Source organism: Acidovorax sp. GW835-FHT14G06 (assembly GCF_058793595.1).
In genome coordinates this window covers 221,409-268,164 of the sequence record NZ_JBXAGA010000009.1, presented here as the reverse complement: position 1 = coordinate 268,164, position 46,756 = coordinate 221,409, and the positions used below count along the sequence as shown (strand labels likewise).

At 62.2% G+C, this 46,756-nt stretch carries 46 protein-coding genes (1 of these 46 running past the window's edge); 15 read left to right on the top strand and 31 right to left on the bottom strand.

The features are described from left to right. The first annotated feature begins 191 nt into the window (after positions 1 to 191). Positions 192 to 1,289, top strand: a complete 1,098-nt coding sequence (ribD, locus tag AC1Q64_RS17815) for a bifunctional diaminohydroxyphosphoribosylaminopyrimidine deaminase/5-amino-6-(5-phosphoribosylamino)uracil reductase RibD (RefSeq protein ID WP_492252233.1) — start codon at positions 192 to 194, stop codon at positions 1,287 to 1,289. Between the two features lie 127 nt (positions 1,290 to 1,416). Beyond that, entirely contained in the window at positions 1,417 to 3,318 is a 1,902-nt protein-coding gene (locus AC1Q64_RS17810) for an ATP-binding cassette domain-containing protein (RefSeq protein ID WP_291435212.1), read from the top strand. A gap of 80 nt (positions 3,319 to 3,398) precedes the next feature. On the opposite strand, the gene AC1Q64_RS17805 is transcribed toward AC1Q64_RS17810, so the two are convergent. From AC1Q64_RS17805 to AC1Q64_RS17775, 7 genes are all read right to left on the bottom strand, one after another. After that, positions 3,399 to 4,499, bottom strand: a complete 1,101-nt coding sequence (locus tag AC1Q64_RS17805; RefSeq protein ID WP_291435209.1) for a protein-glutamate methylesterase/protein-glutamine glutaminase — start codon at positions 4,497 to 4,499, stop codon at positions 3,399 to 3,401. 15 nt (positions 4,500 to 4,514) lie between these two features. Beyond that, entirely contained in the window at positions 4,515 to 5,264 is a 750-nt protein-coding gene (gene cheD, locus AC1Q64_RS17800) for a chemoreceptor glutamine deamidase CheD (protein ID WP_291435207.1), read from the bottom strand. A 30-nt stretch (positions 5,265 to 5,294) separates the two neighbouring features. Continuing rightward, positions 5,295 to 6,200 (bottom strand): CheR family methyltransferase, encoded by a 906-nt coding sequence (locus tag AC1Q64_RS17795; RefSeq protein ID WP_492252240.1) that lies wholly within the window; start codon positions 6,198 to 6,200, stop codon positions 5,295 to 5,297. Between the two features lie 104 nt (positions 6,201 to 6,304). Continuing rightward, the gene (locus AC1Q64_RS17790) at positions 6,305 to 6,793 is read right to left on the bottom strand and encodes a chemotaxis protein CheW (RefSeq protein WP_492252232.1); all 489 of its coding nucleotides are present in this window, start codon (positions 6,791 to 6,793) and stop codon (positions 6,305 to 6,307) included. 54 nt (positions 6,794 to 6,847) lie between these two features. After that, on the bottom strand, positions 6,848 to 8,989 hold the full coding sequence (locus AC1Q64_RS17785; RefSeq protein ID WP_291435201.1) for a chemotaxis protein CheW: 2,142 nt from the start codon (positions 8,987 to 8,989) through the stop codon (positions 6,848 to 6,850). A 40-nt stretch (positions 8,990 to 9,029) separates the two neighbouring features. After that, the gene (locus AC1Q64_RS17780) at positions 9,030 to 9,392 is read right to left on the bottom strand and encodes a response regulator (protein WP_015015796.1); all 363 of its coding nucleotides are present in this window, start codon (positions 9,390 to 9,392) and stop codon (positions 9,030 to 9,032) included. 49 nt (positions 9,393 to 9,441) lie between these two features. Then, complete coding sequence (locus AC1Q64_RS17775) at positions 9,442 to 9,888, bottom strand: hypothetical protein (protein WP_056065760.1); 447 nt, start codon at positions 9,886 to 9,888, stop codon at positions 9,442 to 9,444. A gap of 188 nt (positions 9,889 to 10,076) precedes the next feature. On the opposite strand from AC1Q64_RS17775, the gene AC1Q64_RS17770 reads away from it, so the two are divergent. Continuing rightward, positions 10,077 to 11,186, top strand: a complete 1,110-nt coding sequence (locus AC1Q64_RS17770; RefSeq protein ID WP_291435220.1) for a hybrid sensor histidine kinase/response regulator — start codon at positions 10,077 to 10,079, stop codon at positions 11,184 to 11,186. Continuing rightward, on the top strand, positions 11,183 to 11,812 hold the full coding sequence (locus tag AC1Q64_RS17765; protein ID WP_492252231.1) for a response regulator: 630 nt from the start codon (positions 11,183 to 11,185) through the stop codon (positions 11,810 to 11,812). Before AC1Q64_RS17770 ends, AC1Q64_RS17765 begins: the two co-directional genes overlap by 4 nt. 9 nt (positions 11,813 to 11,821) lie before the next feature. Here the strand turns inward: AC1Q64_RS17765 and fliR are convergent, their stop codons facing one another. The 13 genes from fliR to fliF form a co-directional block, all read right to left on the bottom strand. Next, positions 11,822 to 12,592, bottom strand: coding sequence for a flagellar biosynthetic protein FliR (gene fliR, locus AC1Q64_RS17760; protein WP_291435196.1), 771 nt, complete (start codon positions 12,590 to 12,592; stop codon positions 11,822 to 11,824). Positions 12,593 to 12,718: 126 nt separating this feature from the next. Then, positions 12,719 to 12,988, bottom strand: a complete 270-nt coding sequence (gene fliQ / locus AC1Q64_RS17755) for a flagellar biosynthesis protein FliQ (RefSeq protein ID WP_015015801.1) — start codon at positions 12,986 to 12,988, stop codon at positions 12,719 to 12,721. 11 nt (positions 12,989 to 12,999) lie between these two features. Further along, positions 13,000 to 13,749, bottom strand: coding sequence for a flagellar type III secretion system pore protein FliP (fliP, locus tag AC1Q64_RS17750; protein WP_291435218.1), 750 nt, complete (start codon positions 13,747 to 13,749; stop codon positions 13,000 to 13,002). Between the two features lie 34 nt (positions 13,750 to 13,783). Beyond that, positions 13,784 to 14,149 (bottom strand): FliO/MopB family protein, encoded by a 366-nt coding sequence (locus tag AC1Q64_RS17745; RefSeq protein WP_291435191.1) that lies wholly within the window; start codon positions 14,147 to 14,149, stop codon positions 13,784 to 13,786. Between the two features lie 7 nt (positions 14,150 to 14,156). Continuing rightward, positions 14,157 to 14,597: a flagellar motor switch protein FliN gene (gene fliN, locus AC1Q64_RS17740; protein WP_492252230.1), complete on the bottom strand. Its 441-nt coding sequence runs from the start codon at positions 14,595 to 14,597 to the stop codon at positions 14,157 to 14,159. After that, a complete protein-coding gene (fliM, locus tag AC1Q64_RS17735) occupies positions 14,587 to 15,591 on the bottom strand; it encodes a flagellar motor switch protein FliM (RefSeq protein WP_291435187.1) in 1,005 nt (334 codons plus the stop codon). The genes fliN and fliM overlap by 11 nt, the downstream gene beginning before the upstream one ends. A gap of 22 nt (positions 15,592 to 15,613) precedes the next feature. Further along, complete coding sequence (locus AC1Q64_RS17730) at positions 15,614 to 16,210, bottom strand: flagellar basal body-associated FliL family protein (protein WP_291435185.1); 597 nt, start codon at positions 16,208 to 16,210, stop codon at positions 15,614 to 15,616. Positions 16,211 to 16,405: 195 nt separating this feature from the next. Then, positions 16,406 to 16,834 (bottom strand): flagellar hook-length control protein FliK, encoded by a 429-nt coding sequence (locus AC1Q64_RS17725; RefSeq protein WP_492252229.1) that lies wholly within the window; start codon positions 16,832 to 16,834, stop codon positions 16,406 to 16,408. A 905-nt stretch (positions 16,835 to 17,739) separates the two neighbouring features. Continuing rightward, a complete protein-coding gene (locus tag AC1Q64_RS17720) occupies positions 17,740 to 18,189 on the bottom strand; it encodes a flagellar export protein FliJ (RefSeq protein ID WP_291435181.1) in 450 nt (149 codons plus the stop codon). 21 nt (positions 18,190 to 18,210) lie between these two features. Further along, positions 18,211 to 19,605: a flagellar protein export ATPase FliI gene (gene fliI / locus AC1Q64_RS17715; RefSeq protein ID WP_291435216.1), complete on the bottom strand. Its 1,395-nt coding sequence runs from the start codon at positions 19,603 to 19,605 to the stop codon at positions 18,211 to 18,213. Next, positions 19,595 to 20,332 (bottom strand): FliH/SctL family protein, encoded by a 738-nt coding sequence (locus AC1Q64_RS17710; RefSeq protein ID WP_492252228.1) that lies wholly within the window; start codon positions 20,330 to 20,332, stop codon positions 19,595 to 19,597. The genes fliI and AC1Q64_RS17710 overlap by 11 nt, the downstream gene beginning before the upstream one ends. Next, positions 20,316 to 21,311 carry a flagellar motor switch protein FliG gene (gene fliG / locus AC1Q64_RS17705; RefSeq protein ID WP_056065732.1) on the bottom strand — a complete coding sequence of 332 codons (996 nt, stop codon included), beginning with the start codon at positions 21,309 to 21,311 and terminating at the stop codon, positions 20,316 to 20,318. Before fliG ends, AC1Q64_RS17710 begins: the two co-directional genes overlap by 17 nt. 24 nt (positions 21,312 to 21,335) lie before the next feature. Beyond that, positions 21,336 to 23,027, bottom strand: coding sequence for a flagellar basal-body MS-ring/collar protein FliF (fliF, locus tag AC1Q64_RS17700; protein ID WP_291435176.1), 1,692 nt, complete (start codon positions 23,025 to 23,027; stop codon positions 21,336 to 21,338). A gap of 176 nt (positions 23,028 to 23,203) precedes the next feature. On the opposite strand from fliF, the gene fliE reads away from it, so the two are divergent. Beyond that, the gene (gene fliE, locus AC1Q64_RS17695; RefSeq protein ID WP_056065729.1) at positions 23,204 to 23,515 is read left to right on the top strand and encodes a flagellar hook-basal body complex protein FliE; all 312 of its coding nucleotides are present in this window, start codon (positions 23,204 to 23,206) and stop codon (positions 23,513 to 23,515) included. 331 nt (positions 23,516 to 23,846) lie between these two features. Here fliE and AC1Q64_RS17690 read toward each other — a convergent pair whose 3' ends face one another. The 4 genes from AC1Q64_RS17690 to AC1Q64_RS17675 all read right to left on the bottom strand — a co-directional run bounded on the left by AC1Q64_RS17690 (position 23,847) and on the right by AC1Q64_RS17675 (position 27,786). Continuing rightward, positions 23,847 to 24,146, bottom strand: a complete 300-nt coding sequence (locus AC1Q64_RS17690) for a flagellar protein FliT (protein ID WP_007860919.1) — start codon at positions 24,144 to 24,146, stop codon at positions 23,847 to 23,849. Between the two features lie 2 nt (positions 24,147 to 24,148). Then, the gene (gene fliS, locus AC1Q64_RS17685) at positions 24,149 to 24,598 is read right to left on the bottom strand and encodes a flagellar export chaperone FliS (RefSeq protein ID WP_492252227.1); all 450 of its coding nucleotides are present in this window, start codon (positions 24,596 to 24,598) and stop codon (positions 24,149 to 24,151) included. Positions 24,599 to 24,663: 65 nt separating this feature from the next. Beyond that, positions 24,664 to 26,097 carry a flagellar filament capping protein FliD gene (fliD, locus tag AC1Q64_RS17680; RefSeq protein ID WP_492252226.1) on the bottom strand — a complete coding sequence of 478 codons (1,434 nt, stop codon included), beginning with the start codon at positions 26,095 to 26,097 and terminating at the stop codon, positions 24,664 to 24,666. 201 nt (positions 26,098 to 26,298) lie between these two features. Then, entirely contained in the window at positions 26,299 to 27,786 is a 1,488-nt protein-coding gene (locus tag AC1Q64_RS17675) for a flagellin N-terminal helical domain-containing protein (protein ID WP_291435166.1), read from the bottom strand. A 321-nt stretch (positions 27,787 to 28,107) separates the two neighbouring features. Here AC1Q64_RS17675 and AC1Q64_RS17670 point away from each other — a divergent pair, with 321 nt between their 5' ends. Together AC1Q64_RS17670 and AC1Q64_RS17665 are read left to right on the top strand one after the other, a co-directional pair. Beyond that, positions 28,108 to 29,592: a flagellin N-terminal helical domain-containing protein gene (locus tag AC1Q64_RS17670; protein WP_291435165.1), complete on the top strand. Its 1,485-nt coding sequence runs from the start codon at positions 28,108 to 28,110 to the stop codon at positions 29,590 to 29,592. A 126-nt stretch (positions 29,593 to 29,718) separates the two neighbouring features. Next, positions 29,719 to 31,920: an O-linked N-acetylglucosamine transferase, SPINDLY family protein gene (locus AC1Q64_RS17665; protein ID WP_492252225.1), complete on the top strand. Its 2,202-nt coding sequence runs from the start codon at positions 29,719 to 29,721 to the stop codon at positions 31,918 to 31,920. A 131-nt stretch (positions 31,921 to 32,051) separates the two neighbouring features. Here the strand turns inward: AC1Q64_RS17665 and AC1Q64_RS17660 are convergent, their stop codons facing one another. The 7 genes from AC1Q64_RS17660 to rfbF are packed head-to-tail and all read right to left on the bottom strand — an operon-like array spanning position 32,052 to position 37,798. Further along, the gene (locus AC1Q64_RS17660) at positions 32,052 to 32,831 is read right to left on the bottom strand and encodes a cephalosporin hydroxylase family protein (protein WP_492252224.1); all 780 of its coding nucleotides are present in this window, start codon (positions 32,829 to 32,831) and stop codon (positions 32,052 to 32,054) included. Continuing rightward, entirely contained in the window at positions 32,828 to 33,673 is an 846-nt protein-coding gene (locus AC1Q64_RS17655) for an NAD-dependent epimerase/dehydratase family protein (protein WP_492252223.1), read from the bottom strand. The genes AC1Q64_RS17660 and AC1Q64_RS17655 overlap by 4 nt, the downstream gene beginning before the upstream one ends. Further along, positions 33,670 to 34,158 (bottom strand): acyltransferase, encoded by a 489-nt coding sequence (locus tag AC1Q64_RS17650; protein ID WP_291435159.1) that lies wholly within the window; start codon positions 34,156 to 34,158, stop codon positions 33,670 to 33,672. Before AC1Q64_RS17650 ends, AC1Q64_RS17655 begins: the two co-directional genes overlap by 4 nt. After that, complete coding sequence (locus tag AC1Q64_RS17645; protein ID WP_492252222.1) at positions 34,159 to 35,400, bottom strand: methyltransferase domain-containing protein; 1,242 nt, start codon at positions 35,398 to 35,400, stop codon at positions 34,159 to 34,161. Next, the gene (locus tag AC1Q64_RS17640) at positions 35,397 to 35,957 is read right to left on the bottom strand and encodes a dTDP-4-dehydrorhamnose 3,5-epimerase family protein (protein WP_492252221.1); all 561 of its coding nucleotides are present in this window, start codon (positions 35,955 to 35,957) and stop codon (positions 35,397 to 35,399) included. Before AC1Q64_RS17640 ends, AC1Q64_RS17645 begins: the two co-directional genes overlap by 4 nt. Continuing rightward, positions 35,954 to 37,021 (bottom strand): CDP-glucose 4,6-dehydratase, encoded by a 1,068-nt coding sequence (gene rfbG / locus AC1Q64_RS17635; protein ID WP_492252220.1) that lies wholly within the window; start codon positions 37,019 to 37,021, stop codon positions 35,954 to 35,956. Before rfbG ends, AC1Q64_RS17640 begins: the two co-directional genes overlap by 4 nt. A 6-nt stretch (positions 37,022 to 37,027) precedes the next feature. Beyond that, on the bottom strand, positions 37,028 to 37,798 hold the full coding sequence (rfbF, locus tag AC1Q64_RS17630; RefSeq protein WP_492252219.1) for a glucose-1-phosphate cytidylyltransferase: 771 nt from the start codon (positions 37,796 to 37,798) through the stop codon (positions 37,028 to 37,030). Between the two features lie 464 nt (positions 37,799 to 38,262). On the opposite strand from rfbF, the gene motA reads away from it, so the two are divergent. The 8 genes from motA to AC1Q64_RS17590 all read left to right on the top strand — a co-directional run. After that, entirely contained in the window at positions 38,263 to 39,123 is an 861-nt protein-coding gene (gene motA / locus AC1Q64_RS17625) for a flagellar motor stator protein MotA (protein ID WP_056172898.1), read from the top strand. 42 nt (positions 39,124 to 39,165) lie between these two features. Next, complete coding sequence (motB, locus tag AC1Q64_RS17620) at positions 39,166 to 40,098, top strand: flagellar motor protein MotB (RefSeq protein ID WP_291435150.1); 933 nt, start codon at positions 39,166 to 39,168, stop codon at positions 40,096 to 40,098. A gap of 72 nt (positions 40,099 to 40,170) precedes the next feature. Beyond that, a complete protein-coding gene (cheY, locus tag AC1Q64_RS17615; RefSeq protein ID WP_010466076.1) occupies positions 40,171 to 40,557 on the top strand; it encodes a chemotaxis response regulator CheY in 387 nt (128 codons plus the stop codon). Between the two features lie 4 nt (positions 40,558 to 40,561). Next, positions 40,562 to 41,179, top strand: a complete 618-nt coding sequence (locus tag AC1Q64_RS17610; RefSeq protein WP_260668655.1) for a protein phosphatase CheZ — start codon at positions 40,562 to 40,564, stop codon at positions 41,177 to 41,179. Between the two features lie 222 nt (positions 41,180 to 41,401). Continuing rightward, a complete protein-coding gene (locus tag AC1Q64_RS17605; RefSeq protein WP_492252218.1) occupies positions 41,402 to 42,556 on the top strand; it encodes an EscU/YscU/HrcU family type III secretion system export apparatus switch protein in 1,155 nt (384 codons plus the stop codon). Further along, positions 42,553 to 44,634, top strand: a complete 2,082-nt coding sequence (gene flhA, locus AC1Q64_RS17600) for a flagellar biosynthesis protein FlhA (protein ID WP_056065684.1) — start codon at positions 42,553 to 42,555, stop codon at positions 44,632 to 44,634. The genes AC1Q64_RS17605 and flhA overlap by 4 nt, the downstream gene beginning before the upstream one ends. Next, positions 44,631 to 46,127, top strand: coding sequence for a flagellar biosynthesis GTPase FlhF (flhF, locus tag AC1Q64_RS17595; protein WP_436076973.1), 1,497 nt, complete (start codon positions 44,631 to 44,633; stop codon positions 46,125 to 46,127). The genes flhA and flhF overlap by 4 nt, the downstream gene beginning before the upstream one ends. Further along, on the top strand, positions 46,120 to 46,756 hold the 5' portion of the coding sequence (locus tag AC1Q64_RS17590; protein ID WP_056065678.1) for a hypothetical protein. The gene runs 161 nt beyond the window's last position; the window shows 637 of its 798 coding nt (coding positions 1-637); it begins with the start codon at positions 46,120 to 46,122; the stop codon falls past the right edge of the window. The genes flhF and AC1Q64_RS17590 overlap by 8 nt, the downstream gene beginning before the upstream one ends.

Below are 46,756 nucleotides of genomic sequence, written 5' to 3'. Positions count from 1 at the left end.
AAAACCCCAGACTTTATCCTCACCACCGCTCAGCCACCCAATCCAGCAACAGCCGCCTCCAAAGCATCAAGGAACAGGGGGCCACGCGTCTCTCTGGCGCCGGCGGCGTTTCGCAGTCAGCCCCATATTCACCGTCGCGTAAGCTGCCGCAACGACAACTCGCCCCCTTCGCTCTTTCATCAACACAAACCATGACGGATTTCACCAAGACGGCACTGGATCTCGCCCATGAGGCTCTGTATCGCACCTCCCCCAACCCCCGGGTGGGTTGCGTGCTCGTCAACAACGACGGCACCATCATTGGCCAGGGGTCTACCCAGCGCGCAGGGGGACCACATGCGGAGGTGATGGCTCTGCGCGACGCAGAGCAGAGGGGCAATTCTCCTCAAGGTGCTACCGCCTACGTCACTCTAGAACCTTGCTCACACCACGGGCGTACAGGTCCTTGCTGCGATGCCCTCATTAAGGCTGGTATCGCCAAGGTCGTCGCATCGCTTGCCGACCCCAACCCCGCAGTGGCGGGCAATGGGTTTGCGCGCCTGCGTGCGGCGGGGGTAGCCGTAGAGGTGGGGCAAGGAGCGGAAGCATCCAGGGAGCTGAACCTGGGGTTTTTCAGCCGCATGATTCGAAAAACGCCCTGGGTGCGTATGAAAGCAGCCGCCTCACTCGACGGTGTGACCGCATTGCCCAACGGAGCAAGCCAATGGATCACAGGGCCCGCTGCGCGAGCCGACGGACATGCCTGGCGCGCAAGAGCCTGCGCGTTATTGACTGGGATCGGGACCGTGCTTGCGGATAACCCGCGACTGGATGTGCGAGGCGTACCCACCGACCGACAGCCTACCCTTGTTTTGGTAGACAGTGCACTGGCGGTACCTTTGGACGCTTTGATTTTCGCCGCAAACCGCACGGTCTATATCTATTCAGCTGTGGCACATGAGGAGAAACGCCGCGCGCTGGAAGCCCTGGGCGCCACCGTGATCACCATGCCCAACAGCGCTGGCAAGGTGGATTTGCCTGCGATGGTGCGAGACCTTGGACACAGGGGGATCAATGAACTGCACGTGGAAGCGGGATACAAGCTCAATGGTTCGCTGCTACGCGAAGGACTGGTCGATGAGCTACTGGTCTATCTCGCCCCCAAGCTGATTGGCGAGGGCATGGGATTGGCCCAGATCGCTCCCTTGGCGACACTTTGTGAAGCACATACTCTCAGCTTCCATTCGGTAGACCGGATCGGGGAAGACCTGCGCATCCTTGCGCGCTTGCAGGGGCGAGACAGGTTCTGATGAAATCGCAGTGGCCCCAGTCGCGGGATTTTCCGGCCATCAAAGCGCATGCCGCAACCTCAACTGCGACGCCATCGCATAGCTGGCGCAAAAGCCCGCTAGAGCGCGACACGGATAATCCCGCCCTATGGCACTTATCACCTTACTGGACGCCCAACTCGCATTTGGGCATGTTGCATTGCTGGATCACGCCGGCTTTTCCCTGGAGACCGCAGAGCGGGTTGGCCTGATCGGTCGCAATGGAGCGGGGAAATCGTCCCTTCTCAAAATCTTGGGAGGACTTGCCAAGCCAGACGACGGCTCCTTGCAAGTTCAGCAAGGGGTGCGCATTGCCTTCGTCGCCCAGGAGCCGACGTTAGACCCCAACGCCACCATTTTCAAGGCGGCGTCCGAAGGCCTGCAACGCGTGATCGCCGTCCGCGATCAGTACCTCTCGGGAGCGGAGGGGCTGGATCTGGATGCCCTGCAATCGGAAATCGAGGCCTACGATGCTTGGAACTGGGAGCAGCGCGTAGAAGAAACCCTGCAGAGATTGCACCTGGACCCCGAAGCCGTGGTCGGAACACTATCGGGGGGTACCAAAAAACGCGTGGCGCTGGCACAAGCGCTGGTAGCGCGCCCTGATGTGCTGCTGCTGGACGAACCCACCAACCACCTGGATCTGGACTCCATCGAGTGGCTCGAAGACCTGCTGCTGGACTTTCCGGGCAGCGTCATAACCATTACCCATGATCGGTCTTTCCTGGACCGCGTGGCCACCCGCATCGTGGAGCTAGACCGAGGACAGTTGCGCTCCTACCCGGGCAACTTTGCCCAGTATCAGATACAGAAAGAGGAGCAGTTGGCACAAGAGGCAGTAATTGCCGCCAAGGCCGACAAGCTGCTAGCCCAAGAAGAAGTGTGGATACGGCGTGGTGTAGAAGCGCGCCGCACCCGGAGCCAGAGCCGCATCAGCCGTCTGGAACAGTTACGTGCCCGCCGGGAGGCTCGCCGCGAAGTCGTTGGCAGTGTGCGCATGGATGTCGCCACCGGAGGCTCCAACGGTTACCAGGGCAAGATCGTGGCGGAACTGCAAGGGGTGAGTAAATCCTTCGGCGACAAAACCATCGTGCACAACTTCTCCGGGACAATACTGCGCGGGGACAAGGTGGGTCTGATCGGACCGAACGGCGCAGGCAAAACCACGCTGCTCAAGATGATCCTGGGAGAACTAGAGGCCGACAAAGGCACCATCCGGCAGGGAGCGAACCTGCAGGTGGCCTACTTTGACCAGATGCGCCATGCCGTCAACCTCGACGCCACGCTGGAAGACTTCATCAGCCCCGGCAGCGAATGGATCGAGATCGGCAATCAGCGCAAACACGTCAAGAGCTATCTGAGCGACTTTCTGTTCTCCCCCGCGCGCGCGCACTCGCCTGTGCGATCACTGTCCGGTGGCGAACGCAACCGTCTGCTGCTCGCCCGGCTGTTCGCCCGACCGGCCAATGTGCTGGTGCTGGATGAACCCACCAACGACCTGGACATCGACACCTTGGACCTGCTGGAAGAATTGCTGGAAAACTACGAAGGCACGGTGTTCCTGGTCAGCCATGACCGCACCTTCCTCGACAACGTGGTGACCAGCACCCTCGCTTTTGAAGGCAACGGCCTATGGCGCGAGTACGAAGGCGGCGTGCAAGACTGGCTGCTCCAATCCAAACGCAGTCGGTCGCTGCAAGCTGCCGCAGCAACGTCCTCCAAACCACCTGCACCAGAAACTTCAGATCAAAACACGCCGGAGCGCACATCCAATAAGCCTGCGCAGCTATCAAAAAAGAAACTTAGCTACAAGGAGCAGCGTGAACTGGATCAGCTGCCGAGCCTCATCAGTGCACTGGAGTCTGAGCAGAAAACCCTTCAGGATGCACTGGCCGACGGGTCACTCTTTGGCACTGACCCAACCCGCGCAGCCGCCATGACAAGCCGAGCCGCCGCCATCGATGAAGAGCTAATGACGGCATTGGAACGTTGGACGGCGCTTTCCGAATAGGTGCCAAGCGCACTCACGAGCGTGGACTTCTAGGGAAGGCTATTGCACAGTCAGCCCCGCCCCGGATGCGGAGATAGCCCTCAAATGCGATGGTGAAGGCGGTCCGTCGCTCCGCGCAAACGAGCAATCAACGCTGGGGCAATCTGCCCCAGCGGCAGCACCTCATCGGCAGCGCCATGGGCGATGGCCTCCCGCGGCATGCCAAACACAATACAAGTCGCTTCATCCTGAACGTAGTTGTAGCTGCCCGCGTCTTTCATCTCACGCATGGCCACTGCACCGTCGTTGCCCATACCTGTGAGCATGATGCCGAACGCATTGCGTCCCACAACCGCCGCTGCAGACTTGAAGAGCACCTCGACCGAGGGCTTGTGACGATTGACTGGCGGACCATCGTCCACCACCGCCACGTAGTTGGCTCCACTGCGGGCTACATGGAACTGAGTGCCGCCCGGCGCGATGTAGGCGTGGCCGGGCAAAATGCGCTCGCCATTCACCGCCTCCTTGACCGTGATCTGGCAAAGCCCATTCAAGCGGGCAGCAAAACTGGTAGTGAACCCTGGGGGCATGTGCTGGGTGATCACGATCGCCGGCGAGTCCGCAGGCATCTGGACCAGCACCTCCTTGATGGCTTCTGTGCCCCCCGTCGACGCACCAATGCAGATGAGTTTCTCCGTGGACAGACGGCCAAGCAGACCGGCTGCAGGCACAGCATGGGGCGCGGCCGAGCCACCCGCTCCGCTGGCTACTGCGTCGCGCGCTGGCGCGCGGCGCACCTGCGCGACGGCTGCAACACGGATCTTGTCCACAATCTGCGTAGCCAGGTCATTGAGCCCGCTGGCCAGCCCTACGCGCGGTTTGGCCACAAAGTCCACCGCCCCCAACTCCAGGGCCTTCATCGTGACTTCAGCTCCACGTTCGGTCAGCGTGGAGATCATCACCACCGGCGTGGGCCGAAGACGCATGAGGCGCCCCAGAAAATCAATGCCATCCATGCGCGGCATCTCGACATCCAGGGTGATGACATCCGGATCCAGTTCGCGAATCATCTCGCGCGCCACCAGAGGGTCGTTGGCCGTGCCAATGCACTCCATGTCGCGCTGGCGGTTGATGATCTCGGATAGCAGACTACGGACAAGCGCCGAATCGTCCACCACGATCACCCGGATTTTCCTGCTCATTAACTCAAACCTTTATCAAAACAGATCCACAGAACCACCCGATGTGGTCTTGGCCACCGTGGCTGCGTTGCCACGGACCTCCTGGGCCACCAGGGCTTCAGGATGAGCATGTGCCAGCCGCTTTACCATCGCCTTGCCCGTCACAGGAAAGAAAACCACCTTGCGCGGGTAGATGTCCAGCACGTCCTCGGAGACGATCGGAATACGCTCGGTGTGCAAGTAGTTCAACACAAAATTCGTGTTGCGCTCACCCACGTTCATGGTGGTGAAGTTGTGCATGACCTGAGCACCACCAAAAATCTTGGCCTGCATGGTTTCACGGCGTGCGCCTAGCTTGAGCATTTCGTTGATCAACAGCTCCATCGCGTAGGAGCCATACCGCCCCGATGCGTCCGCCAGATCGCCGTCCGGCAGCATGAAATGATTCATGCCACCGACACGCGCGCGGCTGTCCCATAGGCAGGCGGCGATGCACGAGCCGAGCACGGTCATGATGACCATGTTCTCATCCGCCACAAAATACTCGCCAGGCAGCACCTTCACCGCGTTGTGCTGGAAGTGGTGATCGAGGTAAAAAAACGACGCCTCTCCTGGCTTGCGGCTGCGGGCCTTGAGCTCCTGCAGCGACGACTCCCGTGCGGGACCGTTGCCTGGCGTGTAGATGTCGGCGCTCAGCGGCGCAATACGCGGAGCGCGGCGCCTTTCGGAACTGCCGGGCACAGCAGCAGCATTGGAAGGGGATGAACCTGTTTGAATGTTGGTCATGGGTGCAATGTGCAGGACAACATGGACAGGTCAGCGGCGCTCGTACACCGTCTTGCCACGCAGGGTGAACAGGTCTTTGGACTCGCTGAAGTTCTCGGCGTGCCCCACAAACAACATGCCACCCGGCTTGAGCACGCGGTGGATTCTTTCGAGCACGCGCCGCTGCGTAGGTGCATCAAAGTAAATCATTACATTTCGGCAGAAAACCACGTCGAAAGGCTCCTTGAACGGCCAATCGTCGCGGATGAGATTCACACTCATAAAGTCGATGGCGCGCCGTAATTCAGGCTTGGCACGGACCATGCCCGCGTTCCCACCTTTGCCTTTGAGAAAGAACTTCTGCAAGCGCTCAGGACTCAAGCCCTTGACACTGTCGAGCCGGTACACGCCCTGCGCGGCTGTGGCGAGCACGCGCGAATCGATGTCGCTGGCGGTCAACTTGAAAGAAGCATTGGCGCCCAGCGCCTCCAGCGCGGTGATCACGATGGAATAGGGCTCTTCGCCTGTGGACGCCGCGTTGCACCAAACCCTCCAGTTGGCCGATGGCTTGGACCGCAGGTGCGACGCAAAAATTTCAAAATGATGCTGCTCACGGAAAAAAGCCGTGAGGTTGGTGGTCAGTGCGTTCACAAACTCCTGCCACTCCGGCCCATCGTGGGTCTCTAGCCAGCTCAGATAATCGTGAAAGCTGGTGTGGCCAGTGTCGCGCAGTCGTCGCGATAGGCGGCTGTAGACCATGGCGTGCTTGCCATCATGCAAGCTGATGCCAGCGCGCTGATAGATCAGGGACTGAACCCGGGCAAAGTCTGCATTGGTCCAGACAAATTCACGCCCTTGGGCCAAAGGGCCGGAAGGAGCTGCCGCTGCGACGTAAGCAGAATCTACCCTGGCTGGGCCTGACCGGACTGACGCCGAAGCACTGGTGGTTTGGGCCATATTGATCGTCCGAGGGGGAAGTCCTGTTCGCTCCAAAAGGTCTGCAAGCAATACTCACAGCCTGACATGTGCCTGCGCCACCACTGGCTGCTGACTGCTGCGCCTTATTCGTTGGCGGTCACCAGGCCCATGTCTACGCTGGACATGAGCTTTTCAATATCAAGCAAGATCAACATGCGTTCGCCCACAGACCCTAGGCCCAAAATGCAGCTGTTATCGATGGCACTCTCGATATCGGGCGCCGACCGGATGCTTTCTGGTGTCAGCTCCATCACATCGCTCACGGAGTCCACCACGATGCCCACCACACGGTTGCGCAGGTTGAGGATGATGACAACCGTGAAACTGTTGTAGTCCGCCTGCGCGCAGTTGAACTTGATGCGCATGTCCACGATGGGAACAATCGTGCCGCGCAAATTGACCACGCCCTTGATGAAGTCCGGTGCGTTTGCAATGCGTGTAGGCGGCTCGTAACCCCGGATTTCCTGCACTTTCAGGATGTCAATGCCGTACTCTTCCTGGTCGAGGCGGAACGTTAGATATTCACGCGCCCCTGTGGGTGCAACGTCTGCAGTTTTACCGATCACACTCATAGTGCATTCTCCTTTCATGACGGCGCAGCGCTTCCGGAGCGCCCGCACCTGTATCTAGTGGCGCGCCCGGCGCACCAAGCCACCCGTGTCCAAAATCAAGGCCACGGTGCCGTCACCCAAAATGGTGGCGCCCGACACGTTGGGCACCTTGCGGTAGTTCGATTCCAGGTTCTTTACGACCACCTGATGCTGGCCGAGCAATTCATCCACCAGCAGTGCCACGCGGCTGCCGTCAGCCTCTACCACCACCATGATGTTGCTGGATTTGTTCAGGTCGAAGCGCGGAACCTGGAAGATCTTCTCCAGCGCGATGACTGGCATGTATTCGTCACGCACCTTGACCAGCTGAGAGCCTTGCGCCACGGTGCTGACATCATCCGCATTGACCTGGAACGATTCCACCACCGAAGACAGGGGAAGGATATAAACTTCCTCGCCCACGCCCACCGACATGCCGTCCATGATGGCGAGCGTCAGTGGCAGCCGCACGGACACCTTCATGCCGTAGCCTTCTGCAGAATCGATCTCTACCGAGCCATTGAGCGCTGCGATATTGCGCTTGACCACATCCATGCCGACACCGCGGCCAGACACATCGGTCACCTCGTCCGCAGTGGAGAAGCCAGGGGCAAAAATCAGCTGCCAGACGTCAGCATCACTCATCTGCTCCGACACCTCAATGCCCCGCTCTTGGGCCTTGCTGAGGATTTTCTCGCGCGACAGACCACGGCCATCATCGCGCACCTCGATCACGATCGAGCCGCCTTGGTGCGACGCCGACAGCGTGATGGTGCCGTGTTCGGATTTGCCCTTGGCAAGCCGGTCAGCAGGCATTTCAATGCCGTGGTCGCAGCTATTGCGCACCAGGTGGGTCAGCGGGTCGGTGATCTTTTCGACCAGTCCCTTATCCAGTTCGGTGGCCTCACCCAAAGTCACCAGCTCCACCTTCTTGCCCAGCTTGTTCGCCAGGTCTCGCAGCATGCGCGGGAAGCGGCTGAAAACGATGGACATCGGAATCATGCGGATCGACATCACGGACTCTTGCAGGTCGCGTGTGTTGCGATCCAGGTCCGCCAGCCCGGCCAGCAACTGCTGGTATGCACCGGCATCAAGCCCACGGCTGTTCTGCGCCAACATGGCCTGGGTGATCACCAATTCACCCACCAGATTGATCAGTTGATCGACCTTTTTCACGTCAACACGGATGGTCGTCGACTCCATCTGAGCCTGAATCGCCACCTTGGGCTCGGCAGCAGCCTTGGGCGCAGCTTTAGGAGCTTGCGGTACAGGCGCGTGCGCAGTTGCCGCTGCCTCGCCATGTGGCGCGCCAGGTGCACCGTTGAAGAATCCGTAAGGCGCTTCGCCCCCCGCAGCATCCACGGCAACCACAGCCTCATCATCGGTACCTGCGGCAGCTGCGTCGCTCGAAGCAGCTGCATCACGAATCAGCACCTGCTCCTTGGAAACATGGAAGGCAAACAGGTCCAGCAAATCGTCGTTGGTGGAGGTCGTTTCCACTGCAAAGACGCGCGTATTGGCTTGGCTGCCCTGCACATCGCGGATCGCCCCCAAGCCGGGAATATCACGGAACAACTCCTTGATCGCATCGGCTTGCTCGGGGCGGTCCAGAGGACCAATCTGGATTTCCAACTGCCGCGCCTGGCCTGACACAGCTGGAGAAGGCTTGGGCGCCGGAGCTGGAGCCGCCGCCACCGGCGCGGGGGCTGGAGGAGGCGGTGCAGCGACCACAGGTGCAGCATCGCTGGGCACCAAGCCTGCCGCCAAGTCACTGATGCGCCGAACCAAGGAGGTGGTGGAGACCGCCTCGCCCTGGCCACCAGCCTGATGGCGCGCCAGCAGGCTACGAGAAGCATCAGCAGACTCCAGCAGAACGTCCACCATCTGAGGGATTGGTTGCAGCTCGTGGCGGCGCAGGCGGTCGAGCAGAGACTCCATCTGATGGGTCAGCTCGGCCACATCAGAAAATCCGAAGGTGGCAGAGCCTCCCTTGATCGAGTGAGCGCAACGGAAGATGCCGTTAAGCTCTTCGTCGTTGGCACTGCTCAGGTCCAGATTCAGGAGCATCTGCTCCATCTGGTCGAGGTTCTCACCCGCTTCCTCGAAAAAGATCTGATAGAACTGGCTGAGATCGAAGTCAGCGCCTGCACCCGATCCTTCTTGGTAGGTTTCCGCCATGGTGGGCTCCTGTGTACTAAATGGTCTCAGTCAACCCGGCTCAGCGGATCACTTTCTGGATGACTTCGATCAGGCGATTCGGATCAAAAGGCTTTACCAACCACCCTGTGGCACCTGCAGTGCGTCCGGCCTGCTTCATCTGATCGCTCGACTCAGTCGTGAGGATGAGGATAGGGATCGTTTTGAACTTAGGGTGCTCGCGCAGTTTGCGAGTCAGGCCAATGCCGTCCAGGCGCGGCATGTTCTGGTCTGCCAGCACCAGGTCAATGTTGTGTGTCTCGGCTTTTTCGAGGGCATCTTGCCCGTCCACTGCCTCCACGACGTGGTAGCCGGCACCGGTGAGAGTGAACGACACCATTTTGCGCATGGAAGGTGAATCATCAACGGCAAGGATCGATTGCATGTATGGCTCCAACTGACTTGAATATATAAGGTAACCAGTGATGTGAACGTCAAAACAGGTCCACAGAACCTGCATCCATCTCGCTTTGGGTGACAGGGTTCGGCCTGTCGGGCGCCATCTCCGCAAAGGGCGCCGCATCTTCACCTTCTTCATGCCCCATGGCTTCCGAAGCCAGTCGGAAGGCACAGCCCTGCAGCACCTTGGTGGTATGCCATATCAATTGGGAGGCCATGTCCTGGAACTGCAGCTCAGTCACAGCGCTGCGCAGCGCCGTACGCGCAGCCACCAGCTCTGGCGAGTCCGCCACCACGGCATCTGTCAACATGGCGTTCGCCTCGCCAAACCGCTCCAGCAGATTGTCGGTGGCGTGGTTCAGCAAGCCTTCCAAGCGGTGCAAGTCGTGCATCACGACCAGCAAGGAGTCCTGCAGCTCTGCCGCCACCATGACGGGAACCTGGACAGCAGGTCCTCCAGGCGTTGTTAGCGTAGATTGCATCGTTTCTCCATCGCAGCACGTAGCAGCAAAACACGCAAATACACAGGACTACGATACATGCATCAGTAACCTGCCAAGGCCCCCGAGCAAACCGGAGCATCCGCGCCCATTGGACGCTGACGCACAAACCATCCCAACCGGACAAACACCCTTGTTTGTTCCAATTTGTATCCTATGATAGCGCTCCTATGGGCCCTGCAACATCAGACCAGACCCTTGAAATCCTGCATCTTGAAGATTCACCGGCCGATCACGAACTGGCAGCACGCGCCTTGCGTCGATCCGGGCTCCATTGCCACCTCCAGCGGGTGGATACCCTTTCAGAATTTCAAAGACTGACGGACAGCGGCAGCTTTGACATCATCCTTGCAGATTACCGCCTGCCCGGCTTTACCGCATTGGATGCGTGGGCCCATGTGGCGCAAAAACCGCATCACCCACCCTTTGTGCTGCTTTCGGGCGCCATCGGCGAACCTGCAGCAGTAGACGCCATGCGGCTCGGGGTGGCGGACTATCTGCTTAAAGACGACATCCAGCGCCTGCCCCATGTGATAGCACGGACTCTGGAGGTCCACGAGGCACGCAACGCGCGCGAGCAGGCCATTGCCGAGTTAGCTACATCACAGCGTCGCTTGGCCGAATTGGCCGAGCACCTGCAGACCTCCATTGAGCAAGAGCGTGCCGCCATCGCCCGCGAGATCCACGACGACATTGGTGGCGCCCTGACCGCAGTGCGCTTTGATGTAGCCTGGATCGGGCGACACAGTACCGATCCGGCCATGCAGGAACACGCCACATCGGCGGTGGACATGCTGCAACATGCGATTGGCGCCAGCCAGCGCATCATGATGAACCTACGCCCACCCATCCTGGAACAAGGGCTGGTGGCGGCTGTCCAGTGGCTGGCTACGGGCTTTGAGCGCAGGACCGGTATCCCCACGAGGCTGCAGAGCAGTAGCGAAACCATGGATACACCCACCGACATTCAACTGGTGGCGTACCGAACCGCCCAGGAAGCATTGACCAATATCTCCAAGCATGCACAGCCCAGCAAGGTAGACATTGAACTGTCTGACAAAGAAGGGGTATTGACCCTGGAGGTCGCTGACAATGGCCGTGGCATGAATGCGACAGTTCGCGACAAACCCAAGGCCTTTGGCCTCAAAGGCCTTCAAGAGCGAGCACGAACAGTAGGGGGATGGCTGGACATCAGCAGTCGCCCAGGTCAGGGCACATCGGTCATCCTGTCCGTCCCGCTACCATCTCCTTCCACATCCGCTCCAGGAGATGCCCAGTGATCCATGTCGTCTTGTGCGACGACCATGCCGTATTGCGGCGCGGCATTCGCGACACACTCGCCGAAGCCCCGGACATTCAGGTGACCGGCGAAGCGGGCGGGTATTCTGAGCTGCGCGATGTTCTGCGCACGGCCGCCTGTGATGTGCTGCTGCTGGACATGAACATGCCTGGACGCAGCGGCCTGGAAGTACTCGCCAGCCTGCGCGAGACCCACTCGACCATCAAGGTGCTGGTGGTTTCGATGTACCCCGAGGATCAATATGCACTGCGCTGCCTCAAGGCGGGAGCCCAAGGCTACGCTAACAAGGCTGGCGACCCGGTTGAGCTGATTGCGGCAGTACGCACGGTGATGCAGGGGCGCAAGTACCTTACCGCCGAAGTGGCCCAGATGCTGGCGGACAGCTTGGCCCAGCCCACGCCGGAGGTGCCCCATGCAGCGCTTTCCGAACGCGAACTGCAAACCCTGGTCAAGATTGCCTCGGGCCGACGCCTATCGGACATTGCCGATGAATTGATGCTGAGCCCCAAAACTGTGAGTGTGTACCGCTCACGGGTTCTTGAAAAACTGAAGCTTTCGAACAACGCCGAACTGACCGTTTACGCGATCCGCAACCAGCTGGTGTAGCCAGTGGTCCTACCTGCCGACAGAGAACAGATCCACGGCTTGCTGCATCAACGCCAGCACTGGCTGTTCCAGCATCGGCAATGTGGCTGCTATACCTAACATCCCCACCGTGAGCGTGACCGGGAAACCCACCGCATAGATATTCATTTGCGGTGCCACGCGCGAGATGATGCCCATGGTCAAGTTGACAAAGAGCAGCAGCGCAATCATGGGCATGGCAATCCAGAGCGCGCTGGAAAAGAGGGAAGCACCCAGCTCATACAACCGCATCTGCCCCAGCGCCTGCAGAAAATTGCCATCGACAGGAAAGCGGTCAAAACTCTTGATCACGGCCATCAATATCAACAAATGGCCATTGATGACAATGAAGAGCAGCATGGACATGTGGCCAAAGAAACGGGCCACAGCGCTGATCTGCCCGTTGGAGGTGGGATCAAAAAATGAAGCAAAGTTGAGCCCCATCTGCAGCCCAATGATTTCACCAGCCAGCTCGACAGCAGTGAACACAAGGCGAACCGAAAAGCCAATCGCCAGCCCTACAGCCACTTGCTGCGCCACCGTGCCCAGGGCCTCACGGCCGTTCACGCTGATGACAGGCTGCTCGCCCAGCACACCTTGCGCACACAAAGCCACCAAGAACGCGAGGCCGATCTTGACGCGCATGGGCACAACGCGCATGGAGAACACCGGAGCCACGGAGAACAAGGCTAGGACGCGCAAAAAAGGCCACAGGATGGGAGACAGCCACGCCATGATCTGTGCCTCGGAGAAAGTAATCACGCTCCCCCTCCGGTGACATAGCTGGGGCGCCTCGACGGAAACAGAGCAAGTGCCCCATGTGATGGTCGCTGGCGCAAGCGGCCCAACATTGTCGTCAGGCAACCAGATGCCCATATTGGCATGGCACTACCCAATCATCGAGGGTATCGATTCGATCGTCCTGCGAATGAAGTCCACCAGGGTACTGAGCATCCAAGGCCCCGCAATCGCAAACACCACCATGGCGGCAATCAGCTTGGGCACAAAAGCCAGCGTTGCTTCATGGATCTGCGTGACAGCCTGAAAAATACTGACCAACAACCCCACCGCCATGACCACCCCCAGCACAGGCATGGAAATCATCAGCAGCAAGGTGAGGGCATCACGTCCAATGGTCAGCACCATTTGTGAAGTCATGGGGGAATCCTTCAGGTGACAAAGCTGGCGGCCAGTGATCCGATCAGCAGATTCCAGCCATCTGCCAGCACAAACAGCATGAGCTTGAACGGCAATGCCACCAACACCGGCGACAACATCATCATGCCCAGCGACATCAGGATGCTGGACACCACCATATCGATAACGAGAAACGGGATGAAGATCATGAACCCGATCTGGAACGCCGACTTGAGCTCGCTGGTCACAAAGGCAGGCACCAGCACACGGATGGGTGCCGTCTCGGCCGTCACTTTGGGGTCAAGACGTGCCAATCTTGAAAAAAGCGCAAAGTCAGATTGCCGCGTCTGCTTGAGCATGAAGCTGCGCATGGGCGCCTCCGCCCTGTCCAGCGCCTGTTCGAAGCTGATCGTGTTGTTGGTGTAGGGAACGTAAGCGTCCTGGTACACACGATCCAGCGTCGGGCCCATGACAAAAAAGGTCAAGAACAACGACAGACCGATGATGACCTGGTTGGGCGGTGCCGACTGTGTCCCCAAGGCCTGACGCAGCAAGGACAAAACGATCACGATGCGGGTAAAGCCCGTCATCATCAGCAGAACTGCGGGCAAAAACGACAGCGCCGTGAAGAACAGCAAGGTCTGAATCGGCACCGAGTAGCTTGCGCCAGATGGCCCACTGCCCACTACCAGAGGCAGCGCGCCTGCGCTTTGGGCCCAAGCAGAGCTCTGCGCCAATACGGCCGCCACGGCAACGGCCCACGGCCACGCACGCCCCGCCATCCGCACGCCACGCCTTGCAAGTAAGGGGGCACGTTCAGACATGCGCGGACTTTCCAGAATCAGCGGCCGCAGTTCGCATCTCCTGAGCAAACGATGGCCCTGGTGCAAGTGGAGCATTCACCGAATCACCAGCCCCTTTGACCACCACTGGCAGCACGTGCAGGCAGCTGACCTGTTGCGCGGTGACACCCAGCACCAACCAAGTACGTGCATTTTCAGGTCCGACTTCCACCGTTACTACCCGCTGCTGAGGTCCGACGGCCACTGCCGACACCACACGTGACGCTGCCCCGACCGCCAGCGCCCCCGCGGACTGACGCTGCTGCAAGCGCCGCACAGCCCACGGAAGCAACGCCATGGCGCCAACAAAAAGCACCACGACGAGCAGTGTCTGCGTCATGCTCCCACTATCCACGACTCACCCGGCGCAAACGTTCCGACGGCGTGACCACATCGGTCAGGCGGATACCGAACTTGTCATTGACCACCACCACTTCGCCTTGGGCGATGAGGTATCCATTGACCAGCACGTCCATGGGCTCGCCAGCCAGTGCATCAAGCTCTACCACCGAGCCTTGCGCTAGCTGAAGAATGTACTTAATGGGCACCTTGGTGCGCCCCAACTCCACCGACAGCTGCACTGGAATATCCAGCACCATGTTGATGTCGTTGACGGTATCGCCACCCGCAGCGCCGGAAAATGGGCGCACAGGCTCGCCGGAAAGCGGCCCCCCCTGCTCTGCGTCCGCCGGCTTGTCGTCCGTCCGCTTCTGCTCTTCGAGCGCCTCGGCCCAACCCGCAAACGGGTCGTCCGCGCCTGCGTCCTTGTTGTCTTCTTCAGTTGCCATTCTTCTCTCCCAGCCAGCTCATGTCCGAAGTGCGCAGGCACTCTTCAATGCGGATGGCGTACTTGGAATTGTGGGTTCCATACTGGCATTCAAAAATTGGAACCCCTCCGATCGATGCACGAATGCGGGGCTCACGGTCCAGTTCGATGAAGTCACCCGGTTTCATGGCCAGCAGTTGCTCCACGGTGGCATCGGCCTTCGCCAGCTCCGCCACCAGCGTGACTTCTGCGGACTGGATTTCGCGCTTGAGCACGTTCACCCAGCGGCGGTCCACCTCAATGGAGTCGCCCTGCGTGGACGAATACAAAACATCGCGGATCGGCTCCAGCGTTGCATAGGGCATGCAGACGTGGATGGCGCCTGAAAGGTCGCCAATTTCCAGCTGGAAGGCGGTGGACACCACGATCTCGCTGGGTGTAGCTATATTGGCAAACTGGGGTTGCATTTCCGAGCGCTGGTATTCCAGTTCCAGCGGATAGATCCCTTGCCACGCCTTCTTGTACTCCGCGCAAATCACATCCACAAGCCGGTTGATGACGCGCTGCTCGGTGGGCGAAAAATCACGACCCTCAATGCGGGTCTGGAACTTGCCGACTCCGCCATACAAGGTGTCAATGATGCCGAAGACCAGCGACGGCTCGCAAACAATTAGTCCGCTGCCCCGCAACGGACGAATCGCCACGATGTTGAAATTCGTAGGCACCGCCAGCTCTCGCAGAAAAGCGCTGTAGCGTTGCACCGACACAGTACCCACCGAAATTTCGGGGCTGCGGCGGATGAAATTGAATAGCCCGATACGGAAGTTGCGCGCAAACCGCTCGTTGACGATTTCCATCGTCGGCATGCGGCCACGGACAATGCGCTCCTGGCTGGAAATGTCGTAATTGCGTACCGACCCCGCCTCGGCCACTTCCTCGACGGACTTCTGGCTCTCGCCAGTGACCCCTTCCAGAAGGGCATCAACCTCTTCCTGCGAAAGAAATGAATCGCTCATGGCTGGTCCTTACCCGGCTGGCTCATTGGATGATGAAGCTCGAAAAGAGCACCTTGCGCACCGGATTGCGCTCTGTGCGCTTGCGCGCGGCGGGGCGTTCCTCTGCATCTCCGTCCTGCTCAGCGGCAGCCGCAGCCTTTGCGCGCTCACGCTCTGAGGGCACCGAGTAGCCCAGAGGTCGCGAGACCTCGCGCAAGACATCAGTGGCCAGCTTTTCCTTGCCCTCGCGCTGCAGCAGCTCAGTGGACGTGCGTTGCGACACCAGCATCAGAATGCCACTGCGAATCGACGGCAGGTACTGCTTGACCTGTTCTGCCGTCTTAGCGTCTTCCAGCTCCAACGTAATGCCAATCTGCGCAAAGCGGTCACCACCCGGATCGGCCAGATTGACCACCATGTTTTCCATGGGCAGGAATGTGGGGGCGACTTTCGGAGCCTCCTTGTGTGCAGCAGGTGCACCGCCACCCTCTTCGTCCTCAGCGGCATGCGACCGACTGGAGATGAACCACGCTGCCGCACCACCTCCGATCACCAACACCGCCACCACCACGCCGATGATGATCAACAGCATCTTCTTGCTTTTGGCGGGCGCGGCTGCTGCGGGAGTATTGGCTGACACGATGGAATTCCTTGCGGTAGGGGACAGGCGGCACTGGCGCTATCAAAGTGCGAGCACAACCGGATAGCCCATTATGGGTCGGGGGTGCAACCAATAATAGCCAGAATAAAAGCCCAAAACCATGGCATTCACCGCGCTCGCCTGCACTGCTGGATGTGAACAGAACTGAGGACCGTCCACATCACCCTCGCACAATCAGACGAAGACATCCACAGCGCGGTCCGTGGCCCCACCACCGCGCGCCAGCAACGCACTGCCTGCGGGGGCAGCAGATACCACCCGCGCCTGGCGCGCACCACTCTGGGGACGCTGCTGCCTTTCCTCGCCACCACCCGCGCTGTCGCGCGCCGATGTACCCACCGACATGCCTGACAACACCAAGCCCTCGCTGCGCAACAAATCGCTCAACTGCGCCATGCTCTGGTCCAGCAGCTCCCGCGTCTGCTGCTGGTCACTGCGAAACGACACATGCGCTTCATTGCCCGACAGAGACACCGACACTTCCACCGGCTGACCATCGCGCTGCAGCGTCAATTCCGCGTTCTGAGTCTTCTGGTTCACCCAGTAGGCCACCTGCTCAGCCACCTGCTCCTCTGCGCCCAAAGCGTTAGGATCCGCCAACACCGCTGCATCGGCGAAATTGCCTGCCTCTACTGGCGATGCGCCCGATGCGCTCTCAGACCATGAGCCCCCATTTCCTGAGTTCTCACCGTTAGAACGCCCACCAGCGGAGAACTCCGGCGCGTGCGCCGAAGCAGCAGCGACCAACAAACCATCAGCAACAGGCGTGACACCTTCGACACCAGCAGATATTGAGGATGGCCCACCCGCGCGTTCGGAAGGTTGTGCCCCCGTCAATGAGGCCTGGGCAGCGCGCTCGGACACCGCCTGTGAGAGCGTAGCGGCCGTCGATAAGTGTCCCGATAAGTGTGGTTTCACCCCACCCAGCGCGCCTTGACCCACGCCGGCATCTCCCGAGCCTGAAAGCCCAGGACGGGGCGCCGCAACGCTCTGCAACCGAGAGAAGGTGCGACCAGCCGTTGACGTCGCGCTCAAAGGCTGCGCGTCCTTCAGGTCTGCAGCAGAGTCCAACATCGCCGTCTCTGCTACCAAGCCTTGGGGACGGCCAAATGGCGTCCACTCGACCCCCAAACCTGCTGGCGACGGCACTCCCCCCGCACCGAAGGCGGCGGTCAGGCGGGCACCTCCGTCCGTGCCGGCGGCGGCTGGAGGAGCGCCATCGGCGGGCACCATGCCCAACAACCCTTGCCATGCTGCCACCGCCGAGACATCTACAGCCGTGGACCCGACGTCAGGAAAGCCGTCCGCGGCGAGAACATCTGTTCCTACGGAGCTCAATACGCCCTCCTCCTCAGCCCCGCCCCCCAACGCCGCCAGCAGCGCCAAAAACCCTCCTCCAGCCGCAGGATCGCTAGCGTCTACGGCAGCAGGCTGGGACGCTGCCTTGCTGCGCGTCGTGTGGGCTGGCTGGGTGCCCTGGGAGGAAGCTACTTTGGTGGGTTCCATGTTCAATTCTCCTGGCCCGCGTTGCGATACTGCAGCGCGGCGCGTTCATCGGTCTGTTTCTGGTCCCTGCGCTGTTGCTGCCGGGCCAGGTCGTTGCGCCGCTTGTCTACCACCTTGCGCAAACTCGCCAAACGCAGCTCTGCATCCAGCAAAGCGCGCTGGGCAGCCTGCACCCGCGCAGACTGGTCTCCCACCACACCGGTCTGGATGCTGGCTGCATGACCCAGCCTGTCCATGAACTGGTAGTGGTGGTACATCACTTCGGGCTGCATGGCTGTGTTGGCCTTCACTCCCCAACGGGACTCGGTTTCACGGGCGTAGTCTTCCAGCTGACCGAGCTGCGCGCGCGCCGCCTGCTCGGCAGCCAGGGTGTCCTGCAGCACCTTGCGGGCGTCATCCCGCTTGCGGGAGGCCACTTCGACTGCGACAGAGAGGGCGTTGAGGTTGGACATGACGACTTACCCTGTCGTCCGTCAATGGTCCAGCACCGCCGCCATGGCGGCTACGCAGTGGTCCATGGAGGCTGCCTCGAACATGTCCTGCTGCAGAAAACCCGCCATCTGCGGCTGCAAGCGGATCGCCTCGTCCAACGCGGGGTCAGAGCCGCTCATGTACGCCCCCACCTGCACCAGGTCCCGGCTCTTCTGGTAACGTGAATACACTGCGCGAAACCGCCGCGCCAGGTCAAAATGCCCACGCGACACCACGTTGTGCATCACCCGCGATGCCGATTGCTCAATATCGATGGCCGGGAAGTGCCCGGTCTCTGCCAAGGCGCGTGACAACACAATGTGCCCGTCCAAAATGGCGCGCGCGGCATCCGCGATCGGATCCTGCTGATCATCGCCCTCCGACAGCACGGTATAGAACGCAGTGATGGAGCCCACACCATGCAGGCCATTGCCGCTGCGCTCGACCAGCTGTGGAAGTTTGGCAAAACATGACGGCGGATACCCCTTGGTCGCAGGCGGCTCGCCGATGGCCAAGGCGATTTCCCGTTGCGCCATTGCGTATCGGGTGAGTGAATCCATGAGCAGCAGCACATGCTGACCCTTGTCGCGGAAATGTTCGGCTACCGCCGTGGCATAGGCCGCGCCCTGCATGCGCAACAAGGGCGGCGCGTCAGCGGGAGCCGCCACCACCACCGACCGCGCACGGCCTTCCTCTCCCAGGATGTCTTCCACAAACTCCTTGACCTCGCGCCCCCGCTCGCCAATGAGCCCCACCACGATCACATCGGCCCGGGTATAGCGGGCCATCATGCCCAGCAGCACACTCTTGCCCACCCCAGAGCCCGCAAACAGCCCCAGCCGCTGACCACGCCCTACGGTCAGCAAGGCATTGATGGCGCGCACACCGGTATCCAAGGGCTCGCGCACCGGGTCCCGGTCCATGGCATTGATCTGCCGCCGCCCCATGGGTTCAGACACCACGTCCTGCACCGGCCCGCCATGGTCGAGAGGCAGGCCCTGGGCATCCACCACACGCCCCAGCAATCCGTCGCCCATCGGCAAACGCAGCACTCCGGCGCGTTGCACGGGCCGAGGAGGTTCGCCCAAGCGGGGCATGGGGACATAGGGCGCAGCTGGCACCACGCTGGCGCCACTGGACAGCCCATGGATGTCGCCAGCCGGCATTAAAAATGCACGGTCGGCAGAAAACCCCACAACCTCAGCCAACACCGGTGCGTGCCCCGGCATTTGCACCATGCATTGCGAGCCCACAGGTACGCGGATGCCCACCGCCTCCAGCACCAGGCCCGTCAGCCGGGTGAGCGTACCGCGCGTCTCCAGCGGCGCACCTTCGGCCACGCGCTCGCGCGCGTCGTCCATGAACCGGGTCCAGGCAGAAGCTGTGTCAACGGTCATCGCCATCCCCGCGCTCCCCGTCGTCCCAGGGCGACTGCAGCCCCAGCGACGCAATGACACGCTGCCATCGCTTGTCGATGCTGCCATCGACGACCGTGCCCGCAGACTCCACCAAGCAGCCCCCCGCAGGCACAGCGGCATCAGCCATCCACTGCACACCGGGCGCGTTGATCTCCTCGCGCAGAGGCACGGCCATGGCCTCCATGTCCACCGGATTGAGCCGCACGGTAGCTGGACGCCCCTCGCTCACCAGCATGCCAACGGCTTCCCGCACCACAGGCAGCAGGGCATTGGGGTTGACCGACAGCTCTTGGCGCACCACTTGGCGCGCGATGTCGCACGCCAGCTCGAGCACCTGCTGGGCCATCTGCTGCTGCATGTCGATCAGGCTCGCGTCCAACGTCTGCAGCACGCTCTGCAGGCGCTGCGCCGCCTCTTGCCCCTGCTGGGCAATGTATTCATCCATGCGGCGCTGCCACTCCAGAGCGGTCTGCGCCTGCCCTTGGGCAAAGCCTTCTGCATACGCATCGTCGCAGGCCTGCTGGAAAAGCGCCTGCTGTGCCGCCTCATCCAACTCGGCAGGTAGCTCCGCCACGGGCTCAGGCTCGGAATCAGGCTCCACCAGGTCGGATCCGTCTACTGCCGCAAACTTCCATTGTTTGAAGTCACCGACCTCCTCGCTGGGAATGAACCGCGAATAAGACCGCTGGTTAGACGAAGGCATCATCACCACCGCCTCCGATCACGATCTGGCCTTCGTCAGACAGGCGACGCACTGTCTTGAGGATTTCCTTCTGCTGCGCCTCGACCTCAGACAGCCGCATCGGGCCGCGCGATTCGAGGTCTTCGCGCAGCGCGTCGGCAGCACGCGAAGACATGTTGGAGAGGAATTTTTCCCGCAGTTCGGGAACCGCTCCTTTAAGGGCCACGATGAGGGTTTCGGATGCCACTTCCTTAAGTACCGTTTGAATGGCCTTGTCGTCGAGCTTGAGAACGTCCTCGAACACGAACATCTTGTCCATGATCTTCTGCGCCAGGTCGGGGTCGTAGCCCCGGATGGATTCGAGCACCACAGCGTCCATGTTGCCGCCCAGCAAGTTGATGATCTCTGCGGCAGCCTTGACGCCGCCCAGCGAACTCTTGCGGATCTTGTCCCCGCCCGCCAGCACCTTGAAAAGCACTTCGTTTAGGTCCTTGAGGGCCGTGGGCTGGATGCCTTCGAGCGTAGCCACGCGCAACAGGATTTCGCTGCGCTGACGGTCGGTCAGGTGCATGAGAATGCCCGACGCCTGGTCACTGTCCAGATGCACCAGGATGGCAGCAACGATCTGCGGGTGCTCGTTACGCAAAAGTTCGGCCACTGATAGCGGATCCATCCACTTGAGGCTCTCGATGCCCGAGACATCCCCCCCTTGCAAGATCCGGTCGATCAGCAGGCCGGCCTTGTCATCGCCCAGGGCACGCTTGAGCACGGCGCGCACGTAGTTGCCGGTATCGGACACCAGCAGGCTTTGGGCTGCAGCCGCGTTGGAGAACTTGTTGATGACCTCGTCCACCTTTTCGCGCGATACCGAGCGCATGCGCGCGATGGTCTCGCCCAGCTTCTGCACCTCTTTGGGCGAAAAATGCTTGAACACTTCCGCCGCCTCTTCTTCGCCGAGAGACATCAGCATGATGGCGGCATCGTGAAGTCCTTGGTCGTCCATGGTCGTCATCCGTGCAATCGGTGGCTAGACGGGCTCGCCGTTCAACCAAGTCTTGAGAATATTGGCTACAGCCACCGGGTTCTCCTTCGCAAGCACCCGCGCCTCCTCCAGCCGCAGCTGCTCCGGTGTGGCTGGCAGCATTTCGTCCTTCTTGCCAGGACCCGCAAGGGCCGGGCGCTCGGGGGTCTCGGCCTCCAGGGCATCCAGCTGGCCACCGGCTACAGACAGCGCCTCAGTCTTCACAATCTTGGGGCCCTTCAGCGCGGGACGCACCAAGCCCATCAGAACCAGGGCGGCAAACAGAACGGCTCCCACGGGCCAGGCAAAGGTCTTGGCCAGGTCCATCACTTCAGGCTGCTTCCAAAGTGGAATATCGGTGGTGGGCACCGCAGTGACCTGGAACGGTGTGTTCATCAAGTTGACTGAATCACCGCGCTCACGATTGAAGCCAATGGTCTCGCGCACCAGTGCGGTCATCTGCTCAATCTGCTCGGGGGTGAGTGCCTTGGTCACGGTCTTGCCCTTGTCTTCTGCAGACTGGTAATTGACCACCACAGCAGCACTTAGCCGCTTGACGGCTCCCGAGCTGCCGCGGACCACCTTCACCGTCTTGTCCACTTCGTAATTGGTGGTGGACTCACGCTTATTGGTCTGCTCCTCGGTACCCTGCTGGCCGCCCGCGTTGGGCGCTGGGTTGGCGCCGTTGATGGGCGCTGCCGACGGGGCTGGAGGCTGGTTGGCGACAGCACCAGGCACACCCGTCGCAGTCTTCGTTGCGCTGCCACGGCTTTCCAGCACCTGCTGGCTGCGCACGGCGCTGGAGTCTGGCGTCTGGTTGGGGCGGAATTGCTCGGAGGTGGACTCGGTCTGCGAGAAATCCACCTCGGCCGTTACCTGTGCCTTGACGTTGTCGCGGCCGACCACGGGCTCCAGAATGTCCATGATGCGGCGCGAATACTGCTGCTCCAGTTGCTGCACATACAAAAGCTGCTGGGCATTGATTTCAGCACCAGCCGTGCTGTCGGGCGATTGGGAGAGCAGCTTGCCCGTGTCATCCAGCACACTCACGGCAGACGGCGCCAGCTCTGGCACGCTGGAAGCTACCAGGTGCACGATGCCCGCGAGTTGGGCGCGGTCCAGGATGCGCCCGGGGTGCAGACTCACCAGCACCGAGGCTGAGGGTTTTTGCTGCTCACGGAAAAATCCGTTCTGGTTGGGTAACGCGAGGTGCACACGGGCACTTTGCACGGACGATAAGGCCTGGATGGACCGTGTGAGCTCCCCCTCCAGCCCGCGCTGGAAGTTCAGACGCTCCTGGAACTGCGTCATCCCGAATTTGTTGGACTCCATCAGCTCGAAACCCGCGACGGAGCCTTTGGGGAGGCCCTGCGTAGCCAGACGCAGGCGCACGTCATGCACGCGCTCGGCAGGAATCAGGATGGCGCCACCGCCCTCCGAATACTTGTAGGGCACATTCATTTGAGACAACTGGGCCACCACGGCCCCGCCATCCTTGTCGCCCAGATTGGAAAACAGCACCCGGTAGTCGGGCTGGCGCCCCATCACGACGGCCGCAACGGCAGCAGCCACCAGCAGCGCCACGCCCGCACCCAGCCGCATGCGCTGCGCCCTGTCAAGGGCGGACAGCCGCTGCAGCCAGTTGGGGCTGGCCGGCGTCGGTAGCGGATTGAGAGGGACTTCAGCAACAGCAGACATCTTGCTTTCCATTAAAGCAGGCCCTGCAACAGACCTAGCGTGGGTTCGATTATTCGGTCACGCCCCCCAAAATGTTCGCTGGATAAGCCATCCGTTTGGCCATCTATTCAGAGCGATGAATCCCGGGCCGGTAGCTAGGATACGCAGCATACCGCCATTCCCCTACGGATACCGCCATGGACCTTCGCATCTCCAGCTCAACCGCCCCGCTCACGGGCGCTGGCGTGGCGCGCCGTGCTGCAGCGCCGCAAACCACGGGCAATGAAGTCGGTTTCTCCGGCGCGCTCAAGGGCGCACTACAGTCAGTGAGTGCCGCGCAGAACAAGTCCTCCGAAATGCAGAAGGAGGTGCAAATGGAGAACCCCTCCGTGAGCCTGGAGGAAACCATGGTGGCCATTCAGAAAGCGCAAATCGGCTTTCAAGCCACACTGCACGTGCGCAATCGCATGGTGCAGGCGTACACCGACATCATGAACATGCAGGTGTGAGCTGCTGGCGAAGTATGAAGGCCCCGTTCTCAACGGGGCAGCTGTGTGGCGCTGCGCTGTGCCAACACAAGAAACTATATTTTCGATAGCAGCAAGGACATGCTGCACTAGCGCTTCAGGCACATTTAGTGCATTTTTTGATACAGAGGCGCTTGGCGGTCGAAGTGGCGACAGGTTCAGTACCGCGCACTTTGGCATCCCACTGGACGGTACCGCCCATCACCGCAGTGCTCCGCTCAACCGACAATCCAAGCCCTAACAAGCAACCACCCTTAACCGCTAGGCCACTGCCACACACAGCAGCAGCCCAGGAGCGTTGCACTGCCCGCACTCAGTGCATCATCTGGGGCTGCCCCTCGAACAGATGCTCGAACTGCGCAAGCCAGGGCTCTGCCAGGCAGCGGATCTGCGCATCGTTGCGCAAGATGCGCTGCATGATGCGGGTCTTTTCACGGCGGTGCTCGGGCAGCAACTCGTGCTCTTGCGACTTGAAGCGCAGCTGCTCAATCAGCACGGCACAGGCGCCTTCGTAGCGCACCACACCGTCCCAGTCCTTCAGCTTGGCAGCTTCCAGCATCTTGGCGCTGCTGTCTTCAATCGCCTTGTAATAGTCAATCAGCATGTGGGACATGATCATGCCTCCACCAGCACGGGCTGGCCCGAGGACGATGCTTCGGCAGCACTGGTACCCAATTTTTTGATTTCATTCCACCCGGTGGCCACGGGCTCGATCAGGCGCATGACTTCTTGCATCATGGCGTCGTCGTTGCGGGCATTGGCCAGAGTAAGGCGGTGGATGCAGTAGTCATAAAGCGCACCCAGGTTCTCCGCCAGTTCACCGCCATCGACCTTGTCGAGCGAGGTGCTCAACCCCTCTTCCAGAATTCGGATGGCCTTGGAAATGGCATTGACCTTGCCGAGCACATCACCGCGAGCCATAGAGCCGCGTGCTGTGGCAATGGAGTTGAGAACACCTTCATACAACAGGCTGACCAGCTGATGCTGGTCGATCGTGTGCATGCTGGTCTCTACGTTGATGCGCTGGTAAGCGTTGGCTGCACGGGGGCTGTAGGCGCTGAACATGCTGACAATCCTTCCGAGGTATTACTCAAGTTATCGGCTAGCGCCAGAAAAACTAAAGCCCCTGATTAACCGTTTGATTTGTTCCAAGCAGTGACCTGCTGGGCGATGTACGCGTTCAGGCCATTCAAACTGCTCAACTGGGTATCCAGCGCGTTGTAGCGCTGCGTGATGCGCTTTTCAAATGCATCGACCTTCTCATTCACCCGCGTCTGGTCTTGGCTGTTGCGCTTCAGACTCAACTGCAAGGTGGCATCCTTGGATTTGAAAAAACCGTCATTCGACAGAAGGTTGGTCGTCAGCGCCTTCAGTTGCACAGCAATGCCGTCGGCAGAACCACCTCCCGTGCTCCGGAACAGGTTCTTCACATCATCAGGATTTTCGGACAGGGCTTTGTTGAGCTTGGTGGAGTCGACCGCCAGATCACCACCCAACTGTTGAGTAATACCAATGTCCGCCAGCCGCTGAAAGGCCCCGCCCCCTGTGGTGACCGATTGGATGGCGTTGCGCAGGGAGCTTTGCAGGGCCACGGCCGTTGAATCGCCCTGCAACAACCCCGCCGACTTGGTGGCAGCGTCGTACTTGGTGGCATCCTGCAACAGTTGGTTGATGGCGTTGTAGGCTTTCACGAATCCATCAATGTTGGACTGGATCGCAGAATTATCTTTGCTCACCGTGACTTCAATAGGCGCAGTCGTCACCTGTTCAGCCTTGAAAGTCACGCCCGAGATCGTGGACGCAAACGTGTTGGTTGCCGAAGACACGGCAATACCGTTGACCGTGGCCTTGGCATTGGCGGCCGCCTGCGTGACCGTGGAGCCGTTGACCAGGCGCGACAGGCCAGTGGCGTCGGTGTTGCCCGCACTCTGGGGATCCGTATCAGCGCCTTCCATCACGCTCAGGCGAAACCCGAATTCTTCACCAGTGCTCTTACTGCGCAGCAGCAAGCGCTCACCCGAAGCATCACTGAGTACCGACGCCGTTACCCCAGCATTGGCGCCATTGATCTTGCTGGCCACGTCCGACAGCTTGTCGCTCGCGCTGATGGCGATATCGACGGGCTGGCCGCTGCCAGGCGTGAACGACGCGGGTGCGACACTCCATTTGCCCAGTTCGAGGCGCAGCGTGCCAGCCCCAAGCGCACCACCTACAGGCAGCAATGCTGCCGACGCCGTGGCCTGCGCCTTGGCAAGGCTTTGGACCTCCACACTGAACGTTGTGGGCAGCGTGCCCCCAACGGCAGTGGCGGAAACATATTTTGAGTCGGATGACGCGGTAGCCACACCATTCCAACCGGTCACGCTGGTGAGCTTGCCCGCTGCGTCCTGCAGCGTAGATACCAAGGACTTGATCTGTCCAAAGGCGGAAATCTTGGTGTTGACTGTGGCCGCCTGCAGCTTGAGCGTGTCCAGGGGCTTTTTTTCCAGAGCGACGAGCTGGGAGATGATGCTTTTGACATCAAGTCCATTCGTGCCGACACCTGGGGATGAAATGGTTGCCATACAAACCTCCTGAACTGGTCCAACGGAAATTATGGCGCCGAACGGCGATCAAGAACGTCCGTAAACACGCCAGGAAACCCGTCTTATCCAGCGGTCCTGGCACCCGCCTTCCAAAAAGCCAAAGGGCGGCGACAGAAATCTGCCGCCGCCTGAGGTTCGCCAGGGCGCTGCAACGCCCTGGCTGCCTGCCATGCCCGCCGCTTAACGCAGCAGGGCCAACACACCTTGGGGCAGCTGGTTGGCCTGGGCCACCATTGCCGTACCAGCCTGTTGCAAGATCTGGGCACGCGACAGGTTGGCCGTTTCTGCGGCGAAGTCGGCATCCAGAATACGCGAACGCGAGGAAGAAAGGTTTTCCGACGTCACTTGCAGGTTGCTGATCGACGTTTCAAAGCGCGATTGCAGAGCACCGAGCTTGGCACGCTCACCGTTGATGAAGGCCAGGGCCGAGTCCACGGTCTTCAGTGCATTGGTGGCATTGCTGAACGTGGTCACATCCAGATTGGCCACCGTTTGCAGGGCCGAACCACCATTGTCCAGCTGGTTGCTGGTTGAAGTGATGGCGAAAGACTTTTCCGAGTCCAGCGTGATGTAGCCACCAGTGTTAACGTTTTCCACCGTTGCGGCAGCAGAGCTCAGGGTCGTCGTGCCGCCGTTGGCCGCTCCAGCTGCGTCGTAACCGGTGACCGTTACGTTGGCCGCGTTGGCATTGGCCGTATCGCCCACCACGATGTTGTTACCCGTGGCATTGGTCAGAACGATCTGGCTGCCGTCGGAACTCAGAGAAGCATTGATACCGGTCTTGGCAGACTGGTCGTTGATAGCGGACACAGCGGCCGACAGGCGGTCCGTGCCGGTGGCGGAGGTCAACGTGAAGGACACGGTACGTGCAGCGCCGACGTTGTCACCTTCCAGCGTCAGCGAGTAAGAGCCGACAGCCGCCATACCACCCAGGCGCACTTCGGTACGGGCCGTGGCGGTCACACCAGTATCTGCCTTCAGGGCATTGATCTGGTCGGCCGTAGCCTTGGCCGTGGCGCTAGCAGCCACAGTCAGCGTACCGGTGCCCAGTGCTCCACTAATGGCCACGGTGCCTGTGGTCACACCGTTGGTGCCTGCTGTGGCCTGGGTGGCCGATGCGCCAATGCCCGAGCCGTTGGAGGCGACGTTCTGGTTGTTGCCGTACACGCTGGTGCGCAGATTGCCCGTGGCAGCCACGATGGTCTGGTTGGCATTGGCACCCACTTGGAACTGCTGCGTGCCGAAGCTGCCGTCCAGCAGCTTGGAACCGTTGAATTCAGTGGTTTGCGAGATGCGGTCCAGTTCGGACACCAGCTGGCCCACTTCCTGCTGCAGGGCCTGGCGGTCGCCGGCGCTGTTGGAGGCGTTGGCCGATTGCACAGCCAGTTCACGCACCCGTTGCAGGATGTCGCCGGAAGCCTTCAAGGCGCCTTCAGCGGTTTGCGCCAGGGAGATACCGTCGTTGGCATTGCGAACTGCCTGGTTCAGGCCACGGATCTGGCTGGTGAAGCGCTCGGAAATCGCCAGACCAGCAGCGTCATCCTTGGCGCTGTTGATGCGCAGGCCAGACGACAGGCGCTGAATGGACGTATTGAGAGAAGTCTGGCTCATACCCAGGTTGCGTTGGGCTGTGAGCGAAGCGATGTTGGTATTGATGGTGGAAGCCATTGCAAATCTCCTGAAAGAACTGACTGAATATGGCGTTGCCGCCAGCCGGGGGCGCCAGCACCGCGCTGGCCTCCTGGGTTCCCAGTGCTGCAGGCCATCTGGTGAACGGCGGGCCGCTTACGGACCGTTGCAATTGTTTTCGGGTCGCCGCCGGAAAACTTGAGGGGCAAACGCACAAGTTGCGCGACTTTTTTGCCGCTTATCTCCCCTACACCAGAAATCAGCGTCTCCACAATCCATCCATCGTTCCCCCATTGACAGCCGGACGGGTGCGCTTGAACCGGCAAACAGATCCGTCTCGCGACGTTAAGGAGTTTCGCCATGGCAGCAACCATCAACACCAACATCAGCTCGCTGACTGCGCAGCGCAATCTGGGCACCAGTCAGATGTCGCTCAACTCAGCCATCCAGCGCCTGTCGTCTGGCCTGCGCATCAACAGCGCCAAGGATGACGCTGCTGGTCTGGCGATTTCCGAGCGCTTCACCAGCCAGATCCGTGGCCTGAACCAGGCTGTTCGCAATGCGAACGACGGGATTTCGCTGGCACAGGTAGCTGAAGGTGCAATGGGGTCGGCGGGCAACATTTTGCAGCGGGTCCGTGAACTGGCAGTGCAGTCGGCCAACGCCTCCAACAGCGCTGGCGACCGCCAGGCCCTGCAACAGGAAGTCGGCCAATTGGTGGCAGAACTTGACCGGATTTCGCAAACCACCGAGTTCAACGGCCAGAAATTGCTGGACGGCACCTTTGGTACGCAACAGTTCCAGGTGGGCGCCAACGCCAACCAGACCATTGTGGCGGCCTCAGCCAATCTGCGCACCAGCGTGTACGGCAACAACCAGAACGTCGCCTCCAACGGCTCGGGCATTGGCGCATCGGCCACCCAGGCCACAGCAGGCACCAACGGCGTGACTACCGGCTCGGTAGCCGTCAGCGGCTACCTGGGCACTGGCACCCTGACGGTGGCTGCAAGTGCTACCGCCAAAGCCACCGCCGACCAGATTAATGCACTACAGGCCACCACTGGCGTGACCGCCACAGCCCGCACCGAAGTGCGCCTGGGTGGCATGGCGGCGGCTGGGTCCTATTCGTTGACGCTGGAAGGTGACAACGTCGGCAGCCCCCGCACCATTTCATTCACGCTGGTCGCAGGCACGGGGACCGACCGCCTCTCCCCAGCCGTGTCGGCCATCAACGAGCAATCGGCCAAGACAGGCATCAATGCCTCGCTCAACTCCGACGGCACACAGATCATCCTGACCAACGCTACGGGCAACAACATCGTGATCGGTGACACCGTCAACGCCAACGCGGGCGCCGTGACCGTGACCGGCTACGATGCAGCCGGTGCCAGCAACGGCGCGACCCAGACGCTCGCGGCCGACGCCAACGTGGAGTTCATCAACACGGGCGGCTACATCACGCTGGACTCCGAAAAGTCCTTCGCCGTGACCTCGGCCAGCAACCAGCTGGACAACGGTGGCTCCTCGCTGCACACGGTGGCCAACCTGGACGTGACCACTTTCACCAACGCCACCGACGCGCTCAAGACCGTAGATTCGGCCCTGGCCTTCATCAACGGTGAACGTGCCAAGCTCGGCGCCCTGCAATCGCGCTTCGAAACCAGCATCTCCAGCTTGCAGATCACGTCTGAGAACCTGTCCGCATCGCGTTCGCGCATCCAGGACGCAGACTTCGCGGCCGAAACAGCCAACTTGTCGCGTGCTCAGATCCTGCAACAGGCCGGTACGGCGATGGTGGCCCAGGCCAACCAGATCCCGCAGGGCGTGCTGTCTCTGCTCAAGTAAGCCATTGGCCCCGCCCGTACTGCGTGCGATGCAGCAAAAACACGAAACAAAGGGGCCCATCGGGCCCCTTTGCACATGGCACACTGCCACCCCATCCCGCTCCTTTGCTCGTAGATCGACGTCATCGTGCACACCAAACACACCGACCAGGACGCGTCCCGCCTGCAGGCCGCACTTGCCGCCGCTGACTGGCCTGCTCTCACCCGCCTGTGCCGCCAGGTGCTGCGCAAGAACGGCCGCCACCTCAGCGCCCACCGGCTGCTGGGCTTCTCGCTGAACAAGCAGCGCGAGTTCGACGCCGCCCTCAAGGCTTACCGACAGGCCTATGTTTACTGGCCTGAGGACGCCGAGCTACTCGTCAACTATGCCAACGTGCTCATTGAGCAAGCACGCAATATCGACGCCCTGCCCCTGCTGGAAAAAGTGTGCGAACTGCGCCCCCAGCAGGCCATTGGCTGGATCAAGCTGGCCGAATGCTGCTACCTGCTGACCCAACACGACAAGGGCTTTGACGCCAGCCAGAAGGCCGCCGCCCTGGCCGAGACCCTGCACGACCGCGTCGCCGCACTCATGCAAAGCGCCATCCACCGGCGCGAGCTGGGCCAGGTGCGCGAGGCTGTCAAGGACTGCGAGACAGCCATCGCCCTGCGCTACAACGACCCAGGCAACTACACCAACAAGCTATTGTTCATGCTGGCAGATCCCCAGGTGAACGCCGCCCAGCTATCGGCAGCCGCGCGGCAGTACGGCGCTGTGTTCGAGCCGCCGCTGCGCCCAGAATGGCCTGATTTCCAGGAGCACCGGGGCTCGCCATGGCGGCGCCTGAAGATCGGTTTCCTCTCCCCCGACTTCCGGGTGCACTCGGTGATGTACTTTGTGGAGGGTCTGCTGGCGCAACTGGACAGGCGGCAGTTTGAGGTTTTCGCTTTCTATCTGTTCCCGCGGGACGATCACGTCACCGAGCGCGTCCAGCGCCATGCCGACCATTTTGTGCCCCTGGCCGGTTTCAGCCCGCAGCAGCAGGCCGAGGCCATTCGCGCTCAAGGCATCGACATCCTGATCGACCTGGCGGGCCACACCGGCAACAACGGCCTGCTGACGCTGGCCCATAAGGCTGCCCCGGTGCAAGTGTCATGGCTGGGGTTCCCGGCCACCACCGGGCTTACGGCCGTGGACTACAAGTTCACCGACGAGATCACCGACCCGCCCGGCGCCGAAACGCAGTACACAGAGCAGCTCTACCGCTTGCCCACGCTGTTTGCCTGCTACCGCCCCATGAGCCGCAACCCGCTGTGGCGCTACCAGCCGCGCTACCAGGTGCGCCCGGCGCCCGCGCTCGCCAACGGCTTCATCACCTTTGGCTCGTGCAACAACCTGGGCAAGCTCACCGACGACGTGCTGGCCCTGTGGGGCCAGGTGCTGGCGGCCGTGCCAGGGTCGCGCCTGCTGATCGAAGGCAAGAACCTTGACCGCCCCGATTTTGCGCAGGCCTACCAAGAGCGCTGCGAGCGCTTGGGCCTGCCCCCAGGGCGGGTAGACCTGGTGGCGCAACGCACCGAGAACCAGTACCTGACCTACCACCTCATCGACATCGCGCTCGACCCCTTCCCGCTGACCGGCGGCACCACCACCTTCGACGTGCTGTGGATGGGCCTGCCCATCGTGTCGATGGTGGGCGAGAGCTTCAAGAGCCGCATGGGCGTGGGCCTGCTGGCCTACCTGGGCCGCACCGAATGGCTGGCCGAGACGCCCGAAGAGTATGTGCGCATCGCTACGGACCTGGCCACTGACGTACAGGCGCTGAACACGCTGCGGCTGGGCCTGCGCGGCGAGGTTGAGACCTCGGCCCTCATGCGAGAGGACATCTTCAACCACCACTTCTCGGAAGGCTTGCGTGTCATGTGGCTGCAGTGGCTGGCCAAGGCCGAGCACCCGGACGACCCCAAAGCGCAGGCGCAAGCGATTCAGGAATGGCTGCCCCAGCTGCCTGAGGAATGGACCCACGGCCCGGTACCCGGCGTGGGCTTGAAGCCCGGCCAGCGAGTGAGCCTGCACGAGGCCCATCAGCGCCTGCAGGACCTGGTGGAAAAAGCCAAGGCCACGCCTGTCCCCGCGTCTGCCACCACCACCGAGCACCAGATCACGAACCGCCACTGGATCGCCGTGACCGAGCTGGCCGAAACCGTGCTCAGCGCCGTGCCTCACGACCCCGTGGCCCTGGCCTGCCTGGCCGAGGTGGAGCATGCCCACGGCCACACCGAATTTGCGGTGACCTACCTGCAACATGCCACACAGGCGATGGGCCTGGGCTCCACTTCAGCGACGTGACACCCGCAGACGCCTGGCAGCACTGGCTACTCCGCCCAGGTAAATACTATAGATTTAATAGCGCCATGCGCTTATCCATAAAGCGCTATAGCGGCATGTTGAATCATGTTTTCGATCACAAGCCCCTGCCATCACCCCTTGCGCCGCAGAAACCCGTGCGGCGCCACCGTGACCTGCAGGCGCTGCTCCATCTCGGCGTCGATCTCGAACTCGGCGTGCCCGGCCAGCCACTGGTGCACCGCCGTCTTGGGGTTGTTGCCCACGTCCCAGGGGCGGTCGGCAAAGAACTTGGGCGGCATGTCTTCGACAAAGGTGTCAAACACCACACAGTAGCTGCCGGGCGTGACCAGCGGCGCGTAAGCATCGAGTTCGCCCAGCACATGGTCGTGCGTGTGCATGGAATCCAGGCACACCAGCACGCGCTGGTAGCCCTGGGCAAACTCGTGCACCTGCTGCACCACCTCGGGCGCAATGGCAGAGCCCTGGACCATGGCGATGCGGCTGGCCATGGGGTGGGATTCGATGGCCGCGCGGTTGTGCGCGCGGATGTCGATGTCTACCCCCAGCACCTTGCGCCGTGACGCGCGCGGGTCCATCGTGGTGCCGGCTTCAATCGCATCGCTCATGTCGAGCAGCGCCAGAAGCGAGGCGCTGAGCACCAGCGAGCCACCGTGGGCAATGCCGGTCTCGATGATCAGATCCGGCCGCACGCGCCACACCAGCTCCTGCATGGCCACCATGTCCTGCGGATACTGGATGATGGGCCGGCCCATCCAGTCGAAGTTGTAGACGTACTGCCGCTGCATGGACGCCTGCAGCCAGTCGCGCGACAGGGTCTGGAAGGTGGAGTCCTGGGCATAGCCCGCAAGGCGGTCACGGCGTTCCTGGGCGAATTGGTCAACGGGGTTCATGGCGGGGGTACTCCAACAGGGTCGTTCGACGGCGGAAAAGGCAAGAGGTCATCGGCCAGCACGGCGCGGGGTGCCACACCCCATTCACCCTGCAGGCGCAGCACGTTGATGGGGGGAAACGCCTGCAGCGGCGCCTGCCCGGCCACCTCCACGCTGCAGCCCGTGCGCGCCTGCAGCCAGGCCAGCCACTGGGCGTGAGTAGTCTGGCGGCCGCTGGCCACGTTGTAAGTGGCGGCGCGGCCTGCCAGCGCAATGCGCGGCAGCCAGTCCAGCAGGTCGTCCACATGCACATAGTCTTTGGCGGACTGCGGATCGGAGCGCAGCACAATGCGGCCGCCCTGCGCCTGGTGCAGCAGATCGGCCACCAGGTTGCCGGAGGCAGCGTCCATGCCCGGCCCGACCACGTTGGACAGGCGCGCCACGCGCACTCCGGGGCGCCCGCAGGCATGGCACAGCGATTCGCCGGTGAGCTTGGTGAGGTTGTACAGGTAGGACAGGTCACCCGGCAGCACAGCCAGGGGCGCGTCTTCGTCGGTGCGGGTGGCGCCCATGTAGACCCGGGTGGACGACAGGTACAGCAGCGAGTGGAACTGCGCGCGCCGCAGCACCTCGGCCAGCAGGCCCACATGGGCGTCCACCGTGTCGAACGGGCGCGTGCGGAAGTCGGCGGTGAGCCCCACGCAATAGATCACATGGCCCAGCGGCCGGGTGAACACCTCGGCAGCGCCGCGCGCAGGCGACCACACCGAGTGGCCTTGGGCCTGCAGATGGGCCACCAGGCGGCTGCCGATGTAGCCGGAGGCGCCCAGCACCGTAAACGTCGAAAGGGGCAGGCCCGTCACCGGCGCTCCCCCACGGCCGCCAGCGGTTGCCCGGCGTACACGGTGTACGCCAGCAGCTCGCCGCGCACGATGGAGCCCGCGCCCACCACGCAGCCACGCCGCAGCACGGCACCGTCGAGCAGCACGCAGTTGGCGCCAATCCACACGTCGTCCTCAATCACGATGCCGCCCTTGCTGGGCAAGAACCCCTGCTCGCGGATCAGGCAGCTGCGGTCGGCATAGGCATGGTTCACCGGCGCAAAGGTGCAATTGGCGGCAATCGCCACATGGTTGCCGATGTGGATGCCGTTGCCGGTGTAGAGCACGCAACCCGCGTTGATGACCACATGCTCGCCCACCACCAGGTCGCCGCTGCCGCCCGCAGGCTTGACCTTGACGAAGCTGTCGATCACCGAGTGGGCGCCCACCACGATGCGTGTGCCGCGCACCGAGTCTTCGATGTCTGCGAGGTGCGAGACCTTGGCAGTGGGGTGCAGTTCGATCACCTAGAACACCTCAAGGCGCGGCACGGCCACCACCATCTGCGCACCCCAGCTGCGCGTGTAGTCGAGTTGCTCGGCCACCTCGCTGCGCAGGTTCCAGGGCAGGATGAGGATGCGCTGCGGCTTGTGGGCGCGCAGGTGCGCCTCGCCTACGACGGGGATGTGGCTGCCGGGTAGGTACTGGCCTTGTTTGGCGGGATTTTTGTCCACCGCGTAGGGCAGCAGGTCGGGCCGCACACCGGCAAAGTTGAGCAGGGTGTTGCCCTTGGCGGCCGCCCCGTAGGCGCCCACAGTGATGCCATCGGCTTGGCATTGCAGCAAAAATGTGAGCAGCTCGCGCTTGACCCGTATGGCCTGGGCCTGGAAATCGCTGTAAAAACCTTCGCCCAGCATGCCCGCCGCTGCCTCGGTGGCCAGCAGTTGCTGCACGCGGACAGCGCCTTCCATCGTGGCCTGCGGATGGCCCACCGCGTCGGCGCGGGCGGCAAACACGCGCAGGCTGCCGCCGTGGGTGGGCAGCTCCTGCACATCGATCACCGCCAGGCCGTTGGCCGCAAAGATGCGCTGCACCGCCGTGAGCGACAAATAGGAATAGTGCTCGTGGTAAGCCGTATCGAACTGGCAGCCCTCCACCATGCGCAGCAGGTGCGGAAACTCGAAAGTGGCCACGCCGTGGGGCTTGAGCAGCCGCGTGAAGCCGCCCACAAAGTCGTTGATGTCGGGCACATGGGCCAGCACGTTGTTGGCGGCAATCAGGTCGGCCTGGCGACCGGCGGCGGCCAGCTCGTCGGCCAGCGCCACGCCAAAGAAGCGCTCCACCACCGCTATGCCTTTGGCGCGGGCTGCTGCCGCCGTGCTGGCGGTGGGCTCCACCCCGTAGCAGGGGATGCCAGCCGCCTGCACGTATTGCAGCAGGTAGCCGTCGTTCGACGCGACCTCGACCACGCGGCTGTCGGCGGTCAGCCCCAGGCGCTCGCGCATCGTCTCTACGTACGCCTTGGCATGGGCGAGCCACGACGAGGAGAACGAGCTGAAGTAGGCGTAGTCGTCGGTGAATAGCGCCTCGCGCCCGGCGTGGTCTTCGGTCTGCACCAGCCAGCAGGTTTCGCACACCAGCAGGCGCAGGGGGAACCAGGACTCGGGCGCGCGCAGCGCGGCCTCGCTGAGGTAGGCGTTGGACGGGGGCGCGCTGCCCAGGTCCAGAAACGGCAGTTGCAGCGGGCTGCCGCAGTGTCGGCACTTCACAGGCGCACTCCTTCAAATTCTTCCGCCATCCAGGGCTGCGCCGCATCGCGAGGCGAGAGCTGGCTTGCGGGCAGGGGCCAGGCGATAGCCAGGCGCGGATCGAGAGGGTTCAGGCCTGCTTCGGCCGCGGGTGCGTAGGCCGCAGAGTGGCAGTAGAGCAGCTCGGCATGGTCGGTGAGCGCCTGAAAACCGTGTGCAAAGCCGGGCGGGATGAGCAGCGCGCTGCCATTGTCGGCCGACAGATGCTCGGCATGCCAGTGCAGAAAAGTGGGCGAGCCCTGGCGCAGGTCCAAGGCCACGTCCCAGACCTCGCCGCGCAGGCAACTCACGAGTTTCATCTCGGCGTGCGGCGGCTGTTGGTAGTGCATGCCGCGCACGGTGCCTTTCAGCGCCGTGTAGCTTTGGTTGATCTGGGCGATGGGGCTCGCCCAGCCAGCGCCCGCCAGTTCGTCGGCGCAAAACATGCGGGTAAAAAAGCCACGCTCATCCACCAGCGGCTGGCGTTGCACGCGAAAGAGCCCCGCCAGCGGGAGCGGCGCCAGGGCGAGGCGACTCATGGGCGCGCCTCCCAGGCATCGATGTCTGCCAGGCACAGCGCGCGGGCGTCGGCGCCGCCGCGCTGCTGGCGGTACCAGTTCATGGTGCGGGCCACGGCCGTGCTCAGCGCCCAGTGGGGGGCCACGCCCAGCACCTGGCGGGCGTGCGCGGTTTCCAGCGCGAGCCAGCCAGCTTCGTGCGGGCCTTCGCTCTCGTTTTCATAGCTAGTAGCGCTTACTGGATAAGCAGCAGATGCCAATTCGATGACATTTTTGACCGTGGCTGCCTCGTGCGGCAGCGGGCCAAAGTTGTAGGCACCGGCCAGCGCGGGCGATTCCCACAGGCGCTGGGCCAGGCGCAGGTAGGCGGCCAGCGGCTCCAGCACATGCTGCCAGGGGCGCGTGGCCTGGGGGCGGCGGATGTGCAAGGTTGCACCCTTTTCCCAGGCGCGCACAGCGTCGGGCAGCAGGCGGTCTTGGGCCCAGTCGCCGCCGCCGATCACGTTGCCCGCGCGGGCGGTGGCCACGGCGATGCCCTGTGCGGCCAGGAAAGAATCGCGGTAGCTGGCGGTGACCAGCTCGGTGGCGGCCTTGCTGGCGCTGTAGGGGTCGTGCCCGCCCAGGGCGTCGTCCTCGCGGTAGGGGTAGGCCCATTCGCGGTTGCGGTAGACCTTGTCGGTGGTGACCACCACGGCCACGCGCACGCCAGCCAGCCCGCGCAGGGCATCGAGCAAATGCGCCGTGCCCATCACGTTGGTGGAAAAGGTATCCAGCGGCGCTGCATAGCCGGGCCGCACCAGCGCCTGCGCGGCCAAGTGCAGCACGACCTCGGGCCGGGCGGCGCGCACGCGCATGGCCAGGGCCTGGGGGCTGCGGATGTCGCAGAAATGGCTCTCCATGCCCGGCGCGGCCTGCCCCAGCTGGGCCAGGGTGAACAGGTTGGGCTCGGTGGCGGGCGGCAGCGCCACGCCGGTGACCTGCGCGCCCAGGCGCTGCAGCCACAGGGCCAGCCAAGCGCCTTTGAAGCCGGTGTGGCCGGTGAGCAACACGCGCTTGCCGCGCCAGAAGTCGGGATCAGGGCGCATCGTGGGTTACCAGCACTTCCACGGCGCGCGGCCCGATTGCCACAGGTCTTCGAGCAGGTTTTTCTCGCGCAGTGTGTCCATGGGCTGCCAAAAGCCCGTGTGCTCAAACGCGCGCAGCTGGCCGCTGGTGGCCAAGCGGGCCATGGGCTCCAGCTCCCAGCTGGTGGCGTCGCCGTCGATGAGGTTAATGACTTCAGGCTGAAGCACAAAAAAGCCGCCGTTGATCCACCCGCCGTCGCCACGCGGTTTTTCCTCAAACCCGGCCACGGTGTCGCCATCCCGCACCAAGGCACCGTAGCGGCCCGGGGGCTGCACGGCCGTCACCGTGGCCTGGCGGCCATGGGCCCGGTGGAAGGCAAACTGGGCCGTCATGTCAAGGTCGGCCACTCCGTCACCATAGGTAAAGCAGAAGGGCTCGCCCGACGGCAGGTATTCCTGCACCCGGCGCAGGCGACCGCCGGTCATGGTGCTTTCACCCGTGTCCACCAGCGTCACGCGCCAGGGCTCGGCATGGCGGTGGTGCACTTCCATGCGGTTGTTGGCCATGTCAAAGGTCACATCGGACATGTGCAGGAAGTAGTTGGCGAAATATTCCTTGATCACGTAGCCCCGGTAGCCCAGGCAGATGATGAAGTCGTTCACGCCATGGGCGGCGTACATCTTCATGATGTGCCAAAGGATGGGCCGCCCACCGATCTCGATCATGGGCTTGGGACGCAGGTGCGACTCTTCCGAGATACGGGTGCCCAGGCCGCCCGCCAGCAGTACAGCTTTCATGCCCGCAGCATAGTGCAGGCCCTACGGACCAAAAAGGTGCAGTCGCTGCAGAAACACCTTTCAAATGAGGCGTTTGCATGCGCTACCTCCAGGCAGATAGCGGACGCGCCGCAAATATGCGCAACCCGATTGATATCAATTTGATAGCACCAAAGGCAATAAAGAAAAGCGCCTCACGGCGTTCTGACACAAAATTCTGAGCACAACCAGCCCGAAAGCCCACCAAGAGCCCTCTGCATCCGGTTGACCAGGGACGCGCCTACAGCCCCGTCAGTAACATCTCCAGTCGAGCCACCGGCACGAGCGGCCAGCAGTCATTCGCCCAAGAAACCCCCTGTTGACCGTTCTCTTGGGGCATTTCGCGTTCTGCAATCCGATACATTTACAGTAACCTTCGGTCACTCCGTGGACTGCAGCCCCACCAATGCAGTCATACCCCTGCCGCCGCCCTACACGTCTAAAGCATGTTTGTCATCATCGGTTACGTCGTCTGCCTCGGCTGCATCTTCGGTGTGTACATCGTGCACGGGGGCAATATCAGCGTGATTCTCAAGGCGCTGCCGTTCGAGATCATCACCATTCTGGGGGGGGCACTGGGTGCCTTCGTGGTGAACAACCAACCCAAGGTGATCAAGGCCACCATGGCTGCGCTGCCGATGGCGCTCAAAGGCTCCAAATACACCAAGGAGCGCTACATGGAGCTGATGGCCATGCTCTATGACATCCTTCAAAAGGCCCGCAAGGAGGGGCTGATGGCGATTGAAAAGGATGTCGAGGCGCCGCACGAGTCGGAAATTTTCAAGAAATACCCCACGGTGGGCAGTGACCACCATGTGATCGAGTTCACCACCGACTACCTGCGCATGATGGTGTCGGGCAACCTGAATTCCCACGAGATCGAAGCGCTCATGGACAGCGAGATCGACACCCACCACCAGGAAGCACACGCCCCGGTGGCCGCCCTGGCGCGCCTTGCAGGCGCCCTGCCCGCCTTCGGGATCGTGGCCGCCGTGCTGGGCGTGGTGAACACCATGGGCTCGGTGGGCCAGCCGCCCTCCGTGCTGGGCGGCATGATTGGCTCGGCGCTGGTAGGCACTTTCCTGGGGATTCTGCTGGCCTACGGCGTGGTGGAACCGCTGGGCGGACTCGTCGAGCAAAAGACCGAGGACGCCGCAAAGGAACTGCAGTGCATCAAGTCCACCCTGCTGGCCAGCATGCAGGGCTACAACCCTGCGACAGCGATCGAGTTTGGCCGCAAGGTGCTGTTCTCCAACGTCCGCCCCAGCTTCTCTGAGCTGGAAGGGCATGTGAAGGGCAAGAAGTAGCAGCAGCGAATGCAGTAGCCGCACCCCAACGCCCCCGCCACCATGGCAGAAAAAAAACTACAACCCATCATCATCAAGCGCGTCAAGAAAGGCGGCCACGCGGTGCATGGTGGCGCCTGGAAGATCGCTTATGCCGACTTCGTGACGGCGATGATGGCGTTCTTCCTGCTGATGTGGCTGCTGGGATCCACCGCCAAGGGCGAATTGCAAGGCATTGCAGCGTATTTCGCCTCACCATTGAAAGTGGCGATGACAGGGGGCGACGGTTCGGGCAACAGCTCCAGCGTCATTCCAGGTGGCGGCAACGACTTGGCCAAGGTGCATGGCCAGGTGCGCCGCTCCGACGTGGAAGAAGCCAAACAGCGCCGCATGAGCATTGATGCGGCACGGGCCGAACGCGCAAAGCAGGATCAGGAACGCATCAAGGCCCTGGAGGCCAAGATCGATGCGCTGATCACCGAGAACCCGCGCCTGAATGAGTACAAGTCGCAGATCCGCATCGACATCACGCCCGACGGCCTGCAGATCCAGATCATTGACGACCAGAACCGCCCCATGTTCGACAGCGGCAGTGCGTTGGTAAAACCCTACATGCGCGACATCCTGCGCGAAATCGGCGCGGCCTTGGGTGGCGTCGAAAACCGCATCAGCCTCGCAGGCCACACCGACGCTGTACCTTATGGCAACAGCGAAAAGGGATACAGCAACTGGGAGCTGTCGGCAGACCGCGCCAACGCATCGCGAAGGGAGCTGGTCTCCGCAGGCATGCCAGACGCTAAACTGGGCCGTGTGGTGGGCTTGGCGGCCAGCGATCTGCTGGACCCCAAAAACCCACGGTCCCCCTCCAACCGGCGCATCACCATCACGGTGCTGACCCGGGAGGCCGAAGAACGACTCATGGGCAAAGGGATCCCCGAAATCACGTCCACAGAACTGCTGACTGAAAAGCGGGAAAATCCCCCCCCTGGCAGGTAACAGTTACGACTTGTCACCAAACCTGCTGCCCATGACAATGCCTACAGTAAATCTCGACTGAAAGGGTCCCAAGTGACCACAGCCCTTCGTTTTTTGATCGTTGACGACTTCTCCACCATGCGACGCATCGTTCGCAATCTGCTCAAAGAGAGCGGTTTTGCAGACGCTGATGAGGCCGAGGATGGTGTCGCCGCACTCAACAAGCTGCGCAACAGCAAGTTTGACTTCGTGGTCACCGACATCAACATGCCCAACATGAACGGCTTCCAGTTGCTGGCCGAGATCAAGAAGGACGACAAGCTCAAACACCTGCCCGTCCTGATGGTGACCGCCGAAGCCCGCAAGGAAGACATCGTTGCCGCTGCCCAGGGAGGCGCTGCGGGTTACATCGTCAAACCCTTCACCAAGGCAACCCTGGAAGAGAAGGTGACCTTGATTCTGAAGAAGATGGGGTTATGACACCATGGACGACACACCGGACAACAGCCAGCCTGCCGATGTTCACCACAAGATTGGTCTGCTGACGCGCCAGCTTCACGATTCGCTTAACGAGCTGGGATATGCCGACAAGCTGCGCGGCTCCATGGGCGAGTTGCCAGACGCTCAGAGCAGGCTTTCGTATATCGCCCGCCTGACCGGAGAAGCGGCCGAGAAGGTGCTCAACCGCGTCGAACAAGCCAAGGCTCAGCACGACTACATCGCGGCAGAAACGCGCCGGGTCGTCAATTCACTGGTGGCGGACCCGGTGGCGGCCGTGGCCAAGGGCGAAATCTTCAACTTTCTGACCGACGTGGAGCGCGTGACCAAGGAAGCCGACACGCACCTCACCGAAATCATGATGGCGCAGGATTTTCACGACCTCACCGGCCAGGTGATTGCGCGCGTGGTGAATCTGGCAGCCACCATTGAAGAGCAGCTGGTGCAACTGCTCATCCAGACGGCTCCGCCCAGCGCCCAGGCGCCCGCCGAGCCCGCCCGCGCAGCGCATCTTCAGGGCCCGGTGGTGGACCCGGAGAACACCCCCGACGTGGTCACCGACCAGTCCCAGGTGGACGACCTGCTGGCCAGTCTGGGCTTCTGACGCTCCGTTTTCAGTCTGACAACCCTCCAGCGCTAGTGCAATATGACCTGATTGCTATCATTTTTAAAAAGAATGGCAGTAATCCACGGCGCGGGTCAGACACAGACCCGCCGCTAGACACACCCCAGGCACCACCGAAAAGAGGGGGCTGCAGCCCCCTTATCAGCCTTTAGATTTCCAGGTCGCTCACGACAATGGCATGACACCAGCCGTCATGCCACCATGGAATCCAGCCAAGAAAAAAGCCTCCCCGCGTCAGAACGCAAGCTGCAAAAAGCGCGCGAAGACGGCCAAGGGGCACGCTCGCGCGACTTGTCGCACCTGGCCATCCTGGGCGCGGGCGCCGCATGCATGCTGCTGCTGGCCCCACAGCTGATGGACCGCATGCAGTGGGCCATGAGCCAGCAGCTGGCGTTCAATGCGGCCACGGTGATGACGCCAGGCACCATGCTCTCGCGGCTGCAGGACATGGTCATCGTGGGCTTGGTGGCCAGCACGGTGTTTGCTACCCTCACCAGCGCTGCGGGGCTGATCAGCGCCATCGGGGCGGGCGGCTGGATTCTCAGTGCCAAGCCCATCACACCGCAGTTCAACCGACTCAACCCGATCTCCGGACTGGCCAACCTGTTTTCCAAGCAGCAGATGGCCAACGTGGCCAAGATGGTGCTGATGACCGCCATCCTGACCTACGTGGCCTGGAAGTTCCTGGGCAACAGCATAGAAACGGTCGCCATGCTGGTGCTGCAACCCTCGCCGCTGGCCATTCGCCAGATTGCAGACTGGCTGACCTCGGGCATGAGCCTGTTGCTGCTGGTCGTGTTTCTGGCTGCCTTGGTGGATGTGCCTTTGCAGGCGTTCTTCTTCAAGGAACGACTGAAGATGTCGCACGAGGAAGTCAAGCAGGAGCACAAGGAGTCTGACGGCAACCCCCACACCAAGGGCCGCATCCGCCAGAAGCAGCGCGAGATCGCCGACCGGGCCAGCGTAGGCGCGGTCCCCAAGGCCGACTTTGTGGTGATGAACCCCACCCACTACGCCGTGGCCCTCAAATACGACGAGAAGACCATGAGTGCGCCCCAGGTCATCTCGCGCGGCACCGACCTCATCGCCATGAAGATCCGCGACGTGGCCAAGGAGCACAACGTGCCCGTGCTGCAGTCGCCCATGCTGGCCCGTGCGCTGTATGCCCATGCCGAGCTGGACCAGGCCATCCCCGCGACGCTCTACACCGCCGTTGCCCAGGTGCTGGCCTATGTGTACCGCCTCAAGGCAGCCCTGCGTGGCGAAGGCCGTATGCCCGACAGCCTGGTGGAGCCTTTCGTGCCGCCTGAACTCGATCCGCTGAACCGCACCACGGTGCAAGGTGCTGCCGTATGAACACCTCCGTAAAGTCTTTGCAGCAATGGGCTGGCACCAATGCCAGCGCCCTGCAGGGCCTGTCGGCACCACTGCTGGTGGTGGCGATTCTGGCGCTGATGGTGCTGCCCATCCCCCCGTGGCTGCTGGATGCATTTTTCACGCTCAACATCGCCGTCGCGCTGATGGTGATGATGGTGGCGGCGTACATGCTGCGTCCGCTGGACTTCGCGGCATTCCCTTCGGTGCTGCTGCTGACCACACTGATGCGCCTGTCGCTGAACGTGGCCTCTACGCGCGTGGTGCTGCTCGAAGGCCACCAGGGCCCTGGCGCAGCGGGTGCAGTGATCGAGGCCTTCGGCCACTTCCTGATCGGCGGCAACTTCGCCGTCGGCCTGATCGTTTTTGCGATCCTCGTGGTGATCAACTTCGTGGTGATCACCAAGGGCGCCGAGCGCATTGCCGAAGTGTCGGCGCGCTTCACCCTGGACGCCATGCCCGGCAAGCAGATGGCGGTGGATGCCGACCTGAATGCGGGCCTGATCGACGAAAAAGAAGCCAAGCGTCGCCGTGCCGAAGTGGCGGAAGAAGCCAACTTCTTCGGCTCCATGGACGGCGCGTCCAAGTTCGTGCGCGGCGACGCCGTGGCGGGCATCCTGATCCTGCTCATCAACATCATTGGCGGCTTCGCCATTGGTGTGTTGCAACACGACCTGTCGGCCAAGCAGGCCGCAGACAGCTACATCCTGCTGGCCATTGGCGATGCGCTGGTGGCACAGATTCCCGGCCTGCTGATTTCGGTGGCAGCCGCCATGGTGATCTCGCGCGTGGGCAAGGACCACGACATGGGCCGCCAGATCGTTCAGCAGCTGTTCATGTCGCCCCGCGTGCTGGGTGTGACGGCAGGCATCTTGATCCTGCTGGGTTTGATCCCCGGCATGCCGCATGTGGTGTTCCTGACCATGGGCAGCCTGCTGGGCTACGGCGCCTGGGTGATGTATGAGCGCCAGAAGGTTCCCCCGGTGGTCGAAGCCCCACCGCCGCCCGCCACCGATGGCGAAGCCACCTGGGACGACTTGCAGCCCGTGGACCTGCTGGGCCTGGAACTGGGATACCGCCTCATCAGCCTGGTGGACAAGAGCCGCCAGGGCGACCTGCTCACCCGCATCAAGGGCGTGCGCCGCAAGTTTGCACAGGAAGTCGGCTTCCTGCCCCCTGCCGTGCACGTACGTGACAACCTCGAACTCAAGCCCAGCGGCTACCGCATCACGCTGCGCGGCGTGGTGGTGGGCGAGGGTGAAGCCTTCCCTGGCATGTTTCTGGCCATCAACCCCGGCGGCATCACCACGCCGCTGATCGGCACGGCCACCACCGACCCTGCCTTTGGCCTGCCAGCACACTGGATCGACGATCGGCAAAAGGAAGCCGCACAAATGGCCGGTTTTACCGTCGTTGATTCCGAAACCGTGATGGCCACCCATTTGTCACACTTGATGCAAGTGCAAGCCGCCAAGCTCCTCAGTCGCACGGAAACGCAGCAACTGGTGGAACACGTGGCCAAGCTGGCCCCCAAGCTCATCGAAGAAGTGGTTCCGAAAATGGTCTCCATCGCAACGTTCCAGAAAGTCCTCCAGCTGCTGCTGGAAGAGTCTGTGCACATCCGCGATATCCGCACCATCATCGAAACGCTGGCCGAGCATGCTGGTGGCGTCTCGGACCCCGTCGAGCTGGCCCGCCGCGTGCGCATTGCGCTCTCGCCCGCCATCGTCCAGCAGATCTACGGCCCCACCCGCGAGCTCAACGTCATTGCCATCGAGCCCGGCCTGGAGCGCCTGCTGGTGCAAGCCCTGGGCAACACGGCAGGCCCCGCGCTCGACCCCGGCGTGGCCGACATCCTCACACAAAAGGCCGCCGAAGTGGCCCTCAAGCAGGAAGAGATGGGCCTGCCCGCCTGCCTGCTGGTTCCCGACCAGATCCGCAATGCCATCTCCCGCCTGGTGCGCCGCGTAGCGCCCCGCCTGCAGGTGCTGGCACACAGTGAAATTCCAGAGACCCACACCATCCGTATTGGGCCGATCCTTAAAGGTGCATCAGCATGAACATCAAACGCTTTACCGCCCCCACCTCCCGGGAGGCTCTGGCCAAGGCGCGCATGGCCTTTGGCGACGGCACGCTGATTCTGTCCAACCGCCCCACGGCCAACGGCGTGGAAGTGGTGGCCACGGCCGAGGACACGCTGTCGGCTCTGGACGGTGGTGCGCCCACCGCTTCGTCCAATCCGCCCCTGCTGGCGCCCAGCACTGCGCGCAGCACCCCACAGCGCGCCAGCCAATTGGCAGTAGCGTCGGGCCTGGGACGCAACCCGGTCGAGGAAGACACCGAACAGCTGGCCATGAGCACGCTGTCGTTCCAGGACTATGTGCGCGAACGCATGCTGCGCCGCCGCCACGAGGCACTGAATGGTCCCTCGGAACCCCAGACACTGTCTGAACGCAGCCGCGACCAGGAACCGGAACGTGAACGCATGCCCGCGCCCTCGGTGGCGCGCCACAACCCGCTGCGCACCATCCCGATGGACATGCCGCCCGAGCCACCGCGCCGTCGACAGGAAGCTCCCAGCGCCCACCTGATCCAGTCGAACAACCAGCAGAGCGTAATGAACGAGCTGCACGCGATGAAAGAGTTGATCGAAGACCGCTTCAACACGCTGGCCTGGCTGGGGCAGGCGCGCCAGAACCCGATCCAATCCAACCTGATGCTGAAGATGATCCGTGCTGGATACTCCCCGTCGCTGGCCCGCGCCGTGCTCGAACGCATGCCCGAAGACCTGTCGGCGGGCGAATCGGTGCGCTGGCTGATGGAGGTGCTGGAACGCAACCTCAAGACCGACCAGACCGATCCCCCCCTTTATGAACAGGGCGGCATCTTCGCCATGGTGGGCTCTACGGGTGTGGGCAAGACCACAACCACCGCCAAGCTGGCGGCCATGTGCGCCCGCATCCACGGCCCCGGCAGTGTGGGGCTGATCACGCTGGACACCTACCGTGTGGGCGCGCACGAACAACTGCGCACTTACGGGCGCATGCTGGGCATCGTGGCCCACCTGGCGCACGACCGCGCCGCGCTGCAAGACCTGCTGGGCCTGCTCAGCGGCAAGAAGATGGTGTTGATCGACACCACCGGCGTGGCCCCCAGGGACCCCCGCAAGCGCGACATGCTGGATGTGCTGGACCTGCCCCATGTGAACCGCCTGCTGGTGCTCAACGCCGGCTGCCATGGCGACACGCTGGATGACGTGCTGACCGCCTTCAAAACCGACGGCTCGCAACAGGCCATCCTGTCCAAGGTGGACGAGGCCGTGAAGCTGGGCCCCGCCATCGACGCACTGATCCGCCACCAGATGGTGCTGCGCGGCGTGACCAACGGCCAGCGCGTGCCCGAGGACTGGGAGCGTGCCAACGCCCACCAGCTCATCAGCGCCTCCATGCGGTCGCCGGCGAAGTCGGCTTTCGACCCCAAGGCCACGGACCTGAACTTCTTCTTCTCGCACTCTCCTGACACCGTGACGGAGGGGGGGCTGGTCGATGCTTGATCTGGGTTTTCACCAGGCGGCCAGCCTGCACAGCCTCACCCCGCAGGCAGAGCTGCGGCTGCTGGCAGTCGCCAGCCAGGGCAACACGGCGAGCGGCCTGGAAACGCTATGGCAGATCTGCGCCAGCCTGCAGCGGCTGGGCTATCCGGTGGTGGTACTCGACGGCACGGCGCAGGAGTCCGACGACAGCCCCGGGCTGCTGCACCTGCTGCAACATGCAACGTGGAATGACGGCGCCAGCCTGAACCTGGGCGCCACCGCATCCTCCCTCGCCGTGATTCCAGCGGCCAAGGGGCTGCAGCACCTGAGCCGCAAGGCCAGCGGCAGCACACGCTCGCCCATGGAGAGCTTGCTGCCCTGCTTCAGGACTTACGGCCTCATGGTGATTCACGCACCAGCCTCCACCCTGGGGCCCCTGCTCACCCACACGGCTACGGTGCCGCTGGTGGTCATGGGCAGTGGCGCAGCGGGCGTGATGACCAGCTACAAGAGCCTCAAGCAGATTGCGCTACACACTGGCTTGCCCTGCATGGTGGCCGCTTTGCTGCACGGCAACACCGCCGCCGAACGCCGCAAGGCCCAGTCCCAGCTGATGACCTTGCAGGCATGTGCCGAGCGCCATCTGGGCG

Coding starts and splice junctions, on each gene's coding strand:
- ribD (WP_492252233.1), top strand. CDS start 192: ATGACGGATTTCACCAAGACGGCACTGGATCTCGCCCATGAGGCTCTG.
- AC1Q64_RS17810 (WP_291435212.1), top strand. CDS start 1,417: ATGGCACTTATCACCTTACTGGACGCCCAACTCGCATTTGGGCATGTT.
- AC1Q64_RS17805 (WP_291435209.1), bottom strand. CDS start 4,499: ATGAGCAGGAAAATCCGGGTGATCGTGGTGGACGATTCGGCGCTTGTC.
- cheD (WP_291435207.1), bottom strand. CDS start 5,264: ATGACCAACATTCAAACAGGTTCATCCCCTTCCAATGCTGCTGCTGTG.
- AC1Q64_RS17795 (WP_492252240.1), bottom strand. CDS start 6,200: ATGGCCCAAACCACCAGTGCTTCGGCGTCAGTCCGGTCAGGCCCAGCC.
- AC1Q64_RS17790 (WP_492252232.1), bottom strand. CDS start 6,793: ATGAGTGTGATCGGTAAAACTGCAGACGTTGCACCCACAGGGGCGCGT.
- AC1Q64_RS17785 (WP_291435201.1), bottom strand. CDS start 8,989: ATGGCGGAAACCTACCAAGAAGGATCGGGTGCAGGCGCTGACTTCGAT.
- AC1Q64_RS17780 (WP_015015796.1), bottom strand. CDS start 9,392: ATGCAATCGATCCTTGCCGTTGATGATTCACCTTCCATGCGCAAAATG.
- AC1Q64_RS17775 (WP_056065760.1), bottom strand. CDS start 9,888: ATGCAATCTACGCTAACAACGCCTGGAGGACCTGCTGTCCAGGTTCCC.
- AC1Q64_RS17770 (WP_291435220.1), top strand. CDS start 10,077: ATGGGCCCTGCAACATCAGACCAGACCCTTGAAATCCTGCATCTTGAA.
- fliQ (WP_015015801.1), bottom strand. CDS start 12,988: ATGACTTCACAAATGGTGCTGACCATTGGACGTGATGCCCTCACCTTG.
- fliP (WP_291435218.1), bottom strand. CDS start 13,749: ATGGCGGGGCGTGCGTGGCCGTGGGCCGTTGCCGTGGCGGCCGTATTG.
- AC1Q64_RS17745 (WP_291435191.1), bottom strand. CDS start 14,149: ATGACGCAGACACTGCTCGTCGTGGTGCTTTTTGTTGGCGCCATGGCG.
- fliN (WP_492252230.1), bottom strand. CDS start 14,597: ATGGCAACTGAAGAAGACAACAAGGACGCAGGCGCGGACGACCCGTTT.
- fliM (WP_291435187.1), bottom strand. CDS start 15,591: ATGAGCGATTCATTTCTTTCGCAGGAAGAGGTTGATGCCCTTCTGGAA.
- AC1Q64_RS17720 (WP_291435181.1), bottom strand. CDS start 18,189: ATGTCCAACCTCAACGCCCTCTCTGTCGCAGTCGAAGTGGCCTCCCGC.
- fliI (WP_291435216.1), bottom strand. CDS start 19,605: ATGACCGTTGACACAGCTTCTGCCTGGACCCGGTTCATGGACGACGCG.
- AC1Q64_RS17710 (WP_492252228.1), bottom strand. CDS start 20,332: ATGATGCCTTCGTCTAACCAGCGGTCTTATTCGCGGTTCATTCCCAGC.
- fliG (WP_056065732.1), bottom strand. CDS start 21,311: ATGGACGACCAAGGACTTCACGATGCCGCCATCATGCTGATGTCTCTC.
- fliF (WP_291435176.1), bottom strand. CDS start 23,027: ATGTCTGCTGTTGCTGAAGTCCCTCTCAATCCGCTACCGACGCCGGCC.
- fliE (WP_056065729.1), top strand. CDS start 23,204: ATGGACCTTCGCATCTCCAGCTCAACCGCCCCGCTCACGGGCGCTGGC.
- AC1Q64_RS17690 (WP_007860919.1), bottom strand. CDS start 24,146: ATGTCCCACATGCTGATTGACTATTACAAGGCGATTGAAGACAGCAGC.
- fliS (WP_492252227.1), bottom strand. CDS start 24,598: ATGTTCAGCGCCTACAGCCCCCGTGCAGCCAACGCTTACCAGCGCATC.
- fliD (WP_492252226.1), bottom strand. CDS start 26,097: ATGGCAACCATTTCATCCCCAGGTGTCGGCACGAATGGACTTGATGTC.
- AC1Q64_RS17675 (WP_291435166.1), bottom strand. CDS start 27,786: ATGGCTTCCACCATCAATACCAACATCGCTTCGCTCACAGCCCAACGC.
- AC1Q64_RS17670 (WP_291435165.1), top strand. CDS start 28,108: ATGGCAGCAACCATCAACACCAACATCAGCTCGCTGACTGCGCAGCGC.
- AC1Q64_RS17660 (WP_492252224.1), bottom strand. CDS start 32,831: ATGAACCCCGTTGACCAATTCGCCCAGGAACGCCGTGACCGCCTTGCG.
- AC1Q64_RS17640 (WP_492252221.1), bottom strand. CDS start 35,957: ATGAGTCGCCTCGCCCTGGCGCCGCTCCCGCTGGCGGGGCTCTTTCGC.
- rfbG (WP_492252220.1), bottom strand. CDS start 37,021: ATGCGCCCTGATCCCGACTTCTGGCGCGGCAAGCGCGTGTTGCTCACC.
- rfbF (WP_492252219.1), bottom strand. CDS start 37,798: ATGAAAGCTGTACTGCTGGCGGGCGGCCTGGGCACCCGTATCTCGGAA.
- motA (WP_056172898.1), top strand. CDS start 38,263: ATGTTTGTCATCATCGGTTACGTCGTCTGCCTCGGCTGCATCTTCGGT.
- motB (WP_291435150.1), top strand. CDS start 39,166: ATGGCAGAAAAAAAACTACAACCCATCATCATCAAGCGCGTCAAGAAA.
- AC1Q64_RS17610 (WP_260668655.1), top strand. CDS start 40,562: ATGGACGACACACCGGACAACAGCCAGCCTGCCGATGTTCACCACAAG.
- AC1Q64_RS17605 (WP_492252218.1), top strand. CDS start 41,402: ATGGAATCCAGCCAAGAAAAAAGCCTCCCCGCGTCAGAACGCAAGCTG.
- flhA (WP_056065684.1), top strand. CDS start 42,553: ATGAACACCTCCGTAAAGTCTTTGCAGCAATGGGCTGGCACCAATGCC.
- flhF (WP_436076973.1), top strand. CDS start 44,631: ATGAACATCAAACGCTTTACCGCCCCCACCTCCCGGGAGGCTCTGGCC.